Origin of the sequence: Phyllobacterium sp. CCNWLW183, assembly GCF_037203775.1 — a bacterium.
Lineage (GTDB): Bacteria > Pseudomonadota > Alphaproteobacteria > Rhizobiales > Rhizobiaceae > Phyllobacterium > Phyllobacterium ifriqiyense.
Genome location: NZ_JBBCBN010000007.1, coordinates 1 through 57671 on the forward strand (window position 1 = coordinate 1; position 57671 = coordinate 57671).

Consider the following 57671-nt stretch of genomic DNA (forward strand, 5'->3'; position numbering starts at 1 on the left):
GCATTCGGCAACCGCCAGCGGCGCCCCGCCCTCGTTGTGTCGGTATATAGACCCCACTCCACAAAACTGTCAACAACACTTTCTCAAAAAAATCCCCAAAATCTAACTTTTATAAAACAAATCCCAATCCCTGGGGATAACTCAACAAAATGTAGATTTTTCTTTCGTCGATTTACGATTTCTTCACAAAAAAACCGGGGCTGCCATCATGGCCAGCCCCGGTTTTTGAATGACGAGAGAACGAGCTGTCAGCTGAACGGCTCAAGCCTTGTTCTTATTGTAAACGTCAAAGACCACTGCAGCCAGAAGCACCAGCCCCTTGATCACCTGTTGCCAATCAATATTAACGCCCATAATCGACATGCCATTATTCATGACGCCCATGATGAAGGCGCCAATAACTGCGCCCATCACCTGACCGACGCCCCCCATTGCCGATGCGCCGCCAATAAACACAGCCGCAATGACGTCGAGCTCAAAGCCAAGACCGGCTTTCGGCGTTGCCGTGTTCAATCGCGCAGCGAAAATCAATCCAGCAAGCGCGGCCAATACACCCATGTTGACGAAGGTGAAGAAGGTTAGCCGCTCGGTCTTTATGCCAGAGAGCTTTGCCGCTTTTTCATTACCGCCCATGGCGTAAATACGTCGGCCAATTGTCATGCGCTTGGTCACGAAGACGAAAAGCGCAATCAGCAGTGACATGACGACGAGAACGTTGGGCAGCCCCTTATAAGAAGACAGCAGGTAAACAAGGAATAGAATAATACCGCCGATGATAAGGTTCTTGGCTACAAAGAGCGCAAAGGGCTCCCCGTGATAGCCATGCTTCTCGCGCTTTGCCCGGCCGCGGACACTTGAATAGATCATTAAGGCAACCAGAACGATACCGATCAGCATGGAAGTTACGTTGAAGCCGCCGACGCCAAAGAAGTCAGGAATGAAACCAGAGCTCAAAAGCTGGAACTGAGGCGGGAACGGGCCAACCGATTGTCCACCGAGCAACCAAAGGGCCAGCCCTTTGAAAACCAGCATGCCAGCCAGCGTGACAATAAAGGATGGTATTTTGTGGTAGGCGACCCAATAGCCCTGTGCCGCGCCGATTACACCACCCATTATGAGGCAGAGTATCGTTGCCGGCACATAGTGAATTTGCCATTTCACCATCATGACAGCAGCCAATCCGCCCACAAAGCCCGACACGGAACCGACAGACAGATCGATATGCCCGGCAACAATGACCAGAAGCATGCCGAGAGCCATGATAATAATGTAACTGTTCTGCAAAACGAGATTGGTGAGGTTCACCGGGCGGAACAGCGTGCCATTGGTGGTGAACTGAAAGAACAGCATGATCAGGATCAGCGCCGCAACCAGCCCGTATTCACGCAAATTGCCTTTTGTCGCCGAGCCGTCGGTCTGAATTTTTGCCGGTGCAGTTTCAATACTCATGATTATTTCCCTTCAGCGCGGATAATGGCGCGCATGATCTTTTCTTGGCTGGCTTCGCTGGCAGCCATTTCGCCAACGAGCTTGCCCTGATTCATAACGTAAATCCGGTCGCATATGCCGAGAAGTTCCGGCATTTCCGACGAGATCACCAAAACGCTTTTACCCATCGCCACAAGCTGATTGATGATCGAATAGATTTCATATTTGGCACCGACATCAATGCCACGCGTTGGCTCATCCAGAATCAATAAGTCCGGATTGGCAAAAAGCCACTTCGACAGAACGACCTTCTGCTGATTGCCGCCGGAAAGGTTTCCGGTTTTCTGATAGATGCTGGATGAACGGATATTGGTTTTGGTGCGATATTCATTCGCAACCTTCAATTCGGTCATATCATCTAGAACGCCATTACTGGAAACACCTTCCAGATTAACGATCGTGGTATTGTGCTTGATGTGATCAATCAGATTGAGGCCATAGGTCTTGCGGTCCTCCGTGACATAGGCAATGCCATTATCGATGGCCCGTCCAATGGTTGAAACATCGGCCTTCTTGCCCTTGATGAAAACTTCGCCGCTAATCTTGCTGCCATAGGCCTTGCCAAAGACACTCATGGCGAATTCAGTTCGTCCGGCCCCCATCAGCCCTGCGATGCCAACGACTTCGCCCTTGCGGACATTCATGCCGATCCCGTTGACCACGGTGCGGTCGCTATGGAGATGATGGTGGACCACCCAGTCCTTCACCTCGAAGACAACTTCGCCAATATTTGGCACACGCTGCGGATAGCGGTCTGCCAATTGGCGGCCGACCATCAAAGTTACGATCTTGTCTTCGGAAATATCCTGCTTATCCAGCGTCTCGATGGTTGCACCATCGCGCAAGACTGTAATGCGATCCGCGACTTTACCGACTTCATTGAGCTTGTGGGAGATTAGGATCGACGAGATACCCTGCGCCTTGAATTCCAGCAGCAATTCAAGCAAGGCATCGCTATCCTTTTCATTAAGACTGGCTGTGGGCTCGTCAAGAATGAGAAGTTCAACTTCCTTGGATAAGGCTTTGGCAATTTCCACCAATTGCTGCTTGCCCACACCCAGATTGGTCACGAGCGTCAGCGGGTCTTCTTTCAAGCCAACCTTGGCAAGCAATTCGCGCGTGCGGGTTTCCGCTACGTGCCAATCAATAATGCCAAACTTTGCAGGTTCATTACCAAGAAAGATGTTTTCAGCAATTGACAGCAGCGGCACCAAAGCCAGCTCCTGATGTATAATAATAATGCCTTTTTTCTCACTTTCGCTAATATCGCGGAAGCGTTGCTCCTCGCCCTTGTAGAAAATTTCTCCCTCATAACTGCCATGCGGATAAACTCCGCTTAGCACCTTCATCAGGGTTGACTTTCCGGCTCCGTTCTCGCCCACCAGAGCGTGAATTTCACCTTTGCGAACATTAAGATTGACATTATTCAGCGCTTTGACACCAGGAAAGGTCTTGGTGATATTGCGCATTTCGAGGATTGTATCCATCGAGATCCTCATCGACGTCACTGCAATAGGAAAAGAACCCTGCATCGCAAGATGCAGGGTTCATGCGATCTGTCAGCTTATTTCAGCTGATCTTCGGTGTAGTAGCCACCACCAATCAGAATCTCTTTCCAGTTGGTCTTGTCGACTTCAACAGGCTTGAGAAGATAGGCTGGAACAACTTTCACACCATTATTATAGGTCTTTGTGTCGTTGATTTCCGGCTCTTCGCCTTTCAGCACCTTGTCGATAAGGTTGGCCGTAACCTTGGCTAGTTCGCGTGTATCCTTGTAGACCGTTGAATACTGCTCGCCTGCGATAATGGATTTGACGGAAGGCACTTCAGCATCCTGTCCGGAAACGAACGGGAATGGCTGATCTTTCGTGCCATAGCCTACGCCACGTAGCGACGAGAGGATGCCAATGGACAGACCATCATATGGCGACAGCACTGCGTCCACCTTCTTGTCTGTATAGTAGGCTGAAAGGAGATTATCCATGCGGGCTTGAGCAACAGCTCCGTCCCAGCGCAGTGTTCCGACCTTATCCATGCCTGTCTGGCCGGACTGGACAACAAGTTTGCCGCTATCGATCAAAGGCTGAAGCACCGACATTGCGCCATCATAGAAGAAAAAGGCGTTATTGTCGTCTGGTGAGCCGCCGAATAGCTCGATGTTGAACGGGCCCTTCGCATCAGGAAGTCCAAGCGCCTTGACCAGCGAACTCGCCTGTAGAACGCCAACCTGGAAGTTGTCGAATGTTGTATAATAGTCAACATTACCGGAATCACGGATGAGGCGATCATAGGCGATAACCTTGATACCGGCATCATGTGCCTGCTGCAACACATTCGAAAGCGTGGTGCCGTCGATGGCACCAATCACAAGAACCTTGACGCCCTTGGTGACCATATTCTCGATCTGGGCCAGCTGGTTGGGAATGTCATCTTCCGCATATTGCAGATCGGTACCATAGCCACGTTCTTTCAACGCCTTGACCATGTTATCGCCGTCAGCAATCCAGCGGGCGGAGGCTTTGGTAGGCATGGAAATGCCAACGGTGCCTTTGTCTTGTGCAAAAGTTTGCGTGCTCATCGCGCCCAGCGCGATCAGTCCCGCAGCAACCAAATTAAGTATTTTCACGTCTATCCTCCCAATTTCCAATCAAATTACGCGCTTTTGTTGACCGCAGCCAGCTTTGCCAAGATTGAACCAGTCCTCCCAAGGCAGGGCCCGTCTGCACATTTATCTGAAAAGTATGACTTTTGGAATAGGCCTTCTTTCACGATTGTGAAATTCCGCTGCACAAACATTTTCAGTTGCGCATCAGGCTACCCAACGCTGGCTTAATGCCATATAATCCTATTATAATATTTTTTGGAAGACATATCCGTCGATCCCCTTATATAAATATTTGCAAATGAACACCGGGAGGAAATTGTGAATCTGGTTCAACTACTCAATACCAAGGGCAAGCGTCAGGTTGCTACACGTATCGGCGAAGAGTTTCGTCTGGTAAAACGGACCCGTTCTGTATTGGAACTGGCCCATGCGGCAATCGAAGCCGGGACTGGTATTGCTGCAATTATTGAAATTCGCGGACTTGGAAAGACCGTCGATATCGCTGCTGCCTATAGTGAAGGCAGACTGCTGCCGCCCATCGATACCCATGATCCAGCTCATATCCATCTGACAGGAACCGGGCTGACACATCTTGGATCTGCTGCAACTCGCGATGCCATGCACCGCAAGATTGGCGATGCCAAAGAAGAAACACTCACCGATTCTATGAAAATGTTCCGTATGGGTCTTGAAGACGGCAAACCCAAAAAGGGAAAGACCGGAGTTCAACCGGAATGGTTCTACAAAGGCAACGGATCAATGCTGACTGGCCCAGGCCAAGCCCTGCTTTCTCCAGCTTTTGCCGATGATGCAGGGGAAGAACCGGAAATCGCTGGCATTTACGTGATAGGCCCGGATGGATCACCTTTCCGGCTGGGCTTCGCGCTGGCCAACGAATTCTCCGATCATGTCATGGAGCGCGTAAACTATCTTTATCTTGCTCATTCCAAGCTTCGCCCCTGCTCGATCGGCCCAGAATTGATCCTTGGCGATTTGCCAGCAGATATTCGCGGCACATCCCGCATTACGCGAAAAAACAAGACTATATGGGAAAAGCCATTTCTTTCCGGCGAAGATAACATGTCCCATACGATTGAAAATCTGGAATATCATCACTTCAAATATTCGGTTTTCCGCCAGCCAGGTGACATTCATATTCACATGTTTGGAACAGCAACATTGTCATTTGCGGATGGTATAAAGCCCGAGAATGGCGACGTATTCGAAATCGAGGCACCAGCTTTCGGCCTTCCCTTGCGCAACCCGCTCAAGGTGGAAAAGCCTTCCAAAGTGAAGATCACAGCACTTTAAGTATCTTCTATATGACCAAAGCGTGTTCTTCCGTTATCGGTATTGACGGAAGAACAGCCTCGACATGTGATAATACCGGCTGGTTATAGTGCGAGTTCTATGACGATGCGCGCCCTGCGACCAGGACACGCTCGGCGCCTTCGGCAATGACAACGCGCATCGCAGCCTTGGCAGCCTCCACATCTCCGTCACGAATTGCCGCAGCAATTGCTGCATGGCGGGCTACTGAACGGATATGACTTTCTGAATTAGGAATCGGCGAGCTGATGGTAAATGTCGTCACCAGAGCTACCTCTATCAGTGCACTGATAGAGCGCATGAAGGGATTCCCGGAAGCCTCTGCAACGGCAATATGGAACTGCAAATCGCTGTAGACAAAGTCCGTTGCGGACTCTTTTGCCTCTCCCATCCGCTCGACCCAGCGAAACAATGTTTCCAATTGTTTGTCCGTACGTCGCAATGCTGCAAGACCCGCCGCCTCAGGCTCCAATGCCAGACGCATCTCGACAATACTCGCCAGAAAATCGGCTGTTGCGCCGGCTTCGAAATGCCAAACCAATATATCAGGATCGAACAGGTTCCAATGCGATCGTTCCAAGACCCTTGTGCCGATCTTGGCTTTCGGTTGGATCAGACCTTTCGCCGCCAGCGTTTTCAGCGCTTCGCGCAAAACGGTTCGCGATACTCCAAAACGTTGCAGAAGTTCGGTATCTCCTGGAAGTATGCTCTTTTCAGGATAGGCGCCGCTGATGATCTTCAGACCAAGATCACGCATAACATGACCATGATGCGTTCGCGACTGGCCCGTCGTGCGAAAGTCGTAATCGGTGAGTTCCCTGCCTGCCAAGTGCTTGCCTGTAAATTCATGGGGTGACTTTACACAGGAGATTGCAAAACATGCCACGCAACGGTTTCTGAACCGTGCAGCCTCTGCCTCCCTCTCTCCCTGATACCTATTTATAATATTATAATATCATTCACAATCGGCAATATTGCTATTCCGCAGGTCCCCTCCTCCTATGGAGCGAGAACAGCGCGAATAGAGCACATTCGCGCTGTTCGCCGGTCAATTAATGCGGAAAAAATGCAAACCGGATCACGAATAAAGCCGCCACAAGCAATGTTGCCAAATGAATATCTCTGAATTTTCCGGTTACCGCCTTCAAAATTACATAGCTGATGAACCCGAAAGCAAGACCGTTTGCAATTGAATAAGTGAACGGCATTACCAATGCAGTCAATGCAGCTGGCGTGGCCTCCGTAATGTCATCCCATTCGATTTCCACCAGTTCATGCATCATCAGACCCGCGACATAAAGCAATGCAGGCGCGGTCGCATAGCTGGGAACCGACGCAGCCAATGGCGCTATGAACAAAGCTGCAAGAAACAACAGCGCAACAACCAGAGCCGTCAAACCAGTGCGTCCGCCTGCCTGCACTCCTGATGCACTTTCAACATAGGCCGTGGTGCTGCTGGTTCCTAGAACCGACCCGGCTACAATGGCGGTGCTGTCGGCAAAAAGCGCACGGCCCAAGCGATTGGGCTTACCTTCCTCGATAAGGCCCGCACGTTTGCTGACACCGATGAGGGTGCCGGTGGCATCAAATACCTCAACCAGTACAAACACCAGAATGACTTGCAGAAAACCGGTATGCAACGCTCCCACTATATCGAGCTGAAAGAATGTTGGGGCCAAGCTTGGAGGCATTGAAAAGACGCCTTTGAACTCGCTGACACCAAGAACCATCGACAGCACAGTCACAACAAGTATTCCAATGAGAATCGCGCCGCGAATCTTGAGTGCATCGAGAGCTGCAATGACAAAGAAACCCAATATAGCAAGCAGAACGCCGGTATCGCCAAGATTTCCAAGCCCAACCAGCGTCGCGGGATTGTCCACGACAATGCCCGACGTCTTCAATGCGATCAGCGCAAGGAACAGACCAATACCGGCGGCGATAGCGCTGCGAATGGATTTTGGGATGCCTGAAACAAGCCAGCTTCGGATACCCGTCACTGTCAGCAGCAGAAAAATACAACCTGAAATGAAGACTGCGCCGAGCGCTTGCTGCCAGGTAAAACCAAGTGCCGCAACCACTGTAAAGGCAAAGAACGCGTTCAATCCCATGCCGGGCGCCATGCCGATTGGCCAATTGGCGACAAGGGCCATGATGGCCGAACCCAGCGCCGCTGCGAGACATGTCGCAACAAAGACAGCATTGCGGTCCATACCAGTCGAAGACAAGATGTCTGGATTGACAAATATAATGTACGACATGGTCAGGAATGTTGTCAGGCCCGCCAAAACCTCCGTCCTTACGGATGTCTGGTGGTCGCTAAGCTTGAAAAGCTTTTCGAACATGATGGTCCCCCTAAGCTAATACCAATATTCAGATTGTTGCTATGATGAACAGACGCGGAAATGGCAAGAGCACAATGCCATTGTCCATTGGCTTATATGATTGAGCGAGTAATTCCTGATATTTTTCAATAAATTGCGGCTTCTGTTCTTCGCTCAACGCAGCAAGATACGGCCTTAACGCGGAGCCCAGAAACCACTGAACAATACCCTCGAGCCCTTTTAGCGGATGATGGTAGATGGTGCGCCAGATATCCACACGCCGAGCGTGAGGTTTAAGTAAATCATAGTAAAATGAAGCATCGCCTAAACTGCTTCTGGCTGCATTGGCTCCGGAAAGCTTTTCGGCCCAACGTTTGTCGGCTGCAACCTCCCGCATGGCAATATGGGTCGGCTGCTCCAGATTGTCCGGCATCTGCACTGCCAAGGAACCATTAATATTAAGAAACTGCGTGAGTTGCGGAAACAGTGTGTCGTGCCCAGACAGCCATTGCATTGAAGCATTGGCGTAAAGGAGGTCAGCTTTCTTTTCCGGACGCCAAGTATCGAGATTCCCCTGTTCAAACCTGCAATTCGGCACTCTTTCACGAGCCTGCGCAATCATCTCTGCAGATGAGTCTATTCCCAGAATCTCTGCTGAGATATAGCGTTTGAGCAAGAGTTCTGTAGAATTTCCCGGGCCGCAGCCGAGATCTACTGCAAATTCTACTTCCGCCGTCGGCACCGCCGATAAAAGATCGTTGGCTGGGCGCGTGCGCTCGTCCTCGAACTTCAGATATTGTTCCGGTGACCAACCTGTTTTTCTCACGATGATACCTTTCAGATACGAATCGCAATAAATTTTTGACCCGTTGTCGGCATAAGTCATACTGGTTCGTCATCCTATGAAGAAGAGGAAATAAAATGCTCTACGCCATTCTTTGCTACAATTCCGAAGACATCGTTGGCGCCTGGTCCAAAGACGAGGACGATGCTGTCATGGCGCGGCTCGCAATTGTTCAGGAACGACTGACCAAGGAAGGAAAGCTCGGTCCGGTAGCACGGCTGCTGCCGACGACAGCTGCAACAACCTTACGCAAGAGCGGCAATGATCCCGTCATTATTGATGGTCCCTTTGCCGAAACCAAGGAACAGTTCCTCGGCTTCTATGTCGTCGATTGCGCCTCTTTGGACGAAGCACTTGATATTGCCAAGGAACTTTCGATCGCTAATCCCGGAACGGGATCCTACGAAATTCGGCCTATTTCAATATTCAGACCCGGACAAACCAAACCATGACAGATGCACGTTGGATCGATGCGGCACTTATAGCGGCCCGCCCGCAGGCTGTAGGCGCGCTGCTGCGTTACTTTCGCAATCTTGATGTAGCGGAAGAAGCGTTTCAGGAGGCCTGCGTCAAAGCGCTGAAAAACTGGACCAAGAACGGTCCGCCACGCGATCCAACGGCCTGGCTGATTTTCGTCGGGCGCAACAGCGCAATTGACGTGGTCCGCCGTCAGGCAAAGCAGCAGCCATTGCCGCCTGAAGAAGTGCTGTCTGATCTGGAGGATAATGAAACGACGATTGCAGAGAACATCGACGGAGCGGATTATCGTGATGATATCCTTCGTCTTTTGTTCATCTGCTGCCATCCTGACCTTCCGGCAACGCAACAAATTCCATTGGCGTTGAGAATCGTTTCGGGCCTTTCGGTAAAACAAATTGCCAAAGCCTTTCTGGTCGGCGAAAGCGCCATGGAACAGCGCATAACACGTGCAAAAAGCCGGATTGGCGCAGGCGAAATTCCGTTTGAAACGCCCGATCCCATCGAACGTGCTGAGCGGCTAGCGGCGGTCGCGGCAATGATCTATCTGATTTTCAACGAAGGATATTCCGCTGCCGCCAGCGAACAAAAAGCCCGAATTCCGCTGTGCGACGAAGCAATCCGTCTGGTCAGGCTTCTATTGCGCATGTATCCGACCGAACCCGAAATAATGGGCCTGGCGGCATTATTGTTACTACAGAATGCGCGATCGGCTGCACGTTTCGATACAAATGGCGAAGTCATTCTTTTGGAGGAACAGGACCGCAAACTCTGGAACCGTGAAATGATCAATGAGGGCCTGGCCCTGATCGATAAAGCGATGCGGCACAGGCAGCCTGGTCCCTACCAAATTCAGTCGGCAATAGCAGCGCTGCATGCCCGCGCGCCCACCGCAGAAGAGACTGATTGGAACGAAATTGACGTGCTTTATGGCGCGCTGGAGCGCATGATGCCCTCACCTGTGATCACGCTTAACCGCGCAGTTGCCGTCGCCAAAGTGCGCGGGCCCGCAGCAGCACTGACGCTCATCGAACCATTGGAAGAGCGGCTCTCAGGTTATTTTCACTATTTCGGGGTCAAGGGCGGATTGCTGATGAAAATCGGCCGGAATGGAGAAGCGCGCGAAGCATTCAACCGCGCAATCGCTCTTGCCAATACTGCCGCTGAAGCAGCCCATATCCGCACCCACCTTGATAGTCTCTCAAAAAAATAAACGTCAATTTTTTTCGCGGTAAATGTCGGATTTCACGCGTGCCGTTCGTCCTTAGTTTAGACCATCGAAACAAGGAGAACTGCAATGGATACAATGGCAAATACAGATCGTGATCTGGTTCTGACACGCCTCATCAACGCCCCTAGGGAAAAGATTTTTAAAGCCTGGACCAATGCGGAATTATTGAAACAATGGTTCGCGCCACTGCCCTATACAACACCGCATGCGGAACTGGATGTGCGGGTTGGCGGATCCAACTTCATCACCATGCGCGGACCGGACGGGAATGAATTCCCCAATCGAGGTGTGTATCTTGAAGTCATTGAGAATGAGCGGATTGTGGTCACTGATGCTTTCACCAGTGCTTGGGTTCCATCAGAAAAACCTTTCATGACACTGATTCTTACTTTCGAGGAGCAGGAAGGCAAAACGAAATACACGGCGCTTGTCCGTCACTGGTCCGTGGCTGATCGCGAAGCACATGAGAAGATGGGATTTCATGAAGGTTGGGGTCAATGCACCGATCAACTTGAGGCGCTCGTCGCAAAACTTTGAAACTCGCTTCACACTCCGCAATTAACACTGGAAGGGAAGTAAAAGTGACAAGTATTAATCAAAATACCGCCATTGAGGACACCCTCAAGAACTGGTCGGATGCAATTTCCACCAAGAATGCGCAGAGCACGCTTTCTTATCTGACGGAAGACATTGTCGAGTTCAGTCTTGCCCCACCATTACAGTATCGTGGCAAGGATGCCGAAGGCATTCAAAGCTGGTTCGATAGCTGGACCGGGCCTATCGGAAATGAGTCGCGGGAGTTGGATATTACGGCAAGCGACGACGTTGCTTTTGCGCGCTGTCTGGTCAGAATGACCGGCACGAAAACCACGGGTGATAAGGCCGACCTGTGGTTTCGGCAGACGCTGGGTCTAATCAAACAGGGCGGCATCTGGAAAATCGCTCATGTGCATGCTTCCGTTCCATTTTATATGGATGGAAGCTTTCGAGCAGCAATAGACTTAAAGCCTTGATAATCAAGACATATCTATGGGCATTTTATGAGCGGCAATATCGTGAGGCAGCGTCGTCTGCCGCTCGATCATGCGGTGGACACGCGGCTCAGTATCGCCCTTGTGAAGGGCTCTGATCCGCGTTCCGACAATGGCATCGGCCTTTGTGCGGCGTTGATTATGGCGCACATATTCCACCCAGGTCGGCGTATGGTAGCTTTCCGTCCAAATCTCCGGGTTCTCCAGATCGCGCATCAGGGCCCAATGGCCTGCACCATCGCGAATTCGGATGCGCCGCCGCGCCGCCATTACCTGAAGAAATTCGTTCACGTCCTCTTCCTTGATGACATAATCAATCATGATAACAATGGGCCCGCTGCGCGGTTTAAGATCAAGCGCCAGCAATGGTTCACTGAAATGATTGAGCGGATCCAGATTGAGTGTTTTGAATTCCGGCAAAGCATAACGAAGACCAATCGCGCCGCCTATAAGCATTACCACGCTCGATGCAAGCAACGCCATTTCCGCACCATGTTCTGCAGCGGCCTGACCCCATATCCAGCTTCCTCCGGCTATGCCACCAAAAGTTGTCGTTTGGTAGAGCGACAGCGCCCTGCCCACAACCCAGCGTGGTGTCGATAGCTGTACGGTGACGTTGAACAGCGACAGGGCCAGCACCCAACACGCGCCGGATACAAGAAGCGCAGCACTGGTCAGCCAGGTATTGGTGCTGACAGCAGTTACGACAGCACTAAGCGCGAACCCGATAAACGCTGATTTTACAATGGCTTCACTTGACATGAACTCCCGCAGCCGGGCACTCAAAAGCGCACCGCCAATGGCACCTATGCCAAAGGCGCCAAGCAGGATGCCATAAACCAGCGGGCCACCTTTCACCAGATCGCGTGCAACCAATGGCAGCAAAGCGAGAACGGCACTGGCAGAAAGCCCAAAAACAAAACTGCGGAATATGACTTTTGCAATGTTCGGAGACATCGCAACATAACGCAAACCTGCAGAAATGGCTCTCCCGAGAGTTTCTCTCGGCAAAGGATTAGCATCATATTTTGGTTGCCAGCGAAACAAGGCAAGTATCAAGGGCAAATAACTGAGAGTATTGACTGCAAATGCAGCTGCGGCTCCCGCGAAAGCAACAATAGCGCCACCAATAGCGGGGCCGACACTGCGCGTTATATTAAAGCCCATACTGTTGAGCGCCACAGCGCCCGGAAGGTCATCGCGCGGAACCATGTCGCCCACAGAGGCTTGCCATGACGGGTTGTTCAATGCCGTCCCGCATCCCAGCAGGAAGGTAAAGGCGAGAAGCAACCAAGGCGTAATGAGCCCGAAATAGGCAAATGCCGACAAAGAAACGGACACAGCCAACATAAAACTTTGCGCCACAAGCATCACCCGGCGGCGATTGAAATTATCCGCGAGCGCACCAGACACCAATGAAAACAACATGATAGGCAATGCGGTCGAGGCCTGAACCAAGGCCACCATGCCCACAGAACTGGAAATGGTCGTCATCATCCAGGCTGCACCAACGGACTGGATCAAAGATCCAAAATTCGAGGATAGACTTGCAATCCAGATGTTACGGAACGTGTCGTTTTTGAACGGCGCCAAGGGCGATTTTCGGTCTGTCACCGCATCAACTTTCTTGTTCGGGCAAGGTTGTTTCGGGCTCACATCTTACAGGCAATAATTCCGGCAATGCCAGTCACGGACGGCATTTATCGCAACGAAACATGCGCTTCGCACAACTTTAGACAACTAAAATGCACTTAAAAGTTGGATTTTTTCGGGAAAATTTGGCGATTCTTCGGGAAGTTTTCCGCAAATGTGCAGCGAGGTTGTGCGATTTTCAGCGCAGCGTGTTTATAAAGCCTGTTTCTAGCCTCCAAATATTGCCGATTTCTGGAAATCCGGTCGAAATTAATTGAACGATCGTTTCTTTAGTTTCGACCCGGGAATTTTGTGTTCTGTCGCGCAGCTAATTTCAATCTCGGCTGGTGGAATGACAGGTCTTCAATCTTGCCTTTCAGACATCATATTTTACGTAGGTATAACGCGGGTCATCCTGCGGCGTTCCCTCTAGCGGGCCCCCTTCTTTGCCGGGCTGCCACTGCACAACCTTCTCGATCATTGCGCCGAGCACGAAATCCTTATCGCTGATGCCCGGGAACCAATAGTGCGTGGTTCGACAAGCTCACCATGAGTAATGTGGATTGATTGCAGTTCATCGCAGTATTGCAGGAAGGTTTCCGCAAACAACAACCTCCCTCATGGTCAGCTCCTGAGCGTGTCAAAGGACGAACCACGCACCAAAAACCGCACGGCCAGACAAACCTAGTGAAAAGCGCCCCAGCCTCCGGTTTCACCGCGGCGGCGCTCAATCTCAACTCCGACGCCGCCCGGCCCCAATTCCAGCTTCTCGGCCCTGACCACAACTTTCAGCACACGCGGATTTTCCAGAATGAAAGCCGCAATCTGCTCGGCCAATGTTTCAGACAGCTCGACATGGCCCCGGGCGATAATGGCTCTTATGCCGTCCATGATGAGATCATAGGAAACAACATGACGCAATTGTTCTGCATTGCGGGCAACGCGAACAACTTCGGCAGTAACATCGAAGCGCATCTTCTGGGTCTTGCCATGCTCGAAACTATAGGCACCGATCTCGACCGGCAAAACAAAATCGCGCACGAAAATCTTGTCCGTACCCAACCCTGGTTCGCTGCCGTCCGCCAATGGTGCAACGGTCCGCACTGCGCCTTTCGGAATCAGCCCTCTTATCTTTGCTGCCGCAGGACCATCCATTGGCGCCGCCCAATAAAGGTCATTGCGCAATGCGGCGCAAAAACCAAGCATATCTGGCCTGTAGGAAAGCAGCCGTGGAATATCGGGCGCTTCGAGCGAACCGGCGGCACCCGCCAGCAAGCCTTTCGACTGAACGAGCTTGAAGAACTGACCGATCTGGTCAGGCGACAAATGGTTGAGCAAGCGTTCGCCAAGCGTGTTTTCCGTGTCAATCATGGCGGCGTGAAAACCGGCCGCAACCAGGTCATCTAAAAATGATTTGGGATATCGGCTCTGTTCTTCAGCAAACATGACGGCGACAAGCTTCACTTTGGAGGTGAACGGCTTGATCGCCTCGATCACTGCCAGCAGGTTCTCGCCCGGACGCAAGCCCACCCGTATATATTCCACACCCGCAGCGACAAACTCTCCAACCTTGCGGCGCATCACATCCGCCTGCATCGGCAAATGGCTGGCATCGGCACAAACGGGCCTGCGGCCAGCCACGAAATTGATGATTTCCGGCAAAGGCCCGGATTCGACCGAGCCTGACATGGCTATGGCCGGACCGCCGACATCAATAATGTCCGCACCATTTTCGAAGACGATTTCCGCCTCAGGCAGATTCTGTACGCTGGCAAGCAGTTTTGTCATTCCTGAGCGAACCCATGTTGGATGAAGCGGCAAATAAAGATGATATAGCTCGTAACGATCGCCCGCCCAACATGTTGGCACAGTTATTCCGATATTTCTGCTCAACCCACGACACGTTCGGGCACATATTGCTCAAACCTCGCCGGCAAAAACTTAACAGCGATGTAGGATTTGGATTTCCTCAAACGTCCTTTGGGAGTGAACCATGAGAGGAAATCAAAATGACCTATGTTGATGGCTTTATACTTGCAGTTCCGAAGGACAAGATCGACGCTTATAGGGCGCTTGCCCAACTGGGAGGCGAGGTTTGGATGGAGCATGGCGCGCTAAGCTATGTTGAATGCACGGGCGATGATGTGCCCTATGGCGAACTGACGTCGTTTCCCCGCTCCGTACAGGCAAAGGACGACGAGATCGTGATTTTTTCGTGGATCACCTACGAATCCCGTGAGCAACGCGACAAGATAAACAAGCTGGTCATGGACGACCCGCGACTATCAAAGCAGATGGACCAAATGCCATTTGACGGAAAGCGCATGATCTATGGCGGGTTCAACGTCCTGCTGCAAATGTAGAGCCCTCGCCCATAGGCAGCAGAATCAACGGGACACTGTTTCCGGTTTTTCTGTGCGAAACCGGACATTCAGATTGCACGGGAAATAACATTCACCCATATGGTTGACTAATATGCGCAGATGCGATATTCAACCATATGGATGAATGAAATGGACGACGATGCCCTGTCACGAATTCTGAAGGCCGCTGGCGATACGACACGGCGACAGATTTTGACGCTCCTTGTTCAGGAGGGTGCGTTGAGGGTGACCTCGCTTGCTGCCCATTTCGACATGTCCCTGAATTCCGTTTCCAAACACATCAAGGTGCTGGAGGAAGCAGGACTTGTCACCCGGCAGACTTCGGGCCGCGAACACTTTATCGCTGCCGAGCTTGCCCCGCTCAGACTTACCGAAGATTGGTTCGGTCAGTTGAAGTCGATTTGGGAATTGCGCCTGACAGCGCTTGAGAACATGCTTTTGGAGGATGACGAAAATGAGTGAGCTAGAACTGACGATCAACCGCACAATCGCTGCACCACGCGAGAAGGTTTTCAATGCCTGGATCAGCCCCAACGCCATGGCAAAATTTATGCGCCCGCCGGGTTGCATCGCGGACTCCAAGGTGAAGAATGACCCGACCAAGGGCGGCCGCTTCGAAATCATCATGGTGACGAGCGAACGGGAAATCCCGCATTATGGGACTTATCTTGAAATCGATCCGCATTCGCGGCTCTCTTTCACATGGGGTTCTCCGCACTCACTCGATGACAGCGTGGTCACGATTGATTTTGTAGAAGCGGGTCAGGGCAAGACGGATGTTACCCTGCGGCATGTGAAATTCCGCAATGAAGAATCGCGCGATGGCCATAACAAAGGCTGGACAGCAATCCTTGATTCCATGGATGAGGCTCTCGCCTGAAGGGCGTGGCAACAGCGTTATGCGTGGTTCGACGAAGCTCACAGTGAGGAAGGTTAACGTGCTGCAATAACAGTTGCCAGCGTTGCAAATCCTGACTCCCCTGCAATCGCCAGCTTTCCTCATGGTGAGCCTCGTCGAACCACGCAAGATATTGGTGCGGCAAACTGAAACTCGAGCAGAATTCGCGCCGACAATGACACTCCAACAGAGTTATTGATTGCAGTTTCGCATTTGCGCGGCGTAATCCTCGGCCATTTTGGTGGTGGCGCGGGCGACCTGCTGCATGCTGGCATTGCTTTTCCACTCACCGCGTGAAAAAGCGCCGTGACCGAAATAATAGGCCAGATAGAGATGATAGGCATCATTCAACTCGATGCCGTTCGTCTTGTTGCTCTTGGAGTGATACCAGCCAACGAAATGGACCGCATCGGCAAACTTGCTGCGGCTTGCGCCATAGCGCCCGGTTTCACGCTGATATTGTTTCCACGTTCCATCCAGCGCTTGCGAAAAACCATAGGCGGAGGATGGCCGCTTCCACGGAATGAAGCCAAGCAGTTTTGTACGCGGCGGCTTTACACGGGGACTGAAACCGGATTCCTTGCGGATGGTCGCCATGAGAATTGGCACTGGTACGCCATATTCGCGTTCGGTCTGTTTGGCAGCAACATACCAATTATCAAACCAACCATCGCGTTGCTCAAAAACAGCGCAGACATTATTAATCCGGCTGGGCGCAGATGCGCACCCGCCCAGAGCCAGAATGACGGCGATTACTGCCATTTTCAGAGACAATTTTCGTAACATTGTTCCTGATATAGACAGGAAAAGTTAATAGTTTTTTGCCATGCGATTCGCCGGTTTTCAACAATTGTTGCGGCGAGTCATCCTCCGCAGCCTCTACCCTGCGGAGATGCGGCCCCGGTACTCGGCCAGAGGATTGGACTGAACATGGCGTTTACGTCAGCAATTGCTATCGAGCCGAGTTGCCGGCGGGCACATCGGCAACGCCCTTGTTCATTTCGTCGAGAATATTAGGATTTCCGTAATACCTCTGCCAACCGGCTACCCGTGTCGCCACGTCTGCTACAGTTTTCTTGTGCACTTTTACAGGCCTCGAATGAACGCGTGAAACCTTTGCCCTGCAGGGTCAATTGTTGCTTCGCAGGCGTCAGCAAGAATAACTGCCTAATATTTAGCCATCATCAGATATAAGCTTACGCATTGTGCATATTATTTAATATATGTCGGCATAATAACGGAATATGGCGCTGCTTGGCACTTTTTGTCCCAATCTGCGCCAAGGGAAGCCATCGTGAAAAAAAGCGGCACGATCGTAAATGAATGCTTTTCTCTAATACTTTATGCTTATATACCGATGGCTTCTGATTGATTGTCTTGTTAATTGCTTTGATGTGCGGCGCACCATTAAGCGCTGGTAAGTTTTCTCGTAAACTGGCGGTGGGCACCGTTACGGAGACTTCGATGGTACCGAATTATCTGCAACATATGATTGATAACGAAGCGGCACCGGATGACGTGTCGAAGCCATTTGGTGGCCGCAAGCCCGCCAATATTCCGGCACCGAACATCACACATTTTGAACTTGCGCGCACGCTGGAGCGGGTGAACAGACGATTTGCAGCTTTTATGCAATCGGAAATGACCCGTCGCGGCGTTGAAGAAATCGGCCACGCCCATCTGATGCTGCTTCTGGCAATTGGCGATGATGAAATTTCTGTCACGCAGTTGATGGAACGCGGTCCCTATGCGGGCACCAACCTTTCCTACTACCTCAAGCAGCTGGGTGAGTCCGGTTATATTGAGCGTAACGCCCTGCAGCGTGATCGCCGCGCAGCGCGAATCAAGCTTTCGGAAAAGGGCAAGGAGCTTTGCGCCGACATGACGGCCATCGCCGCCAACTGCCATAAAATCGTTGCCGACAGCCCCGACAATATTCGTAACCTCGAAATCACTTTCAAAACGCTTGATCGTATTGAGCAGACTTGGGCAAGCGCAGCCATTTTCGGCCCCCGCGGCGAATAATAACCAACAAAAAAGGCCGGATTTCTCCGGCCCTTTCGTCAACTCTTCAGGCGTTGCTATTCGCGCTCGCCTGTAAAGTTCAGCAGAAGCTGAAAAATATTGATGAAGTTGAGATAGAGCGAGAACGCACCGAATACGGCCATTTTCTGCTGTGTCTCTGAATCAATATTCTCGCCATACTGTTCCTTGATCGTCTGTGTGTCCCAGGCGGTCAAACCGACGAAGACGAGAATGCCAGCAACTGACACCACAAACTGGATCATTGTCGAACCAAGGAAGATGTTGACCACGCTGGCAACGACAACACCGATCAGACCCATGATCAGGAACGAGCCGAACTGCGAAAGGTCACGCTTGGTGGTGTAACCGTAAAGACTGGTTGCACCGAACATTGTTGCGGCAATGAAGAATGTGCGCGCAATGCTGTTGCCGGTAAAGACCAGGAAGATGGAAGCCATGGACAGGCCCATGACGGCGCAGAACGCCCAGAACAGCATTTGAGCGGAAGCTGCCGACATTGTCTGCATCTTGAACGAGAAGAACATCACGAAAGCCAGCGGCGCCAGCATCACCACCCATTTAAGCGGTGTCGAGAAGATTGGTACATAAAGTGCTGGCGTTGAAGCGACGACGAAAGCGACAACACCGGTGAGAACAAGGCCAAGGCCCATATAGTTGTAGATGCGCAGCATATGCTGGCGCAGGCCCTCGTCGAACGCAGCGGCTGACTGGCCGCCTGCCCGGTCGATGCCATAACGAAGTGGTGTATTCATCAGAACGTTCCTTCTGTTGTTGATCAGTAAAGTGTGTTGGCAAGTTGAGTAGCGGCTTTGCCCAGCTCATCGGAACCACCATCGGCAACGAGTGCATAGGCGACGTCGCCGATCTGGAAATAGGCTGCTTTCATGTCTTCAATCTCGACAATGCGTGGTTTAACGACATCAAATGACCCGGGGCGAACCGCAAAAAGAGACAAGGCACCCGTGACAGACGATCCGATCTCAAGTTCAATGCTTGGTCCGAATGTAGACGGGAACAATTGCACGTCCTTCACTTTCCATTCGGTTGGAAGCTTGGGCATAATGATTGCCGTGGCGGCACGTATTTCAGCCGGGTCATAATTTCGGGTGCCGGGCTGCGATGTCATTGCAGCGCGGACCAGCGACGTGCGATGCGCCATCACCGCATCCTGGACATAGGCAGGAGCCGGCTGTGAAGCGACAACCTCCGAAACGATCAACGGACCAAAACCGGCATGGGCCATCCAACCGAGGCCAACAAGCAATGCCACCGCCGCAACGCGTTGCAGCCGATTGAAAATCTGCCTGCGCCCAAGGCTGCGCTGAAGCCGCTCGGCAGCCTGTGCAGAAGCAAGGCCGGAAACCGAAGCGGGCGCTGAGAGCGCGAGACGCAATTCATCACGGCCACGCAAATCTGCCATGACGCGGGCAGCATCTTCGGGATGCTCGGAAAGATATCCAGCCACCTCGATACGGCGCGCACCATCCAGCTGATCGTCCACATAGGCATCAAAATCGGCCTGCACGATAGGGTCTCTTGTCTTAATCATCACGACCTCCGACAATTCGCAGTTGGGCAGCGCGGGAAGAAGGCTCTTCGCCTTCGCTGGCGCGCATGAAAGCCCGTGCCCGGCTGACCCTCGACATTAATGTGCCGATAGGTATGTCCAGAATTCCGGCAGCTTCCTCATAGGAAAGCCCCTCAATAGCCACCAGATGCAGCGCGCTTCGCTGCTCTTCGGGCAAGGTTTCAAACATCTGGCGTATCTGTTCCAGCCGCACCGCATGTTCCTGCGATGGCTGCTGGACGGTTTCCGCCGTCTCTGCTGTCTGGGCTATTCTGCGCGCATCAGCCTGGCGCGAGCGGAAACCATCAATGAACGTGTTGTGCAACACGGAAAACAGCCATGTCCGCAAATTACCGTTCGGACGAAAACTCGCCTGCTTTTCATAGGCCCGCACCAGCGCATCATGCACGAGATCCTCGGCATCCTGCTCATTACGAGCCAGCGAGCGCGCATAACGGCGCAGCGATCCAAGCTGGCCAATCACGTCGAAGCGGGTTTTCTCATTGCTCATGACCGATATACGTAGCCTATCGCGGGTTTATTCCCATGCAGTACGGTTTTTTTGTCAGCAGTAAAACAAGAATGATCATTCTCATATTGACGGTATTGCGCAGCTGATATAAATGAGAGAGAACGTTCTCTCTTTTTTATTGGTGACTGATGACCGATCAAGCAATGCCAAGGCAGACACCCGCCGCATCAAGTGATGATACGGAAGGATCATGCTGTTTTGTCACCAAGCTGTTCGGCAAGCGGGCGCGCAATCGCGAGGCGCAGGAAGAGCGCATCCTTGCCGCTGCAACCACCTGTTTCATCCGCTCCGGCTTTCGCGGAGCCTCCATGAATGACATTTGTTCCGAGGCTGGCATGAGCCCTGGCGCGCTTTATCGTTATTTCTCCTCAAAAGAGGCGATCATTGAACATATTTGTGCGCAACATCGGCGTGAAAGCGCAGAGATCCTTGATCGCATGTCCAGTAGCAATGACATTATTGAGGCCGTTGTCAAAGTGGGCATAGAGCATGTGCGCCACATGTCGATGGATACGAGCAATAACGGCCCAGCCGATGCCAGTGCGCGCCTTTTCATTGAAGTACGCGCCGAGGCGACACGCAATGATGCGGTTGCTGCCATTTGCGAACTGCATGAAGGCATGATGCGTGAAAGGCTGATTGCTGCATTTACCGCAGCAAAAGAGGCCGGCCTTATCGACCCGGTGGTCGAACTGGAGCTTGCCGTCGCCACGCTCGCAGCCATGGGCGAAGGCGTTATCCTTCGCAATTTTCCCGCACAAGGCGTGCCGCTGGAAGCATTGGAACCCGTGTTCCGTGCGCTGGCAACCGCTGTTTTGCGACCAACGAACAAGCAACTATAGCTCTCACCCCCAGGCTCCAAGATGAACCGCCACCCTCACCGCAATCTCAGAAAAGTTCTCTTCTCCTCTATTGTGGCGATTGGTTTCGCCTTGTCCTTGCCCGGAATTGCCGCGGCGGAAGACACACCAGCGGTTGCAAGCGAACCCAAGGCTCCCTCGATCAATGTGGTCGCTGCCGGAAAGCAGGAAATGGTGGCGACACTGACTGTAACGGGAACCATTGTTCCCCGGCAAGAGGTTGCCGTCGGCACGGATGTTGCCGGACTGCTTGTGCTCGAGCTCAATGCCGATCAGGGCGATGTGGTCAAGGAAGGCGACATCCTGGCAAGGCTCGACAAGTCTTCGCTTGAAATCCAGCTTGCGCAAATCGAAGCGCAAGGGGCTCAGGCCGCCGCGTCCATCGCACAGTCCGAAGCACAAATTGTCGATGCGCAGATTGCCGTGCGGCAAGCATTGGAAGCGCTGGAGCGTGCCCGCTCCTTGAGCGCCAAGGGCTTCACCTCCAAAGCTGAATTTGACAATGCAACCAATGCCCATGACAGCGCCAATGCCAAGCTGAACACGGCTCGTCACGCGCTGGTGGCAACGCAAACGCAGTTGCAACTTGTCGCCGCCCAAAAACGCGATGTCATGCTGCGTCTGGAGAAAGCCGATGTAAGAGCACCGGCAAGCGGCGTTATTTTGAGCCGCGACGCGCTTCTTGGCGCGATCGTCTCCGCCAATGCGGGACCATTGTTCCGCATTGCCCGCGATAATGATTTTGAGCTCGCAGGCAATATTCCGGAAGTCGATTTGCCGCTGTTAAAGGCGGGCATGCCGGTCTCTGTTCGCGTTTCAGGCATGGAAGAACCGGTCGCAGGCAAAATCCGCCTGATCTCTCCGGAGATTTCAGCAAGCTCGCGTCTGGGCGCGGTAAAAGTGTCGCTTGAGAAGAACCCTTCAATCCGCCCGGGCAATTTTGCCCGCGCTGTCATTGAACTTGCCCGCCGTGGCGGCATTAGCGTTCCGCTTTCCTCTATTGTCTATAATGGGCCGGCGACGCTCATTCAGGTCGTCAAGAACGGTGTTGTCGAAAGCCGTAAGGTGAAGATCGGCATTCGCAACGGCCATTCCGCCGAAGTACTTGAGGGTCTTGCCGAGGGCGAAGAAATCGTGGCCCGCGCCGGAACATTCGTCGCCGATGGCGACCGCGTTACCCCGGTTCGTGTCTCAGCCGAGCAGACCGGAGCGGTCAAATGAACTGGAACATCAGCGCCTGGTCCATCCGCAACCCCGTTCCGGCAATTCTCCTCTTTGTCGTTTTGACCGTGCTGGGGCTGATGGCCTTTTCCAAACTGCCCATCACCCGTTTCCCCAATATCGACGTGCCGCTGATATCGGTTTCAATAACCGATCCGGGCGTTGCGCCGACAGAGCTGGAAACCCAGATTGCCAAGCGGGTTGAGGACTCTGTCGCCAATATTACCGGCGTCAAAAATGTCATCAGCAATCTGACCGAAGGCAATTCGACAACGCTTGTCGAGTTCCGGCTGGAGGTTGATACACAAAAAGCGCTGAACGACGTCAAGGATGCCGTATCGCGCATCCGCGATGATCTTCCAGCGACCATCAAGGAACCACTGATCAATTCGGTGGATGTCGAAGGTTCGGCCATCCTGACCTACGGCATTTCCGCTCCGGCAATGACGGCGGAACAGCTTTCCTGGTTTGTCGATGACACGATTATCCGCGACATTCAGGGGCTCAAGGGCGTTGGCAAGGTAGAGCGGTATGGCGGGGTGAAGCGCGAAATACGTGTCTCGCTCGACCCCGATCGATTGACCGCACTCGGGGTTACCGCTGCCGATGTCAATCGTGCCCTGAAATCCATGAGTGCCGATCTGACCGGCGGTCGCGGTGATCTTGGCGATACGCAACAGACGATCCGAACCTTGGGCGGCTCCCGTTCATTGGAAGATCTGCGTGCGGTGGAAATTCCGCTCGCCGGTGGACGCTCTGTCCGGCTCGATGCAATCGGAACTGTCAGCGACGCTTTTGAAGAGCCAAAATCCTTTGCGCGTGTCGATAATCAGACGATTGTTTCGCTGGGTGTGTTCCGCGCAAAGGGAGCCAGCGATACGGAAGTCTTTGCGGCCGTGCAAGCGCGCATCGATCAGTTGCAGCAGAAATACCCCGATACACGCTTCAGCATGATCGATAATTCGGTCAATTATACCTATGGCAATTACGAATCCGCGATGAGTTCGCTGATTGAAGGTGCCGTGCTTTCCATCATTGTCGTGTTCCTGTTCCTGCGCAATATGCGGGCGACATTGATCGCGGCTGTTGCCCTGCCCTTGTCGGCGATCCCTACTTTCTGGGCCATCGACATGCTGGGCTTCTCGCTCAATCTGATCAGTCTGCTTGGTATTACTCTGGTGACCGGTATTCTGGTCGATGATGCTATTGTCGAAATCGAAAACATTGTCCGGCATATGCGATCCGGCAAATCACCCTATCGGGCTTCACTGGAAGCTGCCGACGAAATCGGGCTTGCTGTTATCGCCATCTCGGCCACAATCATTGCCGTGTTCGCACCGGTCAGCTTCATGAGCGGCATTGCCGGTCAATATTTCAAGCAATTCGGTCTGACGGTTGCGGTCGCGGTCTTTTTCTCGCTGCTTGTTGCACGGCTCATTACGCCGATGATGACCGCCTATCTGTTGCGCGACGGTAAAAGCCTGCACCATGGCTCGGAAGAAACCGGCTGGATCAAGGCCTATACCCGCTTCCTGACCGTCACTTTGCGTTTCCGCTGGCTGACGCTGGGCAGCGGCGTGGCTCTTTTTGCTGTTGCAATCTGGGCCATGGGCTTTCTGCCATCGGGCTTTGTCCCGCCACAGGATGAAGCCCGGGTTGTCGTGAGCCTTGAACTGCCTCCTGGTGCACCTATCGAGGAAACACGCCGCGTTAGTGACGAGGCGGCATCACTTGTTCTCCAGATACCAGAAGTCAAGCAGACCTATGTGACGGGCGGTGCGTCGCCAACGGGTTCGCTGGATACAAGGCGCGCAACGATGGTCGTTAAGCTCAGCCATAAATCCGAAAGGGACCGCACCCAGAAACAGGTGGAGACCGACATTTTCAACAAATTGTCCGAGGTTTCCGATCTGCGCGCCAATTTCGTCAATGATCGCGGCGAACGCGAATTCGCTGTCGGCGTCATCGGCAATGATGGTGAGAAAGTAACCCAGCAGGCAAGACAATTGCAAAGCGCCATGACTGCAACCGGCGACTTTCAGGCTGTGTCATCCACGGCAGCGCTGGATCGCCCCGAGATCATCGTGACACCGCGCATGGATAAGCTGGCGGAGCTGGGCCTGTCGACATCAGCGCTGTCGGAGGCTTTGCGTGTTGCGACCTTGGGTGATCTTGATGCCAATCTGGCAAAATATACGGTTGATGGAAGGCAGGTCCCGATCCGCGTTCAATTGACCGAGGATTCGCGCCGTGACCTTTCTGTGCTCCAGACCCTGACCGTAACAACACCTGCCGGTGTAGTCGTTCCGTTGGAATCAATTGCGCAGATCAGCTTTGGACAGGGTCCCTCCTCCATTGAGCGCTTCAACCGCGAACGCCGGGTCGTCGTTGGCGCAAACATGGCCAAGGGCAAGGAAATTGGCGAGGGCCTCTCCATTGTCAAAAACCTGCCGCAGACCAAATCCATGCCGGAAGGCGTCAGGATTCAGGAAACCGGCGATGCCGAGGTGATGGGTGAAGTCTTTACCGGATTCCGCGACGCAATGATCATGGGCCTGATGCTGGTCTTCGTGGTGCTGATCCTGCTCTTTGGCAGTGTGTTCCACGCCTTCACCATCCTCATGTCACTGCCTCTTTCGATTGCAGGTGTCGCGGTGGCTCTGCTTTTGACCAATAATTCCGTCTCCATGGCCGTGGTCATCGGTATTTTGATGCTGATGGGCATTGTCACCAAGAATGCGATCATGCTTGTCGATTTTGCCATAGAAGAAGTGAAGCATGGGATACCGCGCAATGAGGCAATTATTGATGCCGGGCGCAAACGCATCCGGCCAATCGTGATGACGACGATTGCCATGTCGGCAGGCATGCTTCCCGCAGCAATGGCTTTTGGCGATGGCGGTGAATTCCGGGCCCCGATGGCGATTGCGGTGATTGGCGGTCTGCTGGTTTCAACAGTTCTGTCGCTGGTGTTTGTACCATCCTTCTACACAATCATGGATGATGTGAGCCATTGGATGGGCAGAATATTCCATTGGTCCATGCGTCCGAACAAACCGGATGAACAGCATACGGAGCAGGTCTATGCCAGCAGTCCGGTGCCGCTCATCCACCCGGCGCGGGTCATGACCGAAGCGGCTGAATAAACGCAAAAGAGCGCCCAAGGGCGCTCTTTCTGTTTCTGCTGCTGCTATTATAGCGGATGGTAATTGCGAACCCTGTCCCGTTCCCGCGCGAGCTCTTCTTCGGTAAATGCCGGGCTTGACTCATCAAAGCGATCCCAGCCTTCTTCACGATACATGGATCGCCTCGTGTCGAGATCTACCGGCGTATTATCGTTGATGATCGAGCGGGCAATATCGGCCTGGTCATCGCTGACCCTAGCGGATACGAGCGTGCTGCCGCGGCGGACGCCCTCCGCATAGACATGCGCATCATCTTCATCAACGCCGGAACTCGTAAGCCCGCCAATCAATCCGCCAGCGGCACCGCCAGCCACTGCACCGGCCGCCGCACCAGCAGCTGTAGCTGCGAGCCAGCCTGCCGCCACGACAGGGCCGACACCAGGAATTGCCAGCATGCCAAGACCGGCAAGCAGCCCGCCCGTACCACCGACAACAGCGCCAATACCGGCGCCGGCAGCAGCCCCCTCGCCCGCATAGGTTTCGCCGCTATCGCCATCGCGTCCCGCGATTGTGATATCGGAAGAGGAAACCCCGGCGTCTTCGAGCTGCTCGACCACCTGTCTTGCATCGCGGTGATTGTCATATAGTCCTGTTACAGTTTGCATATCTGATCTCCTTGAGCTGGTTTACGCCCTTATTTTGCGGTCTCTGTTATGTTGCCCTGATAGTCGAGCTTGACCTCGAAAGACTTGCCGTCCTTAGTGCCCGTACCCGTCCAGATGCCGTCTTCGCCTTTTACGAGGCCCGTTACGGCAGTGTAGCCTTTGGCTTCAATGCGCTCTTTGGCCTGGGCTTCTGTAAAGCTATTTTCTCCGGCGACAGGCGCAGCAGGATTGGTAGAATCCGGCGTTGTCACTGCCGGTGTTTCAGACTCTGTAGTCGGCTTAGGAGCCTCCTGTGCATAAGCCAGTGAGGCAATCGAAACCGCGCCAAGTACGAGTGCAATTCGTCTCATATGAACCTCCATCTTTCGCGACCATTTTGTCAGCCGCCTGAGAGACTAACCCGCATAGGCAGATGAGGTTCCTGATTTTCAGATGATGGAGAGCAGGTTTATTTTTTCTAATTGACGGAACTTCCTGGAAGGAGCGTCAATGACAAAAACCAAAAACAATCGCGAGGAACGGCGCGGGCTTATTGCGCACCCACCGGCCGCGGAGGATAGACTGCCTGTGCAGGTGCACGGTATATTGCGCCGGTTGTCATGCTTGATATGTTGGGAGCCTGCCTTCCCTTTATCAGCATGTCCTCATGCACCCAGCCAATCATGCCAGTTGTCGGCACTGCAATATGATGCCATTTGCCCGCTTTGCTATAGGAGCGCATTTCACGCCCTTTTTCGACAGAGCCTATCGAGGCGGAAGCTTGCGATGCGCTACGCCGTAATACCAGCCTGTCACGAGCATAGACTACCGATGGCGCCATGCCCGGCACATTGGTGCCGCGCGGTGGCTCGCCAATTGCTTTGCCAATGGGCCCCTGCGGACGCTGCAATGATGCTTGCTGCGTCGGCTTCGTTGCAGCAGGATTTTGTTGCGGCACGCCCACGGGAACGGAAGGTCGCGGCACAGGCGCTCGTGCTATCTCTGTCCGTCCGCTCTCCTCGCGAAGCGCTGTTTTTGCCGGCGACCTCACCTCTTTCTCGGGTCTGGGCACCGCAGACGGCGCTCTGGAAGCTGTAGCCACGGGGGATCTGGTGTTTGTTGCAGATGGGTTTTTCGCCTGTTCCTTTGTCCAGAATGCCAACAACCCGACACCACCCAATACCGCCACTGCAAGCAGCAGCCCGATAGGAGACCAACGCTGCGACGACCGCGAGGAAGATCGCTTCGGAGAGCGCGAAGTTGAACGAGTGCGGCGCTTTTTCTGAGCCATTGAGTCCTGCCGTTTTCAGTCCATCATGGGGTGACTGGATAAAAGTCGGAAATATCGAGTCGCGATATTCCTAATCTGACAGGGCTTCCTTGGTATTTCGTTACCATGGCAAAGGGAAAAAGTTTTTACGGATAATCGCCGATTTAGAGAATTATTTCCCTTTTAATTGGCTCCCGTCCGCCGTAGATGCGGGTATTATATCGAAAGTCGCCCGGAATTTTCCAAATGCGCCAGTTTTTCTATTCAAAAGGCCCGGATGGGACGGAGCGGTTTCGTCTCTTCGTGCCGATCCTCGCCGGGGCGACATTGCGCGAGAGAATTATCGGCTGCATTGGGGCATTGATCGGCATTGGCCTGACCGGTTGGATTTGCGGCATCATGTTCGGTGCTGGCCCCGCCGTGCCGCTCATCGTCGCGCCTGTTGGCGCATCTGCGGTCCTGCTGTTTGCCGTTCCGGCCAGCCCTCTGGCACAGCCTTGGCCAATCATCGGCGGCAATACAATTTCCGCCTTGGTCGGCGTGACAGTGGCTCATTTCGTACATCAGCCGGAACTGGCTGTTGCTCTGGCTGTTGCATGTGCAATCGCAGTGATGTCGGTGGCACGGTGTCTGCATCCGCCAGGTGGCGCTGCCGCTTTGACAGCTGTTATCGGCGGGCCAGCGGTTCTTTCGGCGGGTTTTCTCTTCCCATTCGTGCCGGTTGCGCTGAATTCCGTGCTGCTCGTTGTGCTGGGTATCCTGTTTCACAGGCTGGCTGGCAGAACCTATCCACACAAGGCAGCCGCGCCTGTTGCCAATATACATGGGACGCAGGACCCGCCAGCCCCATTGCGTTCGGGCTTTCAAAGCGAAGATGTCGATAACGCGCTGGAAGCACTTGATGAGACATTCGATATTGAACGAAGCGATATCGATATTCTGCTGCGGGAAGTGCAGGTTCAGGCCGCTATACGGCGGCACCGGGCACTGCTGTGCAGCGATATCATGTCACGTGACGTGATCAAGGTTTCTGAGGATGCCAGTGCGGATACCGCGCGGACCCTGCTGCTTGAACACAATGTGCGTGCCCTGCCCGTTCTTGACCTTTCAGGATGCCTGCTTGGCACGATCGGCTTGCGCGAATTGGCAAATGCCGGGGCGGCAATCAAAGGGTCAATCACCGCTGCTGTCACTGCCAAGCCTGACGACCATGCCATGAAGCTTTTGCCCATGCTGACTGACGGCAAGACCCATGCGGTGATCATCATTGACGATTCCCGCCATGTTCTCGGGCTGGTCACCCAGACCGATCTGCTCGGCGTCGCCTTCAATTCCTATCTCTGATCCGTTGCGCAAAAGATGCAGTGCCGGAAAAACCGGGAGCGGGCGCTTATCGCCCGTCGTCCGGCGACCCGTACTCTGATATCACCGTTAAATCCCGCAAACCAAAGAGACCCTCCATGCCGTCTTTCGATTATATCCGTCCTATCCTCCTGCTCCTCGGATCAAATGTATTCATGACATTCGCGTGGTACGGGCATCTCAAATTTGGCAATAAATCCTTGATGCTGGTCATTCTTGTCAGCTGGATGATCGCCTTCTTCGAATATTGCCTTGCCGTTCCGGCCAACCGTTACGGGCATGAGGTTTATTCCGCAGCCCAGCTGAAAACGATCCAGGAAGTCATCACGCTTCTGGTCTTCGCAGGCTTTTCGGTGGCTTATCTCGGCGAAAAAATCACAATCAACCACGCTGTCGGTTTTGCCATGATTTGTGGCGGCGCATTCTTCGTATTCAAAGGGCCACTATAATTGAATTTCGGAATTTGTCCTGAACTGTCGCAAATCTGCGACAGTTCATCCTTCTATTTTTCAAATCGGGGATGACAGACCGCAAAAATGCGGGCTAACTTTGTACAATTGATTTGTGCGTGAATACTTCAGAAAAGCAGATAAGAACAATAAATGGGGAGAGCGCTTTCATTGCCCAATACTGTAAAGCTTGGCGCGCCAGATTGCTGGACTCATGCCTTTTTCATGGCCGGCGGCTCGTCGGCAACCACATCGCGCCAGAAGCACATTAAGGCACCGCATTCGGAACAATGCACGGGCGCCTCGTCCTCTTCTTCAATCGGAACCGTCATATGACTGGTTTTGCACTCGTGACATATAATCTCTTGGCCGAGCTTCTGCATAATTGCACTCCACAAGGAGTAAGCTTTAAATGAATAAAGAATGCAGGCATCGCTCGTGGAAGAACGTCTTGAAGCGACACCATCTAAACCAGTCAACAATAACCATATTATGCGTTAATTGGCAAAGACAAGCTTGCCTATATTGAAAATAGATAAACGATTCCCACTATAATTAATCGATTGCGGACTAAATTAATCTGAGGAGTGACCATTTCGGTGGTGGGGTATGGTCGAAAATGAGAATTGAACCATGACGGGACACGAAAAACTTATTGAAGCAGTAGCTCAGGCTATTCATGCTTACCGCAGCACCGGTAGCCAGGAGTGGGATAAAATCCCCGACTTCATCCGTCAAACCTATCGTGATTATGCCAATGTTGCGCTCCCCATCGTCTATGATGTCCTTCGTAACCCGACGAATGAAATGATCGATGCGGCTAACCGTGCGCGCCCCTCTGTGACCTCGCGAACGATACAGGCGGCGATAGAGGCCTCCCCTCTCAATCCTGAGAATCAGGCGTGAAGGCGTAAAACCGCTTTTCTGACGAGACATCCCACTCAGGACAGATTGCGTCGGACGTAAAGCGCCGAAGCAATATAGGCTGCGATTCTTTTGGCCAATATCCGCCCGAAGTTTCAAACTTGAATATTACATTCTTAAATCCACGCGGTTTTTGACCGGATCACAAACATACATTTTGCGACAATAAAGTATTATAAGCGCCAAAAAGTAATGTCTCGTCAAACATCTTGGATTAAAATCACTTTGTCTGCGTATTATTCAAAAAAAAATATTGCCATATGTAAGGCGATGAAGCAGTGTCTAAGAGAGAAAGTTGTAAATCGGATTGTTTACGAGTTTTGAATAAAGCTATTCTTATATAGCTTTATAATATTGTTAAAATTGCAAATAAATCCTTTTAATTCGATAACTGAACATTGGTTTCATATGAAACTGGTTAACACGGTTTAGGTAATTGGGGGACACATGTACGACAATTCTCTAGGTAAATCTGATTACAGGTCTTTGACCGTAGCAGATGATACTGATCGGGATGCAGAGGCTCCGGATGAGAAGTGGCGTTGGTCTTCTTACAGCGATGATAAGGGCAATATTGGCTACAGTCGCAACCTTTATAAACTGCAACAAACCACGATTATGTACGGCGATACCCATGGCCGACTAGAAATGATCTCCAAAGGAGCTTCATCCACTCTCAGTTTTCTCTTTGTCATCAAAGGAACTATTGACCTGGTCGACATGAAAAAGAGAAAAATACAGACATTGGTAGCCGGCAATGCAACCAGCATCATCGACCGGGCAGATGTGAAAGCCAAAATCCACCCCGGGAGCTCTTGGGTAGCCTATCGGGTGCCGGTCACCACGCTGCGGGAATATTTCGAACGCCTGATGCACCGGCCCTATTTTCAGGAGCAGGCTTTCGCGCCTCTTCATGATTTTCGCTCCGGTAGTGCGGCAGCTCTGTATCAAACGCTGTGTTACGTCAGTGAAGATCTCGCCAATGCGACCAATTCGACACGAGACGTTCTGACCAACGTCTATGAACGCTTACTGCTGGCGAAACTGTTCATGACAAAACCTGACAATGTAAACACCCTCAACAATTTGGCAGGTCGCCGGATATCACCGCGCTATCTGCAGCGCGCCGAAGCATTTATGCGCGAAAATATCCATAATGCTGTGACGCTCGACAACATAGCAGATGCAGCAGGGTGCAGTGCGCGGGCGCTGCAGAGAATGTTCAAGGAATATCGGGATACAAGCCCGATGCATGTTTTGTGCGAGTACAGATTATCTGCGGCACATGAGGCTATCCTGAGTGGCAGTGCTCGCAATGTCACGGATCTTGCCATCCACCTGCAATTTTCCAATCCCGGACGCTTCTCGTCACTATACCGCAATGCCTATGGAATGAGCCCGTCGGCAATGATGCGCTTTCATGAAAAGAATACCTGACACATGTTGCGAATGCCAGTTTGTACCTTGCGTAGCCTGCCTTCCTCAGAACCACTCACCCTGGCCAGGATAAGCGTTTTACCACTTATGCTGGCAATAGCGGTTTCGGTTTCCGGTTGCCTCCCCCGCTCGGGGCCAACAACGGGTGACGTTCTCAATCAGCGGAAGACGTCGACCAACCTGAATTACGCCCTCGTCGACATAGGCAAGGATATATTGACCTATGCCGGGACCCGTCCGCGGGCAAGTCTTGCTGCCAAATTTGGCGCCGGGCCGCGTTCCAGTGATCTGCGCATCGCTGTGGGTGATGTTGTAGCCGTCAACATTTGGGAAGCGCCTCCCGGCAGTCTCTTTGGCGGAAATATCACCATGGCCGGGTTTCAGCAGCCATCAGGCAGCTCAGCCACCATTCCGCCCCAGACGGTTTCCGGCAATGGAACGATCGCCGTACCCTATGCGGGCCGCATAAAGGTCATTGGCAATACACCGACACAAGTCGAACAACAGATAACCAAGGCGCTTGAAGGCAAGGCAGTTCAGCCGCAAGCGCTGGTCACCATCCAGCGCAGCACGGCCAATGCAGTGACCGTAACCGGCGAGGTGGCCGCGGGTGCCAGAATATCGCTGACAGGTGCCGGCGAACGGGTCCTTGATGCCATCGCAAGTGCTGGCGGCCTTCGTGCGACAGCAAGCGACAGCATAGTCGGTTTAACCCGCAACGGCGTCGTCGCACGCGTACCCTTCGACGTCATGCTGGAAAACCCGGAAGAAAATGTCCGTTTGCGCTCCGGTGATCTGATAACAGTGGTGCGCGAACCACGTACATTTCTCGTATTCGGCGCCGCTGGCCGCAATGCAGAAGTTCCATTTGACGCGTCCCGCATAACAATGGCTGATGCCTTGGCAAAATCCGCCGGTCTAAATGACCAGCGGGCGGATGCGAGCGGCGTATTCGTTTTGCGATACGAGCTGGCGTCTATCGCCAGACACTTCATACCGGCAGGCAGTCCGCTCCTCAGCAGGGGCGAATACATTCCCGTGGTTTATCGCTTCAATATGCGTGACACGAATGTGATGCTTTCCATGCAGCGTTTTGAAATCCAACCGCGCGACGTGATTTACGTTGCCAATGCGGCGGGTGCAGATCTGCAAAAAGTCATGGCAATTTTCCAAGGTGTGAGTTCTCCTGCAATGAGTGCAACCTCACTTGGTCTGAGTGCCAGCCGTCTGTGAAAACTGTTTTTGTATACTACCGGGTACTGGAATGAGATAGCGCATGCCATTACTGCTTCACCTGCACGAGATAGCGAAATTGAAGCGGCTTGATCTCGAGGCCGCAGTTCTTGAGCTGGCAAACTGCGCCTATCTGGGAGACCACACCGCAATTGCCCGTGTGCTTGGCCGATACAAGCTTTATATCGATACGCGTGATCGGGGTTTCGGCTCGCATATCCTGCTCGACGGCTATTGGGAAATCTGGCTGACACAATTTTGCGCCCGCAATGTCCGGCGAGGTATGACGGCCATCGATGTTGGCGCCAATTTCGGCTATTATTCAGTATTGCTCGCCGACCTGGTTGGAGAAACAGGAAAACTCCTCGCGATAGAGCCTAATCCACATGCGGCAGACTTTCTTAAAAGAAGTCTCGACCTTAACGGGTTCACTGCGCACAGCCAGGTCATAGAAAAGGTGCTTGGCGGCGCAGAGTCCGCCAGCGCGAGGTTGTTCGTTTACGAACATGAACCCAAAAATGCGAGAGTTGCTTCTGCCAACTTCAATGCCGAGAACGCTCGGCGGCAAGGCGGTTACCTGGTCGAAATACCGTCTATTACCATGGATTCGTTGTGCGCACCGCTCGAGCGTATTGATTTTATCAAGATCGACGCAGAAGGCTCAGAAGAGGACATTTTCTCCGCCATCGGGGAGACGATAGAACGTCATCGGCCGATGATGGTGATAGAATTCAACGCCGCGCGGTCGGTCAATACCGCCCAGTTCATCGAAAGACTTGCAAACATTTACGGAGTTATTCGACATCTCGATTTTGAAGGGTTTGCTCAACCGATTTCGGCCCCTGAGTTGTTAACGCAGAATTATGGGCAGGATTGGTTGCTCGTGCTTTCGGAAAAAGAGCCCGCATGACATGGGCCTTGAATATCACTTAAAAGGATCCAGCCTTTGGTCAAGACCATCCTCTATGACGGACTAAATCTGTCCCTGCAGAAAGGAACTGGCGTTGCCACCTATACCCGTGGTTTGATTCAGACAGTGCGGAGCCTTGGCCACCAGACCGGAATTGTACACAGCGTCCAGAGCAAATTGCCCCGCGATCCGGCCTTGCGCGAAGTCGTGCTCTTTGACGATAATTCGAACAGGAAGTTGGGACCCGTAGCTCTGGGCAAACGCTGGGCGCGGCGGCGCGTTGGGGCACCGTTCGGCCTAACACCAACCCATGTTGAACTGACCGGGACAGTTATCCTGAAATCACTGCAGGGCAACGTTTTGGACTCGGATTATCTTTACGCAAACAACGATCTGTTTGCCACGGCACGGCATCACTTCAAGAATTTCGGCAAGAGTCTGCCGCTTTCATTTGCGCACAGACCCGATCTTCTTCATTGCACCTATCCAATACCGATGCGAGCCAGAAAAGCACTGAATGTATGCACCATTCACGATCTGGTGCCGCTACGCCTGCCCTACCTTACCGAGGACAACAAACGCTACCACTACAAGATGCTAAAGCATCTGGTTAAATCCGTTGACCACATTGTCACGGTGTCCGAAACATCCCGGCAGGACATTATCCGGTTTCTCGGCGTAGAAGAAAGCCGGATAACCAATACCTATCAGGCTGTTCACGTGCCGCTGGAACTGCGCGAAAAACCGCAAGATGTGGCTGCGGACGAAATTGCCGGAATATTCAATCTGGACTGGAAAAAATACTTCCTCTTTTTCGGCGCATTTGAACCGAAGAAGAACCTTTCACGTCTGGTCGAAGCCTATCTTTCGGCCAAAGTCGATTACCCTTTGATCATCGTGGGCGCGCCGGGCTGGAAGGGCGATCAAACGCAGCTTTTGATTGAAGACGACCGCTTTCGCTTCTTCCTTCAGCAGGATAATCGCATCACACCCGGCAGGCGTATCCACCGGTTCGATTTCGTCTCTTACAATCTACTTATCAGTTTGATCCGTGGCGCTCGCTCCGTCCTGTTCCCTTCCCTGTATGAAGGGTTTGGCCTGCCCGTTCTGGAATCAATGCAACTCGGTACACCGGTGCTGACTTCCACAGAGGGTTCTGTTCCGGAAATTGCCGGCGATGCCGCTCTCCTGATTGACCCTTACAATACTGAATCTTTACGTAATGCGGTGCGTGCACTTGCGAACGACCAGGACCTTTGCAAACATCTTGCAGAACTTGGCCCGGCGCAGGCCGCCAAATTCTCGCCTGAACGCTATCAGCAAAAGATCGCCACACTGTACGAAGATCTATTGGGGAGTTAGGAGGTAGATGACACTCTTCGTCGCTTTTGGACTGCCCGGCACGATGTTTTCCTGGGGCACTGCTGCGCTCGAGGCTATTGCTTGCGAGGCCTATGGCGACTGCAACACCGTAAAAGTAGAGACCCTGCCGCAATTGCAGGATGCCTGGCGAAACCGCACCAGCGAAGCGATGGTTATTACCTCGCATTATCCGGATCATGAGCTATGCGCCTTCCTTCTGCGGTCCAAAGCGCCTTATCTCGTTTTCACCGAAAACGTGATGGACGCTTTAAACTGGTTGGCGAAAACGACGGGTACAACTGATATTCCGCTGGTACGGGCCATGTCAGCGAGTCTTGCCTGCATATCTCAAATACGCACGCATCCATCGATCCTTGCCGTGCAGCGGCAGAAAATGGGCTCGGTGCAAATACATAGAATACTCGGCTATTTTTGCCGGATACTTGGGATCAATCTTTCCAAGGAAGGAATTATCCGTTGTCTTGAAAAACTGGGAACCGACTTTTCCGGACCAGCGCCGGATCTTTCGCGCATTCCGACATTCGAAGAATCAGCCAAAAAACTTGATCCTCATTACATGGAACCTGGGGCCGAGAACGGGACGATTTCGCCTCAGATACGTGCGATAGCGTTTGACGTTCTTAAGCCGCTCGATGGCTCGGTTATGCGAACCCGTAACCAACATATAATTTGGCCCTTGCAAACCTTTTTGCTTAACGACAAGGCGGGTGCCAATATTGTTAGCGAAATTGAGTTGGTGGGGCGGGCACGTTGTGTCGTTTATGGCCCGTATTTTCATCTGCCTCTCGGGCAATGGACCGCCCGTTTCTCACTTCGTATCGACAGCGAGATTTACGGCCAGATATTCACCATCGAAATTCATAACTCGGAGTTGCTGAGCAAAATAAGAATTCGTCCCGTGCAAACCGGGTCGTTTGTTGCAGAGGCACAATTTCGGGTTGAGCGCGCCAGGGAAGCCATAGAAATTCGCCTGTTCACAGAAAGCGGGGCCATAGAAGGTTCCATCGCTCATTGGTCGATGGAGTTGATTCCAGAAGAATCTCTCCCGGCAAAACGCTTTAGCGATACGGGAAATGACGCTAAAAACGAGCGGGCATTGTCGCCATTAGAACGTTTCAAATCAAAAGAAAATCAGCCCGCGAACGCTCAATAGTCCAACGCAATTTTGTTCAATACAAATTACGTCAATTAAGCACATTTAACGAATATCTTTAGCATTACCGACCTAACTATATTGTATTCCCACGGTTTATTCTGTGCAAATATAAGTTGAAGTTGCACATTCAAAGGTGAATCTCATGCGGAAATCCAACGTTATCGGTCTATTCTTGTCGGCATTGGTTGTTTCGGGGGGCGCGCATGCCGCCGATGCTGTCATTGAAGCTGCTCCCGAAGCTGTGATAGCTGATCCGGGCTTTGTCTGGACAGGTTTTTATGCGGGTGTGAATGCCGGTTACGGTTTCGGTGGCGATGACCGCGTTGGCGTCCGTGACGATGGCCTTTTTCTTGGAAACATTGGCAAGATTGAGCAGAATGGTTTCATCGGCGGTGCCCAGATCGGCTATAACTACCAGATGAACAACTTTGTTCTCGGTATTGAAGCCGACTTCCAGGGCGCAGGCCTTGATGACTCTACATCAGGAACATTATCTGGCGTTGATTATCACGCCAAATCGAGCATCGACTGGTACGGCACATTGCGTCCCCGTCTTGGTTATGCCTGGGATCGCACCATGGTTTATGGCACAGGCGGCTTGGCCTATGGCCGCATCAACTACAAGATGTCTGTCGATGGTGATCAGTTCATGAACGAAGACAAGACCCGTGCTGGCTGGGTTGCCGGTGCAGGTGTTGAACATGCGTTCACGGACCACTTAACCGCCAAGCTCGAATATCAGTATGTCAGCTTCGGCGATTATACTGTCGAAAGCGAAGGTATTTCGACACGGGCATCACCTGACTTTCATAGCATTCGCGTGGGTCTGAACTACAAGTTCTGATCCCGACCTAGACAGCATTACTATGATAAAATTAACTCTTAACAGGAGCGGGGATAACTATGGCTGTTATTAACCTCAATCTCATCAGTAATACCACGCAGACGATCGACGCTGGTAGCGGTGCCCAGGATGGCGATACCCTCGAACTGGGTCTGGTCTCCAATGGTACACTGATTATCGACGGCGTTGACATTGAACTGACGAACGTTATCGGCGGCGGCGTCCTGACAAGCACCACCATCATCTTGCAGAATGGCGCTAATCTCGTCGTCGATACGAATGTGGCCGGTGTGACTGCGGGCTCGACCTTTCACTATATGATTGGCGATGGCACAAGCCTGAGAATTGATGCGGGGCTTGTTAATGCCTCCCTTCTTGACGGAACAACCGTTGACTTCCTGAATGCTAATGGCAATGGACAGTTCATCTTTGATCCTGGAGCCGTGAATCTTAATCTGAGCAGCCCGCCAGACATTGTGAACGTGGACAATGGCGACGAAGTTACAGTGATCGGATCGGCCAGTGTTCAGCAAACGGGCAATACCGTTACCTTTTTCGGCGGCTTGGGGGGGCTTATCCCGCTCGCTGCCTATGACATTCCTGCTGGCGCCACCTATACTTACAACAACGCCACAGACACGCTGACCTTCCTTACACCTTGCTTCGTTCGCGGCACATTGATCGCTACTCCGGATGGCGAAATCGCGGTTGAACGCCTTAAGGCAGGGACCATCATTTCCAGCCTCAACAATGGTGCTGTTGCGGTGAAGTGGGTTGGAAACCGTTCGATTGATCCAAAGACACTGGATAAGCCACGCAATGATTTGCCAATTCGCATCCTTGCAGGTGCGATTGCAGAAGACATGCCCTCGCGTGACCTCTATGTCTCGCCGGACCATTGCATGTTCGTCAATGGATCTCTTGTGCCGGCAAAACTTTTGATCAACGGGACTACCGTCAGCCAGCCGATCACACTCAATCCAGTCGATTACTATCATATCGAACTTGAGCAGCATGATGTGATCTGGGCCAATGGTGCCATGGCTGAGACCTATCTTGATCTCGGCAACCGTCATGTATTCCTCGAGCCAGGTGTACTGCAATTCACCTCGCCCAAGGCATATGACGCGAAGGCTTGCTACCCGCTTGCCTATTCGGGTCCGGCTGTGGATGCAGCGCGCGCAATTATTACCGAGCGCGAAATAGAGCTTGGCTACGAAACCGAAGAAGCCAAGGTTTCCTGATAATTGTGAGGCGCGTTTACTCCAGTCAACGCGCCTCACATACTTCTTTAATCTAGAATCGACCTTTACTGTGCAAGGTAGAGGTCGATTTACGCATTAGAAGTTTTTCACATTCAGTATGGCATCTGGCCAGCAGATGTTCTGGAGAAAAGTGTATGCGCAGTGCGCCAATCGTGTCGCCTTATACTATTGATCTTGATGATAAAAATTTAAAGTTCGCGCGCGAGGCATTTGCCGGTAAGCGTGTTTTCTTCGACGGTGTGTTCAAAGGCGATTACAGCCTTGCCATCGTTAATCGGCTTCTGGCAAAAGCGCTTGTTGACGCCGGTATTGATCTTCACTGTTATACGCCCGAAGCTGACTGGCAGAGCGATGCAAGGCTCAACGCTGCTCCCGAGGTGAAGCGCCTGCTGCTGCCCGGTTATCCGACCGAAAAATACGACATCCACCTGCGCAACACATGGCCGCCAGCCACGCATGACATGATTGGGCGCTTCAACGCCTATGTGAACTTCGCCTGGGAAGAGCTGGAAGTTCCCCAATATCTTATCGAGCGGTTTAACCGCGACCTTGATCTTGTCATGGTAACGGCCAATTTTGTGAAACAGGCTTTCGTGCAATCCGGCCTGACGGTCCCCGTTGAAGTCGTAGGCAATGGCACGGACCATGTTGCGCTTGATGCAGGCCTGAACACGCCCTCGCCCCTGCCCGCCACCGGCAAGAAACGCATTCTGCATGTCTCATCCTGTTTTCCGCGCAAGGGAATTGATGCGCTTGTGGATGCCTTTACACAGACATTCAAGCAAAACGAACAGGTTGAACTTGTCATCAAGACCTTTCCCAACCCGGACAATATTCTGTCCTCGGTCATGGAAAAGTTCAGTGATCGGCTCGCCACTGCTGCACCGATAATAATCATCAATGATCTTTACACTTCCGAGCAGCTGCTGGCGCTTTATCGCACAGCCTCGCTTGTTGCCGCACCCAGCAGAGGCGAAGGTTTCGGACTGCCTCTGGCCGAGGCAATGCGCCTTGATATACCGGTTGTTACCACGGCCTATAGCGGGCAGGTGGACTTTTGTACGCCCGAGACCGCATGGATGGTAGACTATCAAATGGCCCCCTCACAGACCCATGTTTCCGGGCCTTTGAGCATCTGGGCTGATCCTTCTGTCGAACATCTTGGCGTGCAGATGCGGGCGGCCCTGACGAACCACGAAGACGCTCGCTTGCGTAGTAAAAACGCACAGAGACTTCTGGCCGATCACCTGAGCTGGGGCGCTGTAGCAGGGCGCGTGCTAGCATCAATTGCTAAGGTCAAGAAAAGCGCAGCCACAGCGCGCAAACCCTGGAGCCTGGACCTGGTTTCGTCCTGGCATCAGCAATGCGGCATCGCTACCTATTCGGAACATCTCTATTCCACCCCGGCATTTGCCGACAGATTTTCACACATCTATGCAAGACGCCTGCTCAATGATGAGTTGCCGCCTTCCGCACAGGCAAAACATGCTCCCACGCAGGATCTTGTTTCCCGCTCCTGGGGGTATGATCTGACATCACTGACAAGATTCATTTCGGAAATCGAAAATGCCCGGGGAGACGTGCTGTGGATACAACATCATCCGGGACATTTCTCGACACCCGATATGGAACTTGTGAACAATACGCTGGCAAATAGTCGGCATAAATTGCGCGCTATTACGATGCACAGTGTGAAGGAGGTTCTTCGCCACGGTCATCTCGAATGGACGAAGCTGTTCGACATTGTATTCGTGCATTCTGCCGAGGATGCGGGCCTTTTGGCAAAAGCCGGGCATCCCAATCCCGTTGTCATGCCCCATGGCGTCATTCCGATACCGGAAGACGATATCCGCCCCGATCCATCGGTTTTTACCATAGGATCATTCGGATTTCTGACGCGGCACAAGAATATCGACCTCCTGGTACAGGCCTTTGCCCGGGCGCGGGTCTTTGAACCACGCTTGCGCTTGAAGCTTCTCAATTGCATGCTTCCCAATGATGAATCGCGGGAAGTCAGAGTTGTCATTGAAAACCTGTTCTCCCATTTCAATCTGCACGATGTTGCCTCTGCGCGATTTGATTTCGTGGAACAGGATGAACTTGCCCGCGAACTGGCACAGTCCGATCTTCTGGCCTTTCTCTATGGCCCCTCGAACGAAACGGCGACGGGAGCGGCTCGCATCGCAATGAGTGCCGACCGGCCGCTTCTGTGCTCCCGCTCAACCGTTCTGCGCGACATGTGGCCAATCAGCCATGTGGTTCGTTCCGTGGATATTGATTGCGTTGCCGAAGCCCTGATCAGTCTTGCACAAAATCCTGTCCTGCTTGGAATGCGGGATCCCGACCGGCGCCAAGCGGTGCAATGGAATTCCTATCCGCGCGTAGCCGCAAGACATGCCGCCCTTATAGAACAGATGCTGGATCAAAAACATGACAATCGCCGAGCTGCATAAAATCCCGCTTCAAGCCGTCCCCAAGGACGTCTTTTCCCTGTCCGGTGAAGCCTTTGTGGATGCCTGGGCCACTGCTTTCAACTTGTCTGCCGATGACTTCAGTGATGAAGAAAGGCAAAATTTTGTGAAAGCCATCCGTAATGGTACGAACCGCCTGAAGATCATTGATGCCCTGCGCGGAATATCATCCGGCGGCGAAGAACAAGCTGTCGACTATGAGGCACAGGTGCTGCGCCGCTCGCCGGACCAATATGCGATTATTGAAAGCTTCACCCGCTTTGCACCGGACAATAACGTCGCCTTTCTGCGCTATACATTCGACAAGATTTGCGGTCGTGACCCCACCGACAAGGAACGGCTCTCCATGGAGTTCGACCTGCGGCGCAATGTGACGACGCGTGAAGATATCGTCAAACGGGTTGTCTCCATTGCACGCCGCGACGGCCAAATTTCCCTATGGGATACGTTGGAACAACCGGTGGCCCAACATCCGGACAACAAGCCTGTCGACCCCAGTTCCGCCCGCACTCTGCCAGCTGGCCTTTCCTATGATATGGACGGCAACCAGACACTGATTTTTGTTCGCGAAGTGCCAGGCGAAGGCTGGATGATCGGCCCGGACCTGCTGCACCAGCCGGTCAATGTTGTCGATGGCGGATGGAGTGTTTCGCCCGGATGGTTGGTCACAGGACCAAAACGCAGTCTGGAAGCCGGCACATGGATGGTGCGGCTCGATCTCGTGCAGGACCCGGCGGCCAGAATTGCCGTACAGGTCAGCGCCAATTCCGGACTCGACACTTTGCAGGAATTGATCATTGCCGGTTCGTTCGTCGGAAGCCTGTGCGTGAATATCCGCAATGAGCACAGATTTGTGGAACTCCGGCTTAAAATACTCGAAACGCCCGACACTGCGCCCTGGATCAAATTGCGTGATGTCTCCATGATCCGCAGCAAGGAACGGTTGGAAAACGCATGATCAAATTGCCTTTCTCGGACCGTACGCGGCGCATTGCCGTGCAGCTTGCTGCGGTGGCGGACAGCTCGACCAGTCCCCGGAGCATCTCGCAGCAGGCCGACGCCGCGCGCGACGAAGGTAATTGGGCTGAGGCGGTGGCGCTTTACACCAAGGCTATCGCCGCGGATCCCGCCCGCACAGGGCTGCTTGTGCAATTGGGACATGCGGAAAAGGAACTCGGCAATTATGATCGCGCCGAAACTGCATATCGGAAATTTGTTGGCATGAACCCTGACAATGCGGATGTTTACCTGCAGCTTGGGCACCTCTTCAGCCGGGCGGGCGAACCCCAGAAAGCCCTTGCGTGGTACGAGAAGGGTTTGAAACGGGCGCCTGCCGATGAGGAGCTGATCCGCCATGCAAATATCGCGCGCAATCGATCCGGCAAGCCTGGCGTTCAACTCAAGCGCCTTGAAGCAATGAAATATGTTGAACAGCAGGATTGGTCTCGCGCACGCCAACTGCTGCGCGAACTTGTTACCGAGGACAATGAGCGGGACATGATTGCCGTCTACGCCAATATAACCAAAGAAGACGGGGATTTTGACGAAGCGAAGAAGCTCTATGGCGAGTACCGCGCCTATGCGGAAGCTTTTGACCAAAACAGTCTGGAAGACGTAGAAGTCCAGCTTGGGCATTTACACAAATTGAACGGCGACTACAAAACAGCACTGTCGCACTATATTCTGGCACGCAATGTGAGAGCGCAACGATCCGGATATATTGACCAGACGGGTTCTATAGAGAACGAAATTCAAGCGTGCATCAGCGAGATTTACACCTGCTTTGCACCGCCCGCCTGAGCTAAAGCCCGTCCGTCTTTTTCTGAATCGGCTGGGATTCCCAAATCAATTTTGTTCTAATTCAAGAATACTGGTTGGATGGAGGCCAGCATCTCATAGTCGCACCGTTATCGAATGATCTTCGTGAGCATGTGGTTGAAGTTGAACGGCGAAATAGTCGTGCAGTGGCTATTCACTCTATCGACCAACTTTGGAGCGTCCTTATCGACTGTCCCTAAGGTCAAACCCTGAATGTCGATTGATCCTGGTGCTCATCCAAGCCTAATTGGTTCGACTTAAGCCATAGATCATCTAATTCAAACTGCTTTGAACGAATGGCCAATGCGGCCAAATTCAAAGTTTGACAAATCCCCGGTCTCGTAACGTCTTCTTGCGGTGCCCGTAGTTCGAGTTCTTCAGCAAACATTAGATTATTCATTGGTCGGAAATCCGGTGGATCATTCATCGCTCTCCCATTGCTTCAGATGATATCACGGCTAATGGCGAAAATAGATATTCAAGAATACGGCGCTTGCCTGTCTTGATCTCTACGGTGACTGCCATACCTGGGGTCAGTTGCATCTCTTTGCCCTCGACACTGATGGTGGTTTTATCGGGTGTCACTGTCAGTGGGAAAACCAGATTCTGCATGCGCTGTACATTTCCGGTTAGTATTGTTGACTGCAGCTCCTTGGCCGCAGCGGCTTCCACCTGCTGGGCATCCGGCTCCGGAATGGCATCGGTAGCTACGCGTGACACTTTCCCCTCAATAAGACCGAAGCGCGTAAACGGATAGGCTTCAACCTTGATAACTGCTGGCTGGCCCGCTGCGACAAAACCAATGTCTCGATTTGGAAGATAGGCTTCAATTTCCAGCGTGGCATTGGCCGGAACGATGCGCATAAGCTCACCACCGGCTGTCACTACCTGGCCCACAGTCGTAATGGCCGACATTTGTACGGTGCCATCTATGGGACTTGCAATCGTCATGGACTTCCGGCGCTTTTCCGCCTTGATGACCTGCTGTTCAAGCTCATCAACCCTGCGCGCAGCCTCAGATTGTTTAGCGGTATTGTCAGCAATGTAGCTGTTAACCAGTTTTGCTGCCTCGCTCATGGCTACATTAAGCGCCGCTTTGGCTGATGCAAGCTGACCAGTTTGACTGATCAGCTGCGTTGTCGCTTCCTGCTGGCTTTGCAACGCATCAATGACCTGTGAACGAGAACCTACTTTCGACGCATCAAGCTCTGATCGCATAGAAACCCTTTCCGTCAAAGTGGTTACCAGTATCTTTTGTGCCGCGATGGCGTTGGTCAGGCTGTCGATTTCCGCCTGTTTTTGCTGACGTTGCGCGTCGAGATTGTCGAGGGACGAGGCAAGTTGAGACAACTCTGCCTGAAATACCTGCTCTTCGCGCAGGCGGATGTTTTGCGCAATGGTGTCAGCAAATATTGGCAGCGGACCAAACGCCTGACGGTTGGCTTTCCATATCCCTTGCCTGTTCCAGTCAGCAATTGTTTCCAGTACCGCAGTTCTCCGCGACACCTCAGCACGATAAGCCTGCAGGCTGGCCAAGGCACCATTTTCCTCAGCCCTTATTTCGGTATCGTCCAATTCAACAAGGATGCTGCCCGCCTTCACCTGATCACCATTTGAGACCGGAACGGATTTGGTTTTGCCCAATTCCAGCGACTGGATCACCTTGACACGGCCGGTTGGCTGGAACTTTCCCTGTGCCGTGGAGACAATGTCAAATGTTCCCAGATAGCTCCAAAGCAGTGCACCTGCCGCAAGAATGCAGATAAACCAGATCAAGGCAGAGCGGATAGGCGAGGCCGGTGTTTCAAGAATCTCCAATGCTGCTGGCAGGAACTCGTTGTCCGCGCGCGTTCGTTTCATCGTCTTGGCTGACTTTGTACCCAGCGACGGTTTTACCGGAGCGTTCATCCTTGCGTCATTCCGTTCTGGAGGCGCCAAAGATGGGCGTAGAGGCCTTTGTCGCGAGTAATCAAGGTTTCGTGGGTTCCTTCTTCGATGATGCGCCCATCCTTCATGCCGATAATCCGATCACAGGCACGGACCGTTGCAAGCCTGTGTGCGATAATGATTACAGTACGGCCACGGACGATCTCTCGCATGTTGGCAAGTATGATGCGCTCACTTTCATAGTCGAGCGCACTGGTTGCCTCATCCAGGATCAGGATGGGTGGATTGGTGGAAAGTGCACGTGCAATAGCTAGTCGCTGACGCTGCCCGCCCGAGAGGTTGGCGCCGCGCTCCTCGATCAGCGTATCATAACCACGTGGCAGCTTGGTTATGAACTCATCGGCACCCGATAGTTTTGCCATCCGGATCGCCGCTTCGCGTGACATCGCTGGATTTGCAAGAACGATGTTATCGTGAATCGTACGGTTAAAGAGCATGTTTTCCTGGAGCACAACGCCGATGTTTGAACGCAGCCAGGCCGGGTCGACCTGCGCAATGTCCTGCCCGTCCATGAAAACCTGTCCATTGTTCGGAATGTAGAAGCGTTGAACAAGTTTGGTGAGCGTGGATTTGCCGGAGCCTGACGGGCCGACAATCCCGATAACTTCTCCTGGACGCACGGTGAGGTTAATATCTTTCAAGACATCCTGTGCATCAGGCGCATATCGGAATGTGACCGATTTGAATGTCAAAGCGCCCTTTGGTGCAGGCAGGCTTACCGCTATGGCCGGACGCGGCTCTTGTGGTGCATTCAGAATATCGGCAAGCCGTGAGACTGACACCTGCACCTGCTGAAAGTCCTGCCATAGCTGCGACAGACGCAGAATTGGCTGTGCGACCTGTCCAGCGATCATATTAAAGGCAACGAGCGATCCAACTGACAGTTCACCATTGATGACGGCCTGAGCCCCAAACAGGAGCAAAGCTGCGCTTGTTACCTTGCTGACATACTGGATTGCATTTTGACCTTTGGCCGCCAGCATAGTTGCACCGAACGAGGAATGGACATAGGCGGCCAAGCGTTCTTCCCATTGCGCCGCGACCACTGGCTCCACAGCAGAAGCCTTTAATGTCTGGACGCCAACGACTGTTTCAACGAGTAGCTGCTGGCTATAGGCGCCACGGTCGAACTTCTCATCGATCTTGTCTTTGAGGAAGGGCCTGATGAGAAAGCCAATCGCCAGATAAAACGGAATGGATGCCACGACAATCCAGGCAAGTTTTTGCGAATAGGCAAATAGCACAAAAATAAAGACGATTGTGAATACAAAATCGAGCCCGGAGAATAGCCCCTGGCCCGTGAGGAAATTCCTGATGGTTTCGAGCTCACGCATCCGCGCCACTGTCTGGCCGGCTGCCCGGGTCTCAAAGTAGCTTAGCGGCAGATTGAGCAGATGACGAAACAAGCGCCGTCCCAATTCGACGTCAATCCGGTTTGTGGTGTGCGACAAGGCGTAGGTGCGAAGATACTGCAAGACCACGTCGAAGAGACCGATAGCAGCAAGGCCAATAACCAAAATGATCAGGGTCGAATAACTGCGATGGGCAAGCACTTTATCGACGACCACCTGAAAGAATAAGGGCGTGACCAGCGCAAAAAGTTGCACAAAGAGCGATGCCAAAAGAACGTGGCCGAGCGAGCGCCGGTAGCGCCATAAGGAGGGCAGAAACCAACTGAAGCCGAAAATCGCGCGCGACGTCCCCGGCCCTGCAATACGTCTTTGAACAAGGATGAACTTACCGTCGGTGAGTTGTAAAAGCTCTGCTGCCGAGACTTCCCGGGATTTGAAATCCAGTGGATTGACCAGTCGGCAATTTCCATCGGCGGTCACTCCGCCAAAAATGGCAAATGTACCGTCTGCCATGGCAGCAATATTGGGTGTTGGCAGGCCCGAAAGGCGCTTAAGGTCGCGAACAACTACTGTGCGGGCCTTCAGGCCTATAGACTTTGCCGCCCGCAAAATGTCATCGCATGCGGCATTGCTTCGAAGCGCAAGTTCGCGGGCTATGGTCTCAGGCTTGGACGAAATCCGGTAATAACCCGCAATAGCCACCAGAGCGCTCAGACCGCTGTCGGCCCGAGGCTTGTCAAAGGCTGGCGGCGCCTCATCCGTTTCTGTTTGGCCCGTGACGCTATCCATAAAGGCACTGCAGTGTTTTTAATTGAGTATCAAACATATTGGGTCCGGGATGCACACTGCATCGTAAATGAGGACCGGAGGAGGAGGTCGGGCAATGGAGATTAGAAATCTCTATTGCCCTAGGTTCACCCTAAGCCGGGATTGTTGATGAACGAAATGCCAATGTCGCGTCCGCGACCAATCGCGTCGAGCCATCCGTCATTTCATAGGAGCTTGTGCCGGTAATCGCCGATCCGTCGGAAAACTGCATTGCCCCTTGTGGCGATGGAATGAGGTTCACAAGCTTTATCCCGGCCTCAGACATTGTCTTGAGTTCGCCCTGGTCGGTGGTGCCGTTTTGATTGGCGTCCTGCCAGACACGAAACTCGTTCCAACGCAGATCGTTATGATCGAGGATGGCGTCATGGTTGGTGTCAAAAGCCAGCCGCAAACCCTCGAGGTCGGTAACTGAACCGCCGTTTACCTCCAGCTCTTCCGGTGTCGCCCACATTGAAAATGCCAGCTCGGTCGCCTGATCAATTAGCCCATCGGCTCCGCCCAGACTGTTCTCACCAAGATCAATGGCAAGCACACCGTCCTGTGGGCCGATCCAGGCGGTACCGTCCCCTGCCCCGTCACCGTCCCAATCGAAGCGCGGCCCGGCATTGTTAGCAAACTCAGCCGCGTTGAACGGACGAAGATCGATATGATTGTCTGCGTTCATATCCAAGAGTACAGGCCGCCCCAATGTTCCTGGTGGAAATGTCCACTGTCCTTGCGCGTTATAATAACGGGTATCCCTTACCTGCCCCTGGTCGTTATAGAACATTTGAACCCGGGTGCCGTCGTCATTATACTGGTTGGTTTCTGTTCGTTGGCCATATGGGTTGAAGCCGTCAACGATTTTCGCCCATGTCTGGCTGTTGGGTACATCATAGCGAGTTTCAATTCGCGAAGCGTCGTCCATCACTGCCTTTTCGCGGGTCAATTGCTGACTGGCGTTGTACCAATACTCCAACGAATGCCATGGCACGATATTGACTGGATCAAATGCGATATCGTATCGCGTCCCATCATCCATGTCCTGATATTGCGCCACTATCTGACCTGCCGCGTTGAAGCTTTGCCGAAAATGCGACCAAGCCTGTCCATTCGCCACATCGTAGTTGTCGATGACTTTGGTACCGTTATCGTTGAGTTCGACATGGTAGTAGAGCCGATTGGCACTGTTATAGTGATACTCAACTCTTGTCCAGTACGCGGCATTTGCCGGATCAAGATTGAGATCAAACCGCGAACCGTCATCGTTTTGCTGGTACTGCGCAATCAACTGGTTCGCCGCGTTGAAATCCTGAGTCAGCTTGGACCATGTCTGGGCGTTTGTAACATCCATAGAACTGACAGTTCTGGACCCATTATCGTTGAACTGAATGTTGTAGGTCCACTGACCGGCCTGGTTATAAGTTGCTTCAATATGTGACCATGCAGCCGAGTTTGTTGGGTCAAATGTAAACAGGACCCGCGTACCGTCGTCGTTGTAATTGGTTTGTGTGACGACCTGACTGCTGGTGTTGAACGTCTGGAGGATCGACTTCCAGGTCTGGTTGCCCGCAACGTCAAAAGTATGCAGCGTCCGCGTACCATCATCGTTCAGCACAGTTTTAAATTGCAGTTGACTGGCCTGGGTAAAGGTTTCTTCAACCTGTTTCCATGAAGCCGCATTTGTTGGGTCAAAGGTGAACAGGACCCGCGTACCGTCATCGTTAAAGTTGTTTTGCGTTACCAAGGCACCAGCAGCGTTGAAATCATGTCTTACACTTGACCATGTCTGTGATGCATTCCGGTCAAATGTTGTAGAAATCCTGGTATTGTCATCGTTGAAAATCGACTCATATGTGACTTGACCGGCGGTATTGTAGGTTCGCTCCACCCGGCCCCAATTCTGGGTATTGGCAGCGTCGTAAGTTATGGTGCTGGTGAGCTTCCCGTTTGCATCGTAGCGGTAGACCAGAGTTTCCTTGTTCAAAATCGGATCAATCGCGATATCAACGCGCGTTCCATCGTCTTTATACTGGATTTCGGTTACTTTCTTGCCTTCGGCGTTAAAGACCTGATCGATTCTAAACCAGTCTTTGGTGTTGAGCGGATCAAACAGCGAAGCTGTTGCGAGAACACCTTTTTTGCTGGTCTTTGCAGTGCTGACGATCTGACCACTGGCTGCATCATAGGTGGTCGTCGTGGTCGTTCCATCATTGGCAAGCAATGACTCAGCTGTCTTGCGACCCTGGCTATCGGTGATCAGACTGTGCAGCAATTTTCCGGATGGAGTGATGCTTTCAACGGTTGTCTGTTTCAAACTGCCATCGGCGTTCTTGTCCAAGGATGTCAGTGTGACAGAACCATCCCGGCGTATAACGGCGGTCTCGATATGCTCGTGGATGCCATCATTATTGCCGTCCTTGTTGAGAACACTAATCAAACCGTCAGAACTTGTGATCATTGAGCCTTTGGCTTTGACGGAACCGTCTGTATTGGTTTCTGTAATTGTTGACCGTATGGAGCCATCTATCAGTGCCTTCGACACCGTTACGTGTTCATAGGTGGCATTACCGTCAAAGTCAGTGCGTACAATCGTCGTGAGCCCATCGGCGGAGGTTGTTGTTTCGATCTTTGCCGCAATCGCCCTGGTCCAGTAGATGCTACCTGACACAAGGTTTGACACATCGCGTGCCTCGGCACTGTTGACAACCGTAGTCACACTTGCCCCGGAAGCATCGACGGCAACTGTTTCCGTCTGATCGATAATACCGTTGCCGTTCACATCCTTGACAGTTGTCCGTCTGGCTCCGTCGGCACTCAGATTTACGGTGATTTTCGAAACGAGCTTTCCGGTATCGTCTGTGTCAGTCGCGACGCTGCGTTGACTGCCGTCAGCGTTGAAGCTTTTGACGACCACACGTTTGAGGTTTGTTATCCCGTCTCCGTCGGTGTCAAATTCTGTGGTCGTGGTCAGGCCATCAGCAGAGGTTTTCTCAGTCGTTTTGTTGGCAATTGTCCCATCGACGCGCAGACCGGTAATCGTTGTTGTAATTGAACCGTCCACGGTCTGGACGCGCTCCTCCGTCTGGTCGGTGTTTCCGTCACCGTTAGCATCGCGCACGATCTTCACCCGGCGCTGATCAGAACTCGTGTTGGTTACCGTCCTGTCAAGCAGTTGGCCAGAGGAATCCAACGTCGTTGCAACGTCAATTACAGACCCATCCGCCAGAACCTTGCTTGAATTTCCGATGGTGCGCGCCGGCTGACCTTCCCGCTCTTCCAAAGTCGTGAACGTAAGTCCATCAGCGCTTTGGGTTGTAACGGTCTTTGCGATCAGACTGCCGTCTGCACGCGTGTTGTTGATGGTACGGGTCTGTGTTCCGTCATTGTTGAGTGTGGTCACATCGGTGGAAATCTGATCGAAAAGGCCGGAGCCTGTCGTGTCCCACTTGGTTGTGACAGAATAGCCATTGGCACTCGCAAGCATCACATACCGGCTGGTCAGGTTTGTGCCTGAAAGAAAGCTCACTGTTCTGGTGCGTGTGGCGTCCGGGTTGATAACGGTAACATCTGTGCTGCTGATGCCAAAGGTGCCCGAGCCTGCCAGATCCCATTTGGTCGTCTTCGACAGACCGTCTGCGGATGTATCGACAACCGTCTTTTCTTTTAGAGCCAGTCCGTTGGCACCGAGGACAGACGTGCTGATGGTTTCGGTGTTGCTACCATTGGCGTTGAGAACGATACTTCTGTTGGTCCGTGTGTCGATCGTCCCGTTGCCGTCGATGTCATAATCCTCGGTCTGCCCCAGACCATTTGGACTTATGCTTGTGGTCTTTTTGCCAATGACCGTTGTGCCGTTCGCGCCGTAGTCGGTACGTGTGCTGACAATACTGCCATCGGCATTCTCGACCATGACAAGGCGCTGATCCACCAGCCCATCACCATTCAAATCAACGGTCACAGTCTTGGTCAGGGCATCGGCGCTGATGGTTGTTGTCGTCTTGCTTTCGAGCGTGCCATTGGGCTTGTTGTAGGCCTGAACCTGTAACGTACTGCCATCGGCATTGATGGTTGTTGTTTCGCTGAGCGAGCGCAGCGTTGTGCCAGATCCATCCGACCAGGTGGTGATCCTGGACAGGCCAGTGGCGTTGGTAGCGACAATAGTTTTGCCCGTCAGGACATTGTTGGCTCCGAACTCGGAAATTGTCCGGGTTTTGCTCCCATCGGTGTTAAGAGTTGTCACATCACTCGTTGTCCGGTCAAACGTTCCATTCCCATCCGGATCGGATCTGATTGTTGTCGACAGGCCGTTAGCTGAAGTCTCGGTCACCGCCTTGCTGTTTACGGTTCCATCAGCTTTGAGTTCGCTGACAGTGCGAGTCACCAAACCATTGGCGCTTACAACAATGCCGGTGCGCCGATCGACAATACCGTCTCCATTCAGATCTTCATCGATCGCGACGTTTTTTCCGTTCGCAGATGTCGTGGTCACTGTCCTGGCGAGCAGCGCTCCGCTCCAGGCCGTGGTGGAAACTGTCTCGGAACTTGAACCATCAGATTTAATTGTTTTTGCCGTCTCGGCAGTGCGATCAAGCGTTCCGTTGCCGTCGTAATCAGACTGAACCGTTTTCGTCATGCCATTGGCGGTGATCACCGTTTGACCCTGGCTCGTCATGGAGCCTTGGTTGCCACCTCTAGCGATAAGATCTCCCTGCGCTATTTGACCCGATGTATGGAGTTTTATCTGATTGAGTTGTGCCGTATCGCGAACGCCGTCGCCGTTCGTATCAAACTCACTCATCTTGATCAGGCCATTGGCGCTGACATTGACGGTCGCCTTGTCCAGAAACGTGCCATTACCGCTTGTCGTTGTGACCGTCTGAGTACGGCTACCGTCGGCATTGATAACAATCTTGTCCAATATGGTACGGTCATTGACCCCGTCACCATCAAGGTCTTTTAGCGTCGTCACTGTCAATCCATCAGCGCTGACGATCATTACCGTCTTGGCATAGACCGTTCCGTTTGCCGTGGTTGAGCTAATTGTCGTGGTTGTACTGCCGGCAGCATTGAGAACACTGAGACTAGTCTCATCCACCTTGCCATCACCATTTTTGTCTGATGTGAGGGTCGTGGTTTTGCCGTCAGCACTTACGAGTGTCACCACCTTGGCGAGCAACGTACCGTTGCTGCTCTTTGTCGTTTCCGTCTGTTGGCGGCTGCCATTGGCATTGATGGTAATATTTGTTGCCGTGATCCTGTCGGCGACGCCATCACCGGTCAGATCTTCTTCCACGGTCCTGGTGAGTTCGTCTGCTGAAAGCGTGGTGACAACCTTGTCAATTATCGCGCCATTGTTACCCTTGGCAATTACCGTATTGGTCTTGCTTCCATCGGTATTGAGCTCAGTGATATCTATTGTGGTTTTATCGACAACGCCGTCACCATTATAATCATATGCGGTCTTTTTGGAGAGACCATCGGCGGACACCTCTACCGTCGTTTTCGATACCAAAGACCCATCGGTATTAAGTAAACTTGTAGTCTCGGTTCTCGAGCTATCGGCGTTGAGGGTAACGGATTTGCGCGTATCCACCGCACCATCGCCATCGCCATCAAGTTCGGTCGATACACTCTTGCCGTCTCCACTGGTGGTTGTGACCGACAATCCCAGAAGAACACCGCTGCTGCTCTTGAGGTTTGACGTGACAACGCTGGATCCGTTGGCGTTCAACACTTTCGTTGTCGTTGCAACAGTGTCGATCGTTCCGTTGCCATCAATGTCTGTCTGCGTACTTGACATCAATCCATTGGCACTGACTGTCTTGATCGTTTTGGTCGTATTGACCGTTCCCGCCCGCTGCTGGCTCGTCGTGGTAATGGACCCGTCGGCATTGATGACGGAAGTTTCGGTCACTGCAGTATCGATCGTTCCATTCCCGTCGATGTCCTGCGACGTTGTCTTGACAAGACCGTTGGCACTAACCGTGACAATGGTCTTGCTAACAAGCGACCCGTCACCATTACTGACCGCGACCGTCTGTGTCCTGCTGCCATTGGCATTGAGGACAGTCGTATCAGTCGTTGTGCGGTCAATGATGCCGTCGCCGTTCAGATCTTCCGCCAGGGACTTTGTCAGACCATCGGCGCTGATCGTTGCAACACTGCGGCCATAAAGCGTACCATTTCCGCTTGTGAGCAATGTCGTGGTGGTTATGCTGCCATTGGAATTGGCGACCTGCACCACTGTGCTGTCTGTTGCGCCGTCACCATCTGCGTCTGTGGTAATAGTCGTGGTTTTTCGATCCGCGCTGACAAGTGCAACCTCCCGGGACAATAATGTGCCATCCCGGCTTGTTCTGGTGATGGTCTGCGTTCGGCTGCCATCGCCATTCAGCACAGTCACTTGTCTGACTGTCTCATCGATCAGGCTATCGCCGTCAATCCACTTGTCCGTTGTTTCGGTCAGTCCATCAATTGAATAACCGGTTGCAATTTTTCCCTTGAGCGTTCCGTTGCTGCCTTGCTGCCAAATTGCGTGGTGGCGCGTCTGATCGGCATAAATATAAATGCCATCGGTGGTGATTTCGTCATAAACACCGTCGCCGTTGAAATCGGCGCTGACCCTCTTGCCGATCATGTTGGCAAACGTTTCTGTCAGTGTATTGGCAACAAGTGTTCCATTCGGACTGAAGGTCTCTACAGTTTGCGAAGTTGTTCCGTCTGCATTGACGAGTATTGTGGTTTTGAGATCAACTGCGCCATCGCCATTCTGATCCTCTTCAATCAGGATGGTCTTGCCGTCTCCGGATGTGCTCGTTACTGTTCTGGAAAGAAGCGTTCCGTCCGCGCTCTTTTGTTCAATAGTCTGCACGCGGCCACTATCGACGCCGACAACAGTAACATCCGTCATGACCCTGTCCGCGACACCATCGCCGGTCAGATCGGTGGACGTGGTTCGAGACAGGCCGCCGGCGCTGATGGTACTAACTGTCTTGTCCCGCAACGAGTGATCGGCATTGTAGCTTGTTGTCGTTGTGGTGACATTGCCGCTGCCGTCCACCGTCGTGATTGTGGTCTCCGTCTCGTCAAATGTGCCATTGCCGGTGTGATCGTACTGCACCGTCTTGCTGCGATTATCAGCACCGGTAATGGTGACAGTTTTGGCAATTAGTGACCCGTCAGCATTCTTGGAGTCAACAGTCCTGGTACGGCTGCCGTCACTGTTGAGCACTGTGGTTTCGCTGTTGACCAACTCGTAAACGCCGTCTCCATTGATATCTGTTTTCGTCGTCTTTGATAATCCGTTTGCGGCGGCCGTTACGCTGACTTGCTTGACCAAAGTCCCATCAACGCTGAAGGCTTTGGTCACCGTGGTGGTCGATCCATCCGCATTTGTCGTAAATGTCTCGCTCTGGTCCGCCTTGCCGTCACCGTCCTGGTCGAGATTAGTGATAACAGTCTTCTTGTCAGCGCTAGTAATTATCGTTGTCCGGTCTGCCACGGATCCGTCCAGGCGGATATTGGTAGTGGTACGGGTGCGAGTCCCGTCCGAACTTACAGCTAGATTGTCGGTTTGCGATCGATCGATAACGCCATTGCCGTCATCATCATACCAGGTGGTTTTGTTCAAGCCATCTGCACTTGTTTTGACGGTATTTGTGAAAGCGTACCGGCCGTCTGCATCATAACCCTTGATGGTTTCCGTAATCGAACCATCGCCGTTTGTTACTTTCGTCCGCTGCAGTTTATAACCATCCGATTCCGAGACCAGAACAGCATCGCCAACGGTCCCCGTCGTTCCGTCCGTGCGGGTAAATTGCGATGTCCCTGTAATAGAGGACCCATCCGAAAAGTTCTGGCCGCTTCCCTTCGGTGTCAGGTCGATTGAGGCAATACCAAGTTGATCGAGCGTCTTCATTTCGCCGTCGACCATGACCTTGAACTCAGACCACCTGGCATCGCCGGCATCGAGCTTGCCATTGTGGTTTGTATCGAAAATGTTCTTGATTGCTTCCAGATCGCCAGAGGCCGACTTGTCCCACTCGGTAAAGACGAACTCGTTTGACTGGTTAATCTTGCCATCATTGTTCGTGTCGATGACAAGAACGCCCGTGCCTTTGCCCGCCCAGGCAGTGCGGTGCATATAGCCATCACCATGCAGATCAAGGAACTGGGTTGAGGATGATAATGAATTGACGTTCAACCCAATGCCGGAAAGATCGAGGAGGACTGGCGAGATTTTGTTCCTGGACTCGGTTTTTCTGTCGTTCCGCTCTTGCCGACCAGTTGGCGAATTGTCTTGCTCACCACTATCTTCCCTAGAGTCACTGTAGCCGCTTGAACGCCCTGTACCATCATTCCGGGATGGCGCTGTTGGATCGCGACCGTAGCCCGCATTACGCGTATCTGCATAACCGCCACGACTACCATAGGCTCCTCCCCCATAACCGGATGGATCATCATGGCCATCACCACCGATGCCTCCGCCGGAAATAGTTCCCCCGTTGCGGCCGCTGCCGTTGTTTCGCCCACTACCGGCACTATTTCGGCTTCCACCTGTGTTCCCTCGACCGGATGCTGCACCGTTGCCGCTTCCGTAGCTGCCGCTTGCGCCGCTGCGGTTGCCGCCACCCTTACCACCTCCTACTCCAGAACCACCTCCATTGTTTCCGCCTCCATATCCACCACTACTGCCAACGCCTTCTGAGCCAGCTCCACCCCGACCAGAGCCACCGCTACCTCTTCCATCGCCACCACGCCCTACAGACGGACCGGGGGTGTTCGGGCCTGTGCTTGGCGGTGTTTCAGGACGAGAAGAAGTGGCTGGTACGGGCGGGGTTGGAGCTGTAACGGGCGAAGAGGTAATTAGTGGCGCTTGTGGGGTAATGGGACTGATAGGTCCAAAAGGTGTGGTTGGTGTTGGCGTGAAATTTACCGGCGATGGCGAAACCGCCGCCTCAGGCGTAAACGTGGGCGTTGCTGGTTCGCTTGGTGTAGTTGTATGAGATCCGCTCCAGTCGGCAGGGCGCATACTCTCTTTCGGTGTATCTAGAGAAAATGGTCCGTATTTGGGTACGTTCTCCTTATAGTCATATCCGGTCAGGTACTGTCCCGGTCTGTTTGGAGAAATCTGCCTTACATCCGCATATTTAGCCCCAACATAGTCATCAGCTATTTTACCAGGAAAGCTTGGAGGGGCCGCCCAGCCGAGCTTTGCAGTAACGCCAGCACTAAGCCCTACATTGCCAACAACACTTGGACCTAAATTGCCACTGAGAGAACCAGCCACAATGGGTGAACTTTGGCCGAAATCATATCCAACTCCAACAAAAGTACTTGCTCCTGATCCAAATCCGATCGTACCGCCAAACCCCAACTCCACAGTTACACCGGTTTCAGCGGAGGTAAATCGCCCTGTTACGCCTAGCAGACTTCCCGTAATTCTGGCAGTAATGTTGCCTTTATCTACTTCTCCTCTTACTTGATAAGACCCTCCAAAAAGGCCAGTGCCATAATCGCCACCAAAGGTGAGGTTCGCGGTGCTGTCAATTCGGTCGGTTCCCATTATTTATCAACCCCATCCATCGAAATAATATTTTCTTCTATAAAAGCTATTATTTGCTTGGCTGATTTCTGGTCGAATCCAACCCAAACAGTAGCATCTCCTCCTTTTACTTTAAATACGAGGTATTGTCCCTTTTCCGCCGTCGACCGCTTCTGACAATAGAAAAAATTTCTACCTACAATTGTAGGGATCTCGACCTCAAGTACTACTTCATCGCGAATTATCTTGTTAATAAACCGCAATGATTTCGAAGCGCGATTGCCGATCTTGGAAATTATTGACATATGACCACCCCACACTACTTTTGTTTGAATTAAAACTATTGGTGAAACCTACTTGCGTAAGTGCATTTTTTGACAAGCTTCCGCAACGCTGGCCTCAACTGTCGTGATCGCGGATCGCGGTAAGCAGCAGCCAGCCAAGCAGATATCCGATCGATGTGACCAGAAATACGATCGCAATATTCTTCAAGGCCAGAGGAAGCTCGGCCTGGTCAGGCAAATTGGGCGAGACGACCACTTCCAGATAAAGCTGCTGCCGGCGTGCATCGGCGCGCGCCGTTTTCAGCGAATCCAATGCCGACAGGAGCGCCTTGTTGGAAAATTCCCTTTGCAGCATCAAAGCTTCATAATCTGCTATTCGCGGCGCAATCGAACCGTCCTCTCCCGCCACTTTGCTCCGCTCCATGACCAACTGCTTTTCGAGTGCATCAATGCGGCTCGTCATAAAGGGGATCGAGCTTGAATCGGGAGCCGTGGATCTGGTTTCTGCAAGATTTGCGCGGGAAACAGCCAGCTCCGAACTGATCCGGCTCATGAGTTCGACCATGGACACGGAGTTGAGCTTGGGATCGATCATAAGCTCCTTGTTGCGAAAGAGCGTTATGTTCTTCTGCGCTTCGATCATCCGTTGCTCCGCACTTTCAACTTCCGCAGTAGCAAAACGTACCGCATCCCCCCTCGCCCGTTCATTCATCTTGATCAGACGCGCATTGCCGATATCCAGAAGTGTCTTGTTCAGGGCCAGAGCGTCCTGCGGCAGGAATGCCGAGGTCCGCAGGAGGGTTATGCCTGTCGTGTCATTATGCACAATCTGGACACGCTTGCCGTAGTAGCGGAACAACTCCTCGAAAAGCCCGCTTTCCCACGGAGCTGGAAACCGTGCCAGCACATCTCCATGGCTGCTATCAAAATAGGTTCGCAGGGGCAGAGTATCCTGCACAACAGTCAGAGCATCC

Annotated in this window: 48 protein-coding genes (1 of these 48 running past the window's edge); 26 read left to right on the plus strand and 22 right to left on the minus strand. The window is 52.6% G+C overall.

Annotated features, from left to right (window positions below; all coding sequences use genetic code 11):
• Nucleotides 1–261: 261 nt before the first annotated feature.
• The 3 genes from mmsB to chvE all read right to left on the minus strand — a co-directional run bounded on the left by mmsB (nt 262) and on the right by chvE (nt 4066).
• The gene (mmsB, locus tag V9K95_RS16015) at nt 262–1449 is read right to left on the minus strand and encodes a multiple monosaccharide ABC transporter permease (protein WP_307277596.1); all 1188 of its coding nucleotides are present in this window, start codon (nt 1447–1449) and stop codon (nt 262–264) included.
• Between the two features lie 2 nt (nt 1450–1451).
• Complete coding sequence (gene mmsA, locus V9K95_RS16020; protein ID WP_336441524.1) at nt 1452–2975, minus strand: multiple monosaccharide ABC transporter ATP-binding protein; 1524 nt, start codon at nt 2973–2975, stop codon at nt 1452–1454.
• Nucleotides 2976–3052: 77 nt separating this feature from the next.
• Nucleotides 3053–4066 carry a multiple monosaccharide ABC transporter substrate-binding protein gene (gene chvE, locus V9K95_RS16025; RefSeq protein WP_115055132.1) on the minus strand — a complete coding sequence of 338 codons (1014 nt, stop codon included), beginning with the start codon at nt 4064–4066 and terminating at the stop codon, nt 3053–3055.
• A 345-nt stretch (nt 4067–4411) separates the two neighbouring features.
• Between chvE and araD1 the strand changes: the two genes are divergently transcribed.
• A complete protein-coding gene (gene araD1 / locus V9K95_RS16030) occupies nt 4412–5404 on the plus strand; it encodes an AraD1 family protein (RefSeq protein WP_336441523.1) in 993 nt (330 codons plus the stop codon).
• Nucleotides 5405–5501: 97 nt separating this feature from the next.
• On the opposite strand, the gene V9K95_RS16035 is transcribed toward araD1, so the two are convergent.
• The 3 genes from V9K95_RS16035 to tam all read right to left on the minus strand — a co-directional run bounded on the left by V9K95_RS16035 (nt 5502) and on the right by tam (nt 8632).
• Complete coding sequence (locus V9K95_RS16035) at nt 5502–6251, minus strand: FadR/GntR family transcriptional regulator (protein ID WP_336441522.1); 750 nt, start codon at nt 6249–6251, stop codon at nt 5502–5504.
• Between the two features lie 223 nt (nt 6252–6474).
• Complete coding sequence (locus V9K95_RS16040; protein ID WP_115055098.1) at nt 6475–7767, minus strand: solute carrier family 23 protein; 1293 nt, start codon at nt 7765–7767, stop codon at nt 6475–6477.
• A 28-nt stretch (nt 7768–7795) separates the two neighbouring features.
• On the minus strand, nt 7796–8632 hold the full coding sequence (gene tam, locus V9K95_RS16045) for a trans-aconitate 2-methyltransferase (protein WP_115055097.1): 837 nt from the start codon (nt 8630–8632) through the stop codon (nt 7796–7798).
• Nucleotides 8633–8667: 35 nt separating this feature from the next.
• Between tam and V9K95_RS16050 the strand changes: the two genes are divergently transcribed.
• The 4 genes from V9K95_RS16050 (at nt 8668) to V9K95_RS16065 (ending at nt 11311) form a co-directional block, all read left to right on the plus strand.
• A complete protein-coding gene (locus V9K95_RS16050; RefSeq protein ID WP_307277582.1) occupies nt 8668–9042 on the plus strand; it encodes a YciI family protein in 375 nt (124 codons plus the stop codon).
• A complete protein-coding gene (locus V9K95_RS16055; RefSeq protein ID WP_115055095.1) occupies nt 9039–10280 on the plus strand; it encodes a sigma-70 family RNA polymerase sigma factor in 1242 nt (413 codons plus the stop codon). The genes V9K95_RS16050 and V9K95_RS16055 overlap by 4 nt, the downstream gene beginning before the upstream one ends.
• An 84-nt stretch (nt 10281–10364) precedes the next feature.
• Nucleotides 10365–10835: an SRPBCC family protein gene (locus V9K95_RS16060; protein ID WP_336441521.1), complete on the plus strand. Its 471-nt coding sequence runs from the start codon at nt 10365–10367 to the stop codon at nt 10833–10835.
• A gap of 53 nt (nt 10836–10888) precedes the next feature.
• Nucleotides 10889–11311 (plus strand): nuclear transport factor 2 family protein, encoded by a 423-nt coding sequence (locus tag V9K95_RS16065; RefSeq protein WP_442958579.1) that lies wholly within the window; start codon nt 10889–10891, stop codon nt 11309–11311.
• Nucleotides 11312–11314: 3 nt separating this feature from the next.
• Here V9K95_RS16065 and V9K95_RS16070 read toward each other — a convergent pair whose 3' ends face one another.
• Together V9K95_RS16070 and V9K95_RS16080 are read right to left on the minus strand one after the other, a co-directional pair.
• On the minus strand, nt 11315–12943 hold the full coding sequence (locus V9K95_RS16070) for an MFS transporter (protein ID WP_115055130.1): 1629 nt from the start codon (nt 12941–12943) through the stop codon (nt 11315–11317).
• A 702-nt stretch (nt 12944–13645) separates the two neighbouring features.
• Nucleotides 13646–14749, minus strand: coding sequence for a (5-formylfuran-3-yl)methyl phosphate synthase (locus tag V9K95_RS16080; protein ID WP_336441519.1), 1104 nt, complete (start codon nt 14747–14749; stop codon nt 13646–13648).
• A gap of 221 nt (nt 14750–14970) precedes the next feature.
• Between V9K95_RS16080 and V9K95_RS16085 the strand changes: the two genes are divergently transcribed.
• The 3 genes from V9K95_RS16085 (at nt 14971) to V9K95_RS16095 (ending at nt 16225) form a co-directional block, all read left to right on the plus strand.
• Nucleotides 14971–15324: a DUF1428 domain-containing protein gene (locus V9K95_RS16085; RefSeq protein ID WP_336441518.1), complete on the plus strand. Its 354-nt coding sequence runs from the start codon at nt 14971–14973 to the stop codon at nt 15322–15324.
• 150 nt (nt 15325–15474) lie between these two features.
• Complete coding sequence (locus V9K95_RS16090; protein ID WP_115055129.1) at nt 15475–15807, plus strand: ArsR/SmtB family transcription factor; 333 nt, start codon at nt 15475–15477, stop codon at nt 15805–15807.
• Nucleotides 15800–16225, plus strand: a complete 426-nt coding sequence (locus tag V9K95_RS16095) for an SRPBCC family protein (protein ID WP_115055090.1) — start codon at nt 15800–15802, stop codon at nt 16223–16225. The genes V9K95_RS16090 and V9K95_RS16095 overlap by 8 nt, the downstream gene beginning before the upstream one ends.
• A 210-nt stretch (nt 16226–16435) precedes the next feature.
• On the opposite strand, the gene V9K95_RS16100 is transcribed toward V9K95_RS16095, so the two are convergent.
• Both V9K95_RS16100 and V9K95_RS16105 read right to left on the minus strand, forming a co-directional pair.
• Entirely contained in the window at nt 16436–17029 is a 594-nt protein-coding gene (locus V9K95_RS16100; protein ID WP_440809795.1) for a transglycosylase SLT domain-containing protein, read from the minus strand.
• 166 nt (nt 17030–17195) lie between these two features.
• Nucleotides 17196–17327, minus strand: a complete 132-nt coding sequence (locus tag V9K95_RS16105; protein WP_307277563.1) for a hypothetical protein — start codon at nt 17325–17327, stop codon at nt 17196–17198.
• A gap of 380 nt (nt 17328–17707) precedes the next feature.
• Between V9K95_RS16105 and V9K95_RS16110 the strand changes: the two genes are divergently transcribed.
• Nucleotides 17708–18268, plus strand: coding sequence for a winged helix DNA-binding protein (locus V9K95_RS16110; RefSeq protein ID WP_115055088.1), 561 nt, complete (start codon nt 17708–17710; stop codon nt 18266–18268).
• Between the two features lie 56 nt (nt 18269–18324).
• Here V9K95_RS16110 and V9K95_RS16115 read toward each other — a convergent pair whose 3' ends face one another.
• From V9K95_RS16115 to V9K95_RS16125, 3 genes are read right to left on the minus strand one after another with little or no spacing between them, the layout of a single operon-like run.
• Nucleotides 18325–19041: a Bax inhibitor-1 family protein gene (locus tag V9K95_RS16115; protein WP_115055087.1), complete on the minus strand. Its 717-nt coding sequence runs from the start codon at nt 19039–19041 to the stop codon at nt 18325–18327.
• Nucleotides 19042–19064: 23 nt separating this feature from the next.
• Nucleotides 19065–19838: an anti-sigma factor gene (locus V9K95_RS16120; RefSeq protein WP_115055086.1), complete on the minus strand. Its 774-nt coding sequence runs from the start codon at nt 19836–19838 to the stop codon at nt 19065–19067.
• Nucleotides 19831–20367: a sigma-70 family RNA polymerase sigma factor gene (locus V9K95_RS16125; protein WP_115055085.1), complete on the minus strand. Its 537-nt coding sequence runs from the start codon at nt 20365–20367 to the stop codon at nt 19831–19833. The genes V9K95_RS16120 and V9K95_RS16125 overlap by 8 nt, the downstream gene beginning before the upstream one ends.
• Before the next feature lie 149 nt (nt 20368–20516).
• Here V9K95_RS16125 and V9K95_RS16130 point away from each other — a divergent pair, with 149 nt between their 5' ends.
• Genes V9K95_RS16130 through V9K95_RS16140 form a run of 3 tightly spaced genes read left to right on the plus strand, consistent with a single transcriptional unit; the run spans nt 20517 to nt 25615 of the window.
• Nucleotides 20517–21230 carry a TetR/AcrR family transcriptional regulator gene (locus tag V9K95_RS16130; RefSeq protein WP_336441517.1) on the plus strand — a complete coding sequence of 238 codons (714 nt, stop codon included), beginning with the start codon at nt 20517–20519 and terminating at the stop codon, nt 21228–21230.
• A 21-nt stretch (nt 21231–21251) separates the two neighbouring features.
• Nucleotides 21252–22469, plus strand: a complete 1218-nt coding sequence (locus V9K95_RS16135; protein WP_115055083.1) for an efflux RND transporter periplasmic adaptor subunit — start codon at nt 21252–21254, stop codon at nt 22467–22469.
• The gene (locus V9K95_RS16140; protein ID WP_336441516.1) at nt 22466–25615 is read left to right on the plus strand and encodes an efflux RND transporter permease subunit; all 3150 of its coding nucleotides are present in this window, start codon (nt 22466–22468) and stop codon (nt 25613–25615) included. The genes V9K95_RS16135 and V9K95_RS16140 overlap by 4 nt, the downstream gene beginning before the upstream one ends.
• A gap of 47 nt (nt 25616–25662) precedes the next feature.
• Here the strand turns inward: V9K95_RS16140 and V9K95_RS16145 are convergent, their stop codons facing one another.
• The 3 genes from V9K95_RS16145 to V9K95_RS16155 all read right to left on the minus strand — a co-directional run bounded on the left by V9K95_RS16145 (nt 25663) and on the right by V9K95_RS16155 (nt 27079).
• A complete protein-coding gene (locus V9K95_RS16145) occupies nt 25663–26259 on the minus strand; it encodes a general stress protein (protein ID WP_336441515.1) in 597 nt (198 codons plus the stop codon).
• A 29-nt stretch (nt 26260–26288) separates the two neighbouring features.
• Nucleotides 26289–26609, minus strand: a complete 321-nt coding sequence (locus V9K95_RS16150; protein ID WP_336441514.1) for a PepSY domain-containing protein — start codon at nt 26607–26609, stop codon at nt 26289–26291.
• 179 nt (nt 26610–26788) lie between these two features.
• Complete coding sequence (locus V9K95_RS16155) at nt 26789–27079, minus strand: hypothetical protein (RefSeq protein WP_336441513.1); 291 nt, start codon at nt 27077–27079, stop codon at nt 26789–26791.
• On the opposite strand from V9K95_RS16155, the gene V9K95_RS16160 reads away from it, so the two are divergent.
• The 3 genes from V9K95_RS16160 (at nt 27078) to V9K95_RS16170 (ending at nt 29319) form a co-directional block, all read left to right on the plus strand.
• Complete coding sequence (locus tag V9K95_RS16160) at nt 27078–27524, plus strand: hypothetical protein (RefSeq protein WP_336441512.1); 447 nt, start codon at nt 27078–27080, stop codon at nt 27522–27524. The two genes, V9K95_RS16155 and V9K95_RS16160, sit on opposite strands and share 2 nt — an antisense overlap.
• Nucleotides 27525–27754: 230 nt before the next feature.
• Nucleotides 27755–28852 (plus strand): HPP family protein, encoded by a 1098-nt coding sequence (locus tag V9K95_RS16165; protein ID WP_336441511.1) that lies wholly within the window; start codon nt 27755–27757, stop codon nt 28850–28852.
• A gap of 116 nt (nt 28853–28968) precedes the next feature.
• Nucleotides 28969–29319: a DMT family protein gene (locus V9K95_RS16170; RefSeq protein WP_115055076.1), complete on the plus strand. Its 351-nt coding sequence runs from the start codon at nt 28969–28971 to the stop codon at nt 29317–29319.
• A 212-nt stretch (nt 29320–29531) separates the two neighbouring features.
• Here the strand turns inward: V9K95_RS16170 and V9K95_RS16175 are convergent, their stop codons facing one another.
• Nucleotides 29532–29702, minus strand: a complete 171-nt coding sequence (locus V9K95_RS16175) for a hypothetical protein (RefSeq protein WP_336441510.1) — start codon at nt 29700–29702, stop codon at nt 29532–29534.
• Nucleotides 29703–29952: 250 nt separating this feature from the next.
• On the opposite strand from V9K95_RS16175, the gene V9K95_RS16180 reads away from it, so the two are divergent.
• The 11 genes from V9K95_RS16180 (at nt 29953) to V9K95_RS16230 (ending at nt 42742) form a co-directional block, all read left to right on the plus strand.
• On the plus strand, nt 29953–30225 hold the full coding sequence (locus V9K95_RS16180; RefSeq protein WP_115055075.1) for a hypothetical protein: 273 nt from the start codon (nt 29953–29955) through the stop codon (nt 30223–30225).
• 465 nt (nt 30226–30690) lie between these two features.
• Nucleotides 30691–31680 (plus strand): helix-turn-helix domain-containing protein, encoded by a 990-nt coding sequence (locus V9K95_RS16185; RefSeq protein WP_115055074.1) that lies wholly within the window; start codon nt 30691–30693, stop codon nt 31678–31680.
• A gap of 3 nt (nt 31681–31683) precedes the next feature.
• Nucleotides 31684–32913, plus strand: coding sequence for a polysaccharide biosynthesis/export family protein (locus V9K95_RS16190; protein WP_336441509.1), 1230 nt, complete (start codon nt 31684–31686; stop codon nt 32911–32913).
• A gap of 43 nt (nt 32914–32956) precedes the next feature.
• Entirely contained in the window at nt 32957–33823 is an 867-nt protein-coding gene (locus V9K95_RS16195; RefSeq protein ID WP_336441508.1) for an FkbM family methyltransferase, read from the plus strand.
• Between the two features lie 36 nt (nt 33824–33859).
• Entirely contained in the window at nt 33860–35185 is a 1326-nt protein-coding gene (locus V9K95_RS16200; protein ID WP_336441507.1) for a glycosyltransferase family 4 protein, read from the plus strand.
• A 7-nt stretch (nt 35186–35192) separates the two neighbouring features.
• A complete protein-coding gene (locus tag V9K95_RS16205) occupies nt 35193–36359 on the plus strand; it encodes a hypothetical protein (protein WP_336441506.1) in 1167 nt (388 codons plus the stop codon).
• A 145-nt stretch (nt 36360–36504) separates the two neighbouring features.
• Nucleotides 36505–37206 carry an outer membrane protein gene (locus V9K95_RS16210; RefSeq protein ID WP_336441505.1) on the plus strand — a complete coding sequence of 234 codons (702 nt, stop codon included), beginning with the start codon at nt 36505–36507 and terminating at the stop codon, nt 37204–37206.
• A gap of 59 nt (nt 37207–37265) precedes the next feature.
• Nucleotides 37266–38450, plus strand: a complete 1185-nt coding sequence (locus V9K95_RS16215; protein ID WP_336441504.1) for a Hint domain-containing protein — start codon at nt 37266–37268, stop codon at nt 38448–38450.
• 155 nt (nt 38451–38605) lie between these two features.
• On the plus strand, nt 38606–40924 hold the full coding sequence (locus V9K95_RS16220) for a glycosyltransferase family 4 protein (protein ID WP_336441503.1): 2319 nt from the start codon (nt 38606–38608) through the stop codon (nt 40922–40924).
• Complete coding sequence (locus V9K95_RS16225; protein WP_336441502.1) at nt 40902–41900, plus strand: hypothetical protein; 999 nt, start codon at nt 40902–40904, stop codon at nt 41898–41900. Before V9K95_RS16220 ends, V9K95_RS16225 begins: the two co-directional genes overlap by 23 nt.
• Entirely contained in the window at nt 41897–42742 is an 846-nt protein-coding gene (locus V9K95_RS16230; RefSeq protein WP_336441501.1) for a tetratricopeptide repeat protein, read from the plus strand. Before V9K95_RS16225 ends, V9K95_RS16230 begins: the two co-directional genes overlap by 4 nt.
• A 441-nt stretch (nt 42743–43183) precedes the next feature.
• Here the strand turns inward: V9K95_RS16230 and V9K95_RS16235 are convergent, their stop codons facing one another.
• From V9K95_RS16235 to V9K95_RS16255, 5 genes are all read right to left on the minus strand, one after another.
• Nucleotides 43184–44668, minus strand: coding sequence for an HlyD family type I secretion periplasmic adaptor subunit (locus tag V9K95_RS16235; protein ID WP_336441500.1), 1485 nt, complete (start codon nt 44666–44668; stop codon nt 43184–43186).
• On the minus strand, nt 44665–46848 hold the full coding sequence (locus tag V9K95_RS16240) for a type I secretion system permease/ATPase (RefSeq protein ID WP_336441499.1): 2184 nt from the start codon (nt 46846–46848) through the stop codon (nt 44665–44667). Before V9K95_RS16240 ends, V9K95_RS16235 begins: the two co-directional genes overlap by 4 nt.
• Nucleotides 46849–46978: 130 nt before the next feature.
• Entirely contained in the window at nt 46979–56434 is a 9456-nt protein-coding gene (locus V9K95_RS16245) for a beta strand repeat-containing protein (RefSeq protein ID WP_336441498.1), read from the minus strand.
• Nucleotides 56434–56718 (minus strand): hypothetical protein, encoded by a 285-nt coding sequence (locus V9K95_RS16250; protein ID WP_336441497.1) that lies wholly within the window; start codon nt 56716–56718, stop codon nt 56434–56436. The genes V9K95_RS16245 and V9K95_RS16250 overlap by 1 nt, the downstream gene beginning before the upstream one ends.
• A gap of 94 nt (nt 56719–56812) precedes the next feature.
• Nucleotides 56813–57671 carry the 3' portion of a capsule biosynthesis protein gene (locus tag V9K95_RS16255; RefSeq protein WP_307277498.1) on the minus strand. 221 nt of this gene lie beyond the right edge of the window, so 859 of the gene's 1080 nt are visible here — the last part of the coding sequence; its start codon lies beyond the right edge, outside the window — the gene reads right to left on this strand; its stop codon occupies nt 56813–56815.

Bases quoted from the DNA above. Each gene is read 5' to 3' on its own strand.
- V9K95_RS16125 (WP_115055085.1), bottom strand. From the start codon at position 20,367: ATGAGCAATGAGAAAACCCGCTTCGACGTGATTGGCCAGCTTGGATCG.
- V9K95_RS16235 (WP_336441500.1), bottom strand. From the start codon at position 44,668: ATGAACGCTCCGGTAAAACCGTCGCTGGGTACAAAGTCAGCCAAGACG.
- V9K95_RS16220 (WP_336441503.1), top strand. From the start codon at position 38,606: ATGCGCAGTGCGCCAATCGTGTCGCCTTATACTATTGATCTTGATGAT.
- tam (WP_115055097.1), bottom strand. From the start codon at position 8,632: ATGACTTATGCCGACAACGGGTCAAAAATTTATTGCGATTCGTATCTG.
- mmsB (WP_307277596.1), bottom strand. From the start codon at position 1,449: ATGAGTATTGAAACTGCACCGGCAAAAATTCAGACCGACGGCTCGGCG.
- V9K95_RS16155 (WP_336441513.1), bottom strand. From the start codon at position 27,079: ATGGCGCCATCGGTAGTCTATGCTCGTGACAGGCTGGTATTACGGCGT.
- V9K95_RS16120 (WP_115055086.1), bottom strand. From the start codon at position 19,838: ATGATTAAGACAAGAGACCCTATCGTGCAGGCCGATTTTGATGCCTAT.
- V9K95_RS16170 (WP_115055076.1), top strand. From the start codon at position 28,969: ATGCCGTCTTTCGATTATATCCGTCCTATCCTCCTGCTCCTCGGATCA.
- V9K95_RS16115 (WP_115055087.1), bottom strand. From the start codon at position 19,041: ATGAATACACCACTTCGTTATGGCATCGACCGGGCAGGCGGCCAGTCA.
- V9K95_RS16095 (WP_115055090.1), top strand. From the start codon at position 15,800: ATGAGTGAGCTAGAACTGACGATCAACCGCACAATCGCTGCACCACGC.
- V9K95_RS16195 (WP_336441508.1), top strand. From the start codon at position 32,957: ATGCCATTACTGCTTCACCTGCACGAGATAGCGAAATTGAAGCGGCTT.
- V9K95_RS16060 (WP_336441521.1), top strand. From the start codon at position 10,365: ATGGATACAATGGCAAATACAGATCGTGATCTGGTTCTGACACGCCTC.
- V9K95_RS16150 (WP_336441514.1), bottom strand. From the start codon at position 26,609: ATGAGACGAATTGCACTCGTACTTGGCGCGGTTTCGATTGCCTCACTG.
- V9K95_RS16100 (WP_440809795.1), bottom strand. From the start codon at position 17,029: ATGTTACGAAAATTGTCTCTGAAAATGGCAGTAATCGCCGTCATTCTG.
- V9K95_RS16165 (WP_336441511.1), top strand. From the start codon at position 27,755: ATGCGCCAGTTTTTCTATTCAAAAGGCCCGGATGGGACGGAGCGGTTT.
- V9K95_RS16185 (WP_115055074.1), top strand. From the start codon at position 30,691: ATGTACGACAATTCTCTAGGTAAATCTGATTACAGGTCTTTGACCGTA.
- V9K95_RS16090 (WP_115055129.1), top strand. From the start codon at position 15,475: ATGGACGACGATGCCCTGTCACGAATTCTGAAGGCCGCTGGCGATACG.
- V9K95_RS16055 (WP_115055095.1), top strand. From the start codon at position 9,039: ATGACAGATGCACGTTGGATCGATGCGGCACTTATAGCGGCCCGCCCG.
- V9K95_RS16225 (WP_336441502.1), top strand. From the start codon at position 40,902: ATGACAATCGCCGAGCTGCATAAAATCCCGCTTCAAGCCGTCCCCAAG.
- V9K95_RS16250 (WP_336441497.1), bottom strand. From the start codon at position 56,718: ATGTCAATAATTTCCAAGATCGGCAATCGCGCTTCGAAATCATTGCGG.
- V9K95_RS16190 (WP_336441509.1), top strand. From the start codon at position 31,684: ATGTTGCGAATGCCAGTTTGTACCTTGCGTAGCCTGCCTTCCTCAGAA.
- V9K95_RS16080 (WP_336441519.1), bottom strand. From the start codon at position 14,749: ATGACAAAACTGCTTGCCAGCGTACAGAATCTGCCTGAGGCGGAAATC.
- V9K95_RS16110 (WP_115055088.1), top strand. From the start codon at position 17,708: ATGGTACCGAATTATCTGCAACATATGATTGATAACGAAGCGGCACCG.
- V9K95_RS16210 (WP_336441505.1), top strand. From the start codon at position 36,505: ATGCGGAAATCCAACGTTATCGGTCTATTCTTGTCGGCATTGGTTGTT.
- V9K95_RS16175 (WP_336441510.1), bottom strand. From the start codon at position 29,702: ATGCAGAAGCTCGGCCAAGAGATTATATGTCACGAGTGCAAAACCAGT.
- V9K95_RS16145 (WP_336441515.1), bottom strand. From the start codon at position 26,259: ATGCAAACTGTAACAGGACTATATGACAATCACCGCGATGCAAGACAG.
- V9K95_RS16230 (WP_336441501.1), top strand. From the start codon at position 41,897: ATGATCAAATTGCCTTTCTCGGACCGTACGCGGCGCATTGCCGTGCAG.
- V9K95_RS16140 (WP_336441516.1), top strand. From the start codon at position 22,466: ATGAACTGGAACATCAGCGCCTGGTCCATCCGCAACCCCGTTCCGGCA.
- V9K95_RS16135 (WP_115055083.1), top strand. From the start codon at position 21,252: ATGAACCGCCACCCTCACCGCAATCTCAGAAAAGTTCTCTTCTCCTCT.
- V9K95_RS16215 (WP_336441504.1), top strand. From the start codon at position 37,266: ATGGCTGTTATTAACCTCAATCTCATCAGTAATACCACGCAGACGATC.
- V9K95_RS16160 (WP_336441512.1), top strand. From the start codon at position 27,078: ATGCCCGGCACATTGGTGCCGCGCGGTGGCTCGCCAATTGCTTTGCCA.
- chvE (WP_115055132.1), bottom strand. From the start codon at position 4,066: ATGAGCACGCAAACTTTTGCACAAGACAAAGGCACCGTTGGCATTTCC.
- V9K95_RS16240 (WP_336441499.1), bottom strand. From the start codon at position 46,848: ATGGATAGCGTCACGGGCCAAACAGAAACGGATGAGGCGCCGCCAGCC.
- V9K95_RS16040 (WP_115055098.1), bottom strand. From the start codon at position 7,767: ATGTTCGAAAAGCTTTTCAAGCTTAGCGACCACCAGACATCCGTAAGG.
- V9K95_RS16050 (WP_307277582.1), top strand. From the start codon at position 8,668: ATGCTCTACGCCATTCTTTGCTACAATTCCGAAGACATCGTTGGCGCC.
- V9K95_RS16130 (WP_336441517.1), top strand. From the start codon at position 20,517: ATGACCGATCAAGCAATGCCAAGGCAGACACCCGCCGCATCAAGTGAT.
- mmsA (WP_336441524.1), bottom strand. From the start codon at position 2,975: ATGGATACAATCCTCGAAATGCGCAATATCACCAAGACCTTTCCTGGT.
- V9K95_RS16205 (WP_336441506.1), top strand. From the start codon at position 35,193: ATGACACTCTTCGTCGCTTTTGGACTGCCCGGCACGATGTTTTCCTGG.
- V9K95_RS16245 (WP_336441498.1), bottom strand. From the start codon at position 56,434: ATGGGAACCGACCGAATTGACAGCACCGCGAACCTCACCTTTGGTGGC.
- V9K95_RS16085 (WP_336441518.1), top strand. From the start codon at position 14,971: ATGACCTATGTTGATGGCTTTATACTTGCAGTTCCGAAGGACAAGATC.
- V9K95_RS16180 (WP_115055075.1), top strand. From the start codon at position 29,953: ATGACGGGACACGAAAAACTTATTGAAGCAGTAGCTCAGGCTATTCAT.